At 56.2% G+C, this 57,671-nt stretch carries 48 protein-coding genes, 1 tRNA gene and 1 pseudogene (1 of these 50 running past the window's edge); 17 read left to right on the forward strand and 33 right to left on the reverse strand.

The annotated features are described in order from the left end of the window. Positions 1-266, forward strand: a pseudogene (locus tag G403_RS25555) (IS4 family transposase); the annotation flags it as partial. Positions 267-332: 66 nt separating this feature from the next. Here G403_RS25555 and sucD read toward each other — a convergent pair. From sucD to sdhC, 9 genes are all read right to left on the reverse strand, one after another. After that, a complete protein-coding gene (gene sucD / locus G403_RS0113530; RefSeq protein ID WP_027854458.1) occupies positions 333-1,214 on the reverse strand; it encodes a succinate--CoA ligase subunit alpha in 882 nt (293 codons plus the stop codon). Positions 1,215-1,216: 2 nt separating this feature from the next. Then, positions 1,217-2,383: an ADP-forming succinate--CoA ligase subunit beta gene (sucC, locus tag G403_RS0113535; protein ID WP_027854459.1), complete on the reverse strand. Its 1,167-nt coding sequence runs from the start codon at positions 2,381-2,383 to the stop codon at positions 1,217-1,219. A gap of 128 nt (positions 2,384-2,511) precedes the next feature. Then, positions 2,512-3,951: a dihydrolipoyl dehydrogenase gene (gene lpdA / locus G403_RS0113540; protein ID WP_027854460.1), complete on the reverse strand. Its 1,440-nt coding sequence runs from the start codon at positions 3,949-3,951 to the stop codon at positions 2,512-2,514. A gap of 42 nt (positions 3,952-3,993) precedes the next feature. Continuing rightward, positions 3,994-5,226 (reverse strand): 2-oxoglutarate dehydrogenase complex dihydrolipoyllysine-residue succinyltransferase, encoded by a 1,233-nt coding sequence (gene odhB / locus G403_RS0113545; protein ID WP_027854461.1) that lies wholly within the window; start codon positions 5,224-5,226, stop codon positions 3,994-3,996. Positions 5,227-5,274: 48 nt separating this feature from the next. Beyond that, on the reverse strand, positions 5,275-8,106 hold the full coding sequence (locus tag G403_RS0113550) for a 2-oxoglutarate dehydrogenase E1 component (protein ID WP_084404034.1): 2,832 nt from the start codon (positions 8,104-8,106) through the stop codon (positions 5,275-5,277). Between the two features lie 294 nt (positions 8,107-8,400). Continuing rightward, positions 8,401-9,105: a succinate dehydrogenase iron-sulfur subunit gene (locus G403_RS0113555; RefSeq protein WP_027854463.1), complete on the reverse strand. Its 705-nt coding sequence runs from the start codon at positions 9,103-9,105 to the stop codon at positions 8,401-8,403. Positions 9,106-9,117: 12 nt separating this feature from the next. Next, a complete protein-coding gene (gene sdhA, locus G403_RS0113560; protein WP_027854464.1) occupies positions 9,118-10,890 on the reverse strand; it encodes a succinate dehydrogenase flavoprotein subunit in 1,773 nt (590 codons plus the stop codon). Positions 10,891-10,893: 3 nt separating this feature from the next. Continuing rightward, positions 10,894-11,241: a succinate dehydrogenase, hydrophobic membrane anchor protein gene (gene sdhD / locus G403_RS0113565; protein WP_027854465.1), complete on the reverse strand. Its 348-nt coding sequence runs from the start codon at positions 11,239-11,241 to the stop codon at positions 10,894-10,896. Then, positions 11,235-11,612: a succinate dehydrogenase, cytochrome b556 subunit gene (sdhC, locus tag G403_RS0113570; protein ID WP_027854466.1), complete on the reverse strand. Its 378-nt coding sequence runs from the start codon at positions 11,610-11,612 to the stop codon at positions 11,235-11,237. The genes sdhD and sdhC overlap by 7 nt, the downstream gene beginning before the upstream one ends. A 431-nt stretch (positions 11,613-12,043) precedes the next feature. Between sdhC and gltA the strand changes: the two genes are divergently transcribed. Then, complete coding sequence (gltA, locus tag G403_RS0113575) at positions 12,044-13,324, forward strand: citrate synthase (protein ID WP_027854467.1); 1,281 nt, start codon at positions 12,044-12,046, stop codon at positions 13,322-13,324. Positions 13,325-13,393: 69 nt separating this feature from the next. Here gltA and G403_RS0113580 read toward each other — a convergent pair whose 3' ends face one another. The 5 genes from G403_RS0113580 to G403_RS24565 all read right to left on the reverse strand — a co-directional run bounded on the left by G403_RS0113580 (position 13,394) and on the right by G403_RS24565 (position 19,562). Further along, a complete protein-coding gene (locus tag G403_RS0113580; protein WP_027854468.1) occupies positions 13,394-13,867 on the reverse strand; it encodes a peroxiredoxin in 474 nt (157 codons plus the stop codon). Continuing rightward, on the reverse strand, positions 13,857-16,010 hold the full coding sequence (locus tag G403_RS23335; RefSeq protein WP_156899707.1) for an ATP-binding protein: 2,154 nt from the start codon (positions 16,008-16,010) through the stop codon (positions 13,857-13,859). Before G403_RS23335 ends, G403_RS0113580 begins: the two co-directional genes overlap by 11 nt. Positions 16,011-16,018: 8 nt before the next feature. Next, positions 16,019-16,531 carry a putative pterin-binding protein gene (locus G403_RS0113590; protein WP_027854469.1) on the reverse strand — a complete coding sequence of 171 codons (513 nt, stop codon included), beginning with the start codon at positions 16,529-16,531 and terminating at the stop codon, positions 16,019-16,021. Between the two features lie 177 nt (positions 16,532-16,708). Continuing rightward, positions 16,709-16,785 (reverse strand) — tRNA-Val (locus tag G403_RS0113595). Positions 16,786-16,898: 113 nt separating this feature from the next. Then, the gene (locus G403_RS24565) at positions 16,899-19,562 is read right to left on the reverse strand and encodes a putative bifunctional diguanylate cyclase/phosphodiesterase (protein ID WP_051299018.1); all 2,664 of its coding nucleotides are present in this window, start codon (positions 19,560-19,562) and stop codon (positions 16,899-16,901) included. Positions 19,563-19,624: 62 nt separating this feature from the next. Between G403_RS24565 and G403_RS0113605 the strand changes: the two genes are divergently transcribed. Then, positions 19,625-20,437: a substrate-binding periplasmic protein gene (locus tag G403_RS0113605; protein WP_084404035.1), complete on the forward strand. Its 813-nt coding sequence runs from the start codon at positions 19,625-19,627 to the stop codon at positions 20,435-20,437. On the opposite strand, the gene G403_RS0113610 is transcribed toward G403_RS0113605, so the two are convergent. The 7 genes from G403_RS0113610 to uvrB form a co-directional block, all read right to left on the reverse strand. Continuing rightward, positions 20,434-21,087, reverse strand: a complete 654-nt coding sequence (locus tag G403_RS0113610; RefSeq protein WP_027854471.1) for a response regulator transcription factor — start codon at positions 21,085-21,087, stop codon at positions 20,434-20,436. The genes G403_RS0113605 and G403_RS0113610 overlap by 4 nt on opposite strands. A gap of 14 nt (positions 21,088-21,101) precedes the next feature. After that, on the reverse strand, positions 21,102-22,466 hold the full coding sequence (locus tag G403_RS0113615) for a cache domain-containing protein (protein WP_245578334.1): 1,365 nt from the start codon (positions 22,464-22,466) through the stop codon (positions 21,102-21,104). A 110-nt stretch (positions 22,467-22,576) separates the two neighbouring features. Next, positions 22,577-23,863: a TRAP transporter large permease gene (locus tag G403_RS0113620; RefSeq protein ID WP_027854473.1), complete on the reverse strand. Its 1,287-nt coding sequence runs from the start codon at positions 23,861-23,863 to the stop codon at positions 22,577-22,579. A gap of 18 nt (positions 23,864-23,881) precedes the next feature. Continuing rightward, entirely contained in the window at positions 23,882-24,418 is a 537-nt protein-coding gene (locus tag G403_RS0113625; protein WP_027854474.1) for a TRAP transporter small permease subunit, read from the reverse strand. A gap of 94 nt (positions 24,419-24,512) precedes the next feature. After that, on the reverse strand, positions 24,513-25,589 hold the full coding sequence (locus G403_RS0113630; RefSeq protein ID WP_027854475.1) for a TRAP transporter substrate-binding protein: 1,077 nt from the start codon (positions 25,587-25,589) through the stop codon (positions 24,513-24,515). A gap of 264 nt (positions 25,590-25,853) precedes the next feature. After that, positions 25,854-27,698 (reverse strand): methyl-accepting chemotaxis protein, encoded by a 1,845-nt coding sequence (locus G403_RS0113635; protein ID WP_027854476.1) that lies wholly within the window; start codon positions 27,696-27,698, stop codon positions 25,854-25,856. Between the two features lie 180 nt (positions 27,699-27,878). Beyond that, positions 27,879-29,900, reverse strand: coding sequence for an excinuclease ABC subunit UvrB (gene uvrB / locus G403_RS0113640; protein ID WP_027854477.1), 2,022 nt, complete (start codon positions 29,898-29,900; stop codon positions 27,879-27,881). 194 nt (positions 29,901-30,094) lie between these two features. Here uvrB and G403_RS0113645 point away from each other — a divergent pair, with 194 nt between their 5' ends. The 3 genes from G403_RS0113645 to G403_RS0113655 all read left to right on the forward strand — a co-directional run bounded on the left by G403_RS0113645 (position 30,095) and on the right by G403_RS0113655 (position 33,936). Continuing rightward, positions 30,095-31,279 carry a pyridoxal phosphate-dependent aminotransferase gene (locus tag G403_RS0113645; RefSeq protein ID WP_027854478.1) on the forward strand — a complete coding sequence of 395 codons (1,185 nt, stop codon included), beginning with the start codon at positions 30,095-30,097 and terminating at the stop codon, positions 31,277-31,279. Positions 31,280-31,341: 62 nt separating this feature from the next. Next, positions 31,342-32,559, forward strand: a complete 1,218-nt coding sequence (locus G403_RS0113650) for a GGDEF domain-containing protein (protein WP_027854479.1) — start codon at positions 31,342-31,344, stop codon at positions 32,557-32,559. Positions 32,560-32,634: 75 nt separating this feature from the next. Next, a complete protein-coding gene (locus G403_RS0113655; protein ID WP_027854480.1) occupies positions 32,635-33,936 on the forward strand; it encodes a TolC family outer membrane protein in 1,302 nt (433 codons plus the stop codon). A gap of 25 nt (positions 33,937-33,961) precedes the next feature. Here G403_RS0113655 and G403_RS0113660 read toward each other — a convergent pair whose 3' ends face one another. From G403_RS0113660 to G403_RS0113690, 7 genes are all read right to left on the reverse strand, one after another. After that, the gene (locus G403_RS0113660) at positions 33,962-34,750 is read right to left on the reverse strand and encodes a hypothetical protein (RefSeq protein WP_027854481.1); all 789 of its coding nucleotides are present in this window, start codon (positions 34,748-34,750) and stop codon (positions 33,962-33,964) included. 83 nt (positions 34,751-34,833) lie between these two features. Further along, a complete protein-coding gene (locus tag G403_RS0113665; protein WP_027854482.1) occupies positions 34,834-35,475 on the reverse strand; it encodes a hypothetical protein in 642 nt (213 codons plus the stop codon). Positions 35,476-35,496: 21 nt separating this feature from the next. Then, positions 35,497-36,063: a dCTP deaminase gene (dcd, locus tag G403_RS0113670; RefSeq protein ID WP_027854483.1), complete on the reverse strand. Its 567-nt coding sequence runs from the start codon at positions 36,061-36,063 to the stop codon at positions 35,497-35,499. 133 nt (positions 36,064-36,196) lie between these two features. Then, complete coding sequence (gene apbC, locus G403_RS0113675) at positions 36,197-37,291, reverse strand: iron-sulfur cluster carrier protein ApbC (RefSeq protein WP_027854484.1); 1,095 nt, start codon at positions 37,289-37,291, stop codon at positions 36,197-36,199. A gap of 38 nt (positions 37,292-37,329) precedes the next feature. Beyond that, positions 37,330-40,833 (reverse strand): acyl-[ACP]--phospholipid O-acyltransferase, encoded by a 3,504-nt coding sequence (locus G403_RS23345; RefSeq protein ID WP_051299020.1) that lies wholly within the window; start codon positions 40,831-40,833, stop codon positions 37,330-37,332. A 32-nt stretch (positions 40,834-40,865) separates the two neighbouring features. Continuing rightward, on the reverse strand, positions 40,866-41,954 hold the full coding sequence (gene trmA, locus G403_RS0113685; RefSeq protein ID WP_027854485.1) for a tRNA (uridine(54)-C5)-methyltransferase TrmA: 1,089 nt from the start codon (positions 41,952-41,954) through the stop codon (positions 40,866-40,868). 69 nt (positions 41,955-42,023) lie between these two features. Further along, complete coding sequence (locus G403_RS0113690) at positions 42,024-43,244, reverse strand: HDOD domain-containing protein (protein WP_027854486.1); 1,221 nt, start codon at positions 43,242-43,244, stop codon at positions 42,024-42,026. Positions 43,245-43,369: 125 nt separating this feature from the next. Here G403_RS0113690 and metG point away from each other — a divergent pair, with 125 nt between their 5' ends. Next, positions 43,370-45,415: a methionine--tRNA ligase gene (metG, locus tag G403_RS0113695; protein WP_027854487.1), complete on the forward strand. Its 2,046-nt coding sequence runs from the start codon at positions 43,370-43,372 to the stop codon at positions 45,413-45,415. Between the two features lie 39 nt (positions 45,416-45,454). On the opposite strand, the gene G403_RS0113700 is transcribed toward metG, so the two are convergent. Then, positions 45,455-46,069, reverse strand: a complete 615-nt coding sequence (locus tag G403_RS0113700) for a LysE family translocator (RefSeq protein WP_027854488.1) — start codon at positions 46,067-46,069, stop codon at positions 45,455-45,457. A gap of 200 nt (positions 46,070-46,269) precedes the next feature. Further along, the gene (locus tag G403_RS23350) at positions 46,270-47,469 is read right to left on the reverse strand and encodes an MFS transporter (protein WP_051299022.1); all 1,200 of its coding nucleotides are present in this window, start codon (positions 47,467-47,469) and stop codon (positions 46,270-46,272) included. Positions 47,470-47,599: 130 nt separating this feature from the next. Between G403_RS23350 and G403_RS0113710 the strand changes: the two genes are divergently transcribed. Beyond that, entirely contained in the window at positions 47,600-48,490 is an 891-nt protein-coding gene (locus G403_RS0113710; RefSeq protein ID WP_027854489.1) for a LysR family transcriptional regulator, read from the forward strand. On the opposite strand, the gene G403_RS0113715 is transcribed toward G403_RS0113710, so the two are convergent. Next, on the reverse strand, positions 48,481-48,801 hold the full coding sequence (locus G403_RS0113715) for a DUF6482 family protein (protein ID WP_036233845.1): 321 nt from the start codon (positions 48,799-48,801) through the stop codon (positions 48,481-48,483). The genes G403_RS0113710 and G403_RS0113715 overlap by 10 nt on opposite strands. A 108-nt stretch (positions 48,802-48,909) precedes the next feature. On the opposite strand from G403_RS0113715, the gene G403_RS23355 reads away from it, so the two are divergent. Together G403_RS23355 and G403_RS0113725 are read left to right on the forward strand one after the other, a co-directional pair. After that, positions 48,910-49,863 carry a ketopantoate reductase family protein gene (locus tag G403_RS23355; RefSeq protein WP_036233848.1) on the forward strand — a complete coding sequence of 318 codons (954 nt, stop codon included), beginning with the start codon at positions 48,910-48,912 and terminating at the stop codon, positions 49,861-49,863. A gap of 30 nt (positions 49,864-49,893) precedes the next feature. Beyond that, entirely contained in the window at positions 49,894-50,232 is a 339-nt protein-coding gene (locus G403_RS0113725) for a HopJ type III effector protein (protein ID WP_027854491.1), read from the forward strand. Positions 50,233-50,245: 13 nt separating this feature from the next. Here G403_RS0113725 and G403_RS0113730 read toward each other — a convergent pair whose 3' ends face one another. Then, a complete protein-coding gene (locus G403_RS0113730; protein WP_051299024.1) occupies positions 50,246-50,815 on the reverse strand; it encodes a nucleoside deaminase in 570 nt (189 codons plus the stop codon). A 95-nt stretch (positions 50,816-50,910) separates the two neighbouring features. Between G403_RS0113730 and G403_RS25475 the strand changes: the two genes are divergently transcribed. From G403_RS25475 to G403_RS0113750, 4 genes are all read left to right on the forward strand, one after another. Next, positions 50,911-51,084 (forward strand): hypothetical protein, encoded by a 174-nt coding sequence (locus G403_RS25475; protein WP_169719908.1) that lies wholly within the window; start codon positions 50,911-50,913, stop codon positions 51,082-51,084. A gap of 92 nt (positions 51,085-51,176) precedes the next feature. Beyond that, entirely contained in the window at positions 51,177-52,934 is a 1,758-nt protein-coding gene (gene olsF, locus G403_RS23360) for a bifunctional ornithine lipid synthase OlsF (protein ID WP_051299026.1), read from the forward strand. A gap of 35 nt (positions 52,935-52,969) precedes the next feature. Beyond that, the gene (locus tag G403_RS0113745) at positions 52,970-53,668 is read left to right on the forward strand and encodes a vWA domain-containing protein (RefSeq protein WP_027854493.1); all 699 of its coding nucleotides are present in this window, start codon (positions 52,970-52,972) and stop codon (positions 53,666-53,668) included. Positions 53,669-53,692: 24 nt separating this feature from the next. Next, positions 53,693-54,442 carry a J domain-containing protein gene (locus tag G403_RS0113750; protein ID WP_027854494.1) on the forward strand — a complete coding sequence of 250 codons (750 nt, stop codon included), beginning with the start codon at positions 53,693-53,695 and terminating at the stop codon, positions 54,440-54,442. Here G403_RS0113750 and G403_RS0113755 read toward each other — a convergent pair. Beyond that, complete coding sequence (locus G403_RS0113755; RefSeq protein WP_027854495.1) at positions 54,434-55,402, reverse strand: hypothetical protein; 969 nt, start codon at positions 55,400-55,402, stop codon at positions 54,434-54,436. The genes G403_RS0113750 and G403_RS0113755 overlap by 9 nt on opposite strands. A 161-nt stretch (positions 55,403-55,563) precedes the next feature. Here G403_RS0113755 and G403_RS0113760 point away from each other — a divergent pair, with 161 nt between their 5' ends. The 3 genes from G403_RS0113760 to G403_RS23365 all read left to right on the forward strand — a co-directional run. Further along, the gene (locus G403_RS0113760) at positions 55,564-56,946 is read left to right on the forward strand and encodes a diguanylate cyclase (RefSeq protein ID WP_027854496.1); all 1,383 of its coding nucleotides are present in this window, start codon (positions 55,564-55,566) and stop codon (positions 56,944-56,946) included. A 62-nt stretch (positions 56,947-57,008) separates the two neighbouring features. Further along, positions 57,009-57,212, forward strand: a complete 204-nt coding sequence (locus G403_RS0113765) for a dodecin (RefSeq protein ID WP_027854497.1) — start codon at positions 57,009-57,011, stop codon at positions 57,210-57,212. Between the two features lie 199 nt (positions 57,213-57,411). Next, positions 57,412-57,671, forward strand: the beginning of a protein-coding gene (locus G403_RS23365) for a sigma 54-interacting transcriptional regulator (protein ID WP_036233851.1). It continues 1,126 nt past the right edge of the window; the window shows 260 of its 1,386 coding nt (coding positions 1-260); the start codon lies at positions 57,412-57,414; its stop codon lies off the right edge, out of view.

Genomic DNA, 57,671 nt, shown 5'->3' on the forward strand with positions numbered 1-57,671 from the left:
TCTTCAAAGCGCTCAAGCAGAACCTGAAGATAAAGGCGTTTTTAGGTCACAGTAAAAATGCAGTGTTGACGCAGATCTGGATCGCCATGATCTGCTATCTGCTGCTCTCGTTTGCTCGCCATAGTGCGCGGCAAGGCTGGAGTGTACAACGCATTATGCGAACTCTTCAGGTGAGCTTGTTCGAACGCATTCCCCTTTGGGCGCTGCTCAATCCTCCCCCACCCGAGCCACAAAAAAGGGACCCTCAAATGAGGATCCCTTTATGATCAAAAAAACTATGGGACAGCAGTGGCCCCAATAGCCGGTTTTTTTAGAACGTAAGGTCTAAACCCTTACTTCATTTCCCAACCAGTCAGCTCGGACAGCGCCTTGCCGATATCGGCCAGGGAGCGGACGGTTTTAACGCCAGCGTCTTCCAGTGCTGCAAACTTCTCGTCGGCAGTCCCTTTACCGCCGGAGATGATCGCACCGGCATGGCCCATGCGCTTACCCGGAGGTGCGGTAACACCCGCGATGTAGGAAACGACTGGTTTGGTCACATTGGCCTTGATGTAGGCAGCGGCCTCTTCCTCGGCAGAACCACCGATCTCACCGATCATAACGATCGCTTCGGTCTGCGGGTCGTTCTGGAACAGTTCCAGAATATCGATGAAGTTGGAGCCCGGAATCGGGTCACCGCCGATACCGACACAGGTAGACTGACCGAAACCGGCGTCAGTGGTCTGCTTGACCGCTTCATAGGTCAGGGTGCCGGAACGGGACACGATGCCGACTTTACCCGGCAGATGGATGTGGCCCGGCATGATGCCGATTTTGCACTCACCCGGGGTGATCACGCCCGGGCAGTTCGGGCCGATCAGACGCACGCCCAGCTCATCGCACTTGACCTTGCACTGCAGCATGTCCATCACCGGAATGTGCTCGGTGATACAAACGATCAGCTTGATACCGGCGTTAGCAGCTTCCAGGATGGAATCCTTACAGAACGGAGCCGGAACGTAGATCACGGAGGCTTCAGCGCCAGTGGCTTCAACAGCCTCTGCAACGGTGTTGAAAACCGGCAGACCCAGGTGCTCAGTACCACCTTTACCCGGCGTTACACCACCCACCATCTTGGTGCCGTAAGCGATCGCCTGTTCAGAGTGGAAGGTACCCTGACCACCGGTGAAGCCCTGACAGATGACTTTGGTGTCTTTATTAATCAGTACGGACATGCTTAGTTACCCCCCGCTGCTTTAACCGCCTGCTGAGCCGCATCGGTCAGGCTGGTCGCTGCGATGATATCCAGGCCAGACTCGGACAGGAGTTTGGAACCCAGATCTGCGTTGTTACCTTCCAGACGTACCACAACCGGTACGTTGACACCCACTTCTTTGACCGCACCGATGATACCTTCGGCAATCAGGTCACAACGAACGATACCGCCGAAGATGTTAACCAGGACGGCTTTGACGTTGCTGTCTTCAAGGATGATCTTGAACGCTTCGGTAACACGCTCTTTGGTCGCACCACCACCCACGTCGAGGAAGTTGGCCGGGAAACCGCCGTGCAGTGAAACGATGTCCATGGTGCCCATGGCCAGACCTGCACCGTTAACCATGCAGCCGATGTTACCGGTCAGCGCCACGTAGTTCAGATCCCACTCGGCCGCACGCGCTTCGCGAGCGTCATCCTGGGACGGGTCGTGCATCTCTTGGATATCCTTGTGGCGATAGACGGAGTTGCCGTCGATCACGACTTTGGCGTCCAGGCAGTGCAGGTTGCCCTGGTCAGTGATGACCAGCGGGTTGATCTCGAGCAGGGCCAGATCTTTCTCTTCGAACATCTTGGCCAGACCCAGGAAGATCTTGGTGAACTGCTTGATCTGATCGCCGGTAAGGCCCAGTTTGAACGCCAGTTCACGACCCTGGTAGGGCTGAGCACCGGTCAGCGGATCGATGGTTGCCTTGAGGATCTTTTCCGGCGTCTCTTCAGCGACTTTCTCGATCTCGACACCACCTTCGGTGGACGCCATGAAAACGATGCGACGGCTGGAGCGATCGACTACCGCACCCAGGTAGAGTTCGTTGGCGATATCGGTGCAGGTTTCAACCAGAATCTTGGAAACCGGCTGACCATTGGCATCTGTCTGATAGGTTACCAGACGCTCACCGAGCCATTTCTCAGCGAAGGCTTTCGCTTCTTCAGGGCTGTCGACCAGCTTCACACCGCCCGCTTTACCGCGGCCACCGGCGTGTACCTGAGCCTTGACGACCCACTTATCCCCACCAATCTGCTTTGCTGCTTCTGCTGCTGCTTCCGGCGTATCTACCGCGATCCCTTTGGAGACCGGCAGACCATAGGCGGCAAACAGCTGTTTACCCTGGTACTCGTGAAGGTTCATGCTCTAATCCGTTGTTATGTCGGTTATTCATACACGAAGCTGCGTGTTTGCTGCCGCGTGCTCTTACATTGATGCAGCCACAACAAGCCGGGCTTTTGGCCCGGCCCGTGCAACGCAACCCTCAGGATTTAACGTTTCTTACGGTTGGCAACATGGATCGCGTGACCATCCACGGCCAAAGCAGCTTCATGCACCGCCTCACTCACCGTCGGGTGAGCGAAGATAGTCAACTGCAGGTCTTCAGCACTGGAGGCAAACTCCATCGCGATCACACCCTGAGCGATCAACTCGGATGCAATACCACCAACCATATGAACACCCAGAATGCGGTCGGTCTGCTCGTCAGCGATCATTTTGACGAAACCATCTGTGGCATTGGCTGCCATGGCGCGACCGGACGCTGCAAACGGGAACTTGCCGACTTTATATTTCACACCCTCAGACTTGAGTTCCTGCTCAGTCTTACCTACCCAGGCCAGCTCCGGGAAGGTGTAGATGATGTTCGGGATGCAGTCATAGTTCATTGCCGCCTTATGACCGGCAATGATGTCCGCAACCATAATGCCCTCTTCAGAGGCTTTGTGCGCCAGCATCGGGCCGCGCACGGAGTCACCGATAGCGTATACGCCCGGCGCATCGGTACGGCAGTTTTCATCAACAAAGATGAAGCCGCGCTCATCCAGCTTAACGCCGGAATCTTCAGAAAGGAGACCCTGGGTCTGGGGACGACGACCAACCGCAACGATCAGCTTATCGACCACCATTTCCTGATCACCGTTGGCATCGGTGTACTTCACCTTAACCTCTTTGCCATCGATGATTTCGGTACCGGTACAACGGGCACCCAGCTTGATATCCAGCCCCTGCTTGGTCAGCAGCTTCTTGGCTTCTTTGGCCACATCCACGTCAGCCAGTGCCAGGAAATCGTCCATCGCTTCCAGAATGGTGACTTCGGAACCACAGCGTGCCCAGATTGAACCCATTTCCAGACCGATAACACCGGCACCGATAACACCAAGACGCTTCGGCGTCTCGTCGATATCCAGCGCGCCGGCATTATCGAGAATCAGACCTTCGGTCAGCGGCGCAGGCGGAATTTCCACGGGAACTGAGCCAGATGCCAGGATCACATTTTCGGCCGCGTGGGTCGAAACCTTGCCATCCTTGTCGGTCACTTCAACCTGCTTGCCGGAAAGCAGCTTACCGGTACCCTGCAGCAGGGTGACGCCGTTCGCCTTGAACAGACCACCGATACCGCCGGTCAGGTTCTTAACGATCTGGTTTTTGCGCTCCACCATCTGCTTGGTATCGATTTTTACATTATCAGCGACGATACCCTGAGCGGCGAAGCCATGCTGCGCCTCATGGAGCTTGTGCGTGGTTTCAAGCAACGCTTTGGAGGGAATACAACCCACGTTCAGGCAGGTACCACCCAGCACTGCAGTGCCCTTGTCATCAACCCATTTTTCGACACAAGCGGTTTTCAGTCCCAGCTGAGCCGCGCGAATCGCAGCAACATAACCACCGGGGCCGGCACCAACTACAATTACATCAAATTTATCTGACATTACTTAAATCCTGTCGTTTCACTCGTTCGAAGGCGGGTCCGATTAGACATCCAGCAACATGCGTGCCGGATCTTCCAGCAGATCCTTGATAGTGACGAGGAATTGTACCGCTTCCTTACCGTCGATCATACGATGGTCGTATGACAGCGCCAGGTACATCATCGGCAGGACAACGACTTCGCCATTCACAGCCATCGGACGCTCCTGGATCTTGTGCATACCCAGGATTGCGGTCTGCGGCGGATTCAGGATCGGGGTAGACATCAGGGAACCAAAGATACCGCCGTTGGTGATGGTAAAGGTACCACCCTGCATATCGTCCATACCCAGCTTGCCTTCGCGCCCCCGCTTACCGAAATCAGCGATGGTGGATTCCACATCGGCCAGGCTCATGCTGTCCGTGTCACGCAGAACCGGGACCATCAGACCGCGGTCGGTGGACACAGCAACACCGATATCCTGGTAGCCGTGATACACCATGTCGTTGCCGTCGATGGAGGCGTTAACAGCCGGGAAGCGTTTCAGCGCTTCAGTCGCGGCTTTGACGAAGAAAGACATGAAGCCCAAACGCGTACCGTTATGAGTCTTCTCAAACAGCTCTTTATACTGTTTGCGCAGATCCATGACCGGCTTCATGTTGACTTCGTTGTAGGTCGTCAGCATTGCCGCATTCTGCTGTGCTTCCACCAGACGCTTGGCGATGGTGGCGCGCAGGCGGGTCATCGGAACACGCTTCTCGGTGCGCTCGCCAGCCGGCACGTTAACCGGCGCAGCGGCCGCTGCCGGCGCAGAAGAAGCTGCCGGCGCCGCCGGCTTGTTCTTCAGGTAGTTCTGAACGTCTTCCTTGGTGATACCACCGCCTTTACCGGTCGCCGGGATCTTGCTGGCATCCAGGTTGTTCTCTTCGATCAGCTTACGCGCCGCCGGGCCCACCTTGTCGCCGTCACCGGTTTCACCGGCTGCGGCGGTCGTGGTCTCGGAAGAGCTTTGATCCGCAGCTTCCTTGGTCGGCTCGGCGTCTGCCGGTGAACCTGCAGCGCCCTCTTCGAAGGTCGCAATCACTTCATCGCTGAGAACGGTATCGCCTTCGTTTTTGATGATTTCCTTGATGACACCATCCGCCGGCGCCACCACTTCGAGAACGACTTTGTCAGTCTCGATATCGACAATCAGATCATCGGCAGAGCAAGCCTCACCGGGCTGCTTGTGCCAGGTTGCAACGGTACCGTCCGCTACGGACTCCGGAAATGTAGGGGCTTTGATATCGATGGACATGTTATTTCCTTTCAATAGGGTGCTCGTTGAATCGCAAACGAGCTGTCATTAACCGTTGATTGCTTCGTTAACCAGCTGTTCCTGCTGTTCCAGGTGAACCGAGATGTAACCCACCGCGGGCGCTGCCGCATGCGGTCGACCCACACCATTCAGGTACAGGTTCGGGTTATGCCGGTGCAGAACATTGCGCATGTGATGCTGACTGCAGTACCAGGCACCCTGGTTCATCGGCTCTTCCTGACACCACACGACCGATTCCAGATTTTCATACTGGCTGATAATCTCCAGCAAGATCTCTTCCGGGAACGGATAAAGCTGCTCGATTCGCAGAATCGCCACATCATCTTTAGCCAGCTCGGTACGGCGGTTGTACAGGTCGTAGTACACCTTGCCGCTGCACATCACCAGCCGTTTCACCTTCTTCGGATCCAACGCATCCACTTCAGGGATCACCGGCTGGAAACTACCATCCGCAAGATCTTCCAGTGTGGAGATCGCCTGTTTGTGGCGCAGCAGAGATTTCGGCGACATCACAACAAGCGGCTTGCGCAGCGGGCGTACAACCTGTCGACGCAGCAGATGGAAAATCTGTGCCGGAGTAGTCGGTACACAAACCTGAATATTGTGTTCAGCGGACAGCTGCAGGAAGCGCTCCAGACGCGCAGATGAGTGCTCCGGACCCTGCCCCTCAAAACCGTGAGGCAGAAGCATGGTCAGACCACACAGACGCTGCCACTTCTGCTCACCTGAAGTGATGAACTGGTCGATTACGACCTGAGCGCCATTGGCGAAATCACCGAACTGAGCTTCCCAGATAACCAGCGCATTCGGCGTTGTTGTGGCATAGCCATACTCGAAACCAAGTACCGCTTCCTCAGACAACAGGGAATCGTAGATATCAAAGGCCGGCTGCTTCTCATCGATGTTCTGAAGCGGCACAAAGACTGAGGCGTCTTTCTGGTTATGGAGAACTGCATGACGATGGGAGAAAGTTCCGCGCCCCACGTCCTGGCCGGTCAAGCGAATCGGAAAACCTTCAGCCAACAAGGTGGCATAAGCCAGCGTCTCGGCAAAGCCCCAGTTGGCTTCCATGGCACCTGCAGCCATTTTTTTACGATCTTCATAGATCTTCTGAACCTGACGCTGCACAGAAAAGCCTTCCGGCAATTCGCACAGCTTATTGGCCAGTTCCTGCAGCAGCTTCATATTAACCCGGGTATCGCAGTCGAAGCTCCACTCATGACCCAGGTAGGGGCGCCAGTCCACGAACAGCTCCGTGTTCGGTTCCTTGACCAGAGAGCGCGCCACATGCTCGCCATTCTCCAACTGGCTGCGATACTCTTTTTCCATCTCTTTGGACTGAGCATCGTCTATCACTTTCTCAGCAATCAGCTGCTCCGCGTACAGTGTACGCGTTGTCTTGTGATTTTTGATCTTGGCGTACATCAACGGCTGAGTTCCGGATGGCTCATCCGCTTCGTTATGGCCGCGACGGCGGTAACAGACAAGATCGATCACAACGTCTTTTTTGAATTCGTTGCGATAGTCCACAGCAAGCTGGGTCACAAAACGCACAGCTTCCGCGTCATCACCGTTCACGTGGAAGATCGGTGCCTGCACCATTTTCGCGACATCCGTACAGTACTCCGTAGAACGCGCATCTTCCTTCTTGGACGTAGTGAAACCAACCTGGTTGTTGATGACGATATGGATCGTGCCACCGGTCTTGTAGGCGCGAGTCTGGGACATCTGCAATGTCTCCATCACAACACCCTGACCGGCGAACGCCGCGTCACCATGCAGGTTGACTGGGACGACAGTATCCCCAACCGGATCGTTACGACGGTCCTGGCGCGCACGTACCGAACCCTCTACGACCGGAGCCGCGATTTCCAGGTGGGACGGGTTAAACGCCATCGCAATATGAACTTCGCCGCCCTCGGTCATGATGTTGGAAGAGAAGCCCTGGTGATACTTTACGTCACCGGAGCTCTCGACCAGCTTCTTACCCTCAAACTCACCAAAAAGCTCAGCCGGACTTTTACCGAAGATATTGACCAGCGTGTTCAGACGGCCGCGGTGAGCCATGCCGATGACAATCTCCTTGGCGCCCTGCTTGCCGGCACGGCGCACCAGAGTGTTCAGGGAGACGATCAACGACTCGCCGCCTTCCAGACCAAAGCGCTTTGCGCCGGCGTAGCGGGAACCGAGATATTTCTCGAGGCCTTCCGCGGCAGTCAGGCGCTCAAGAATCATCATTTTCTTATCATGTTCTACTTCAGGATGAGCGCGTACGGGCTCCAGTTTGGACTGGATCCAACGCTTCTCCTGAGTGTCGACGATATGCATGTATTCAGCGCCGACAGTGGTGCAGTAGGTTTTCTTGAGATCAGCCAGGATCTCCTTCAGGGGCGCTTCCTCTTTCCCGAAGAACAGCGAACCGAGCTGGAAAACGGTGTCGTAGTCAGCTTCGGATAGCTCATGAAAACGAGGATCAAGGTCGGGCACCTGCTCACGCTCAAGCAGACCCAACGGATCGATATCGGCGACCTGATGGCCACGCACACGATAGGCGTTGATCATCCGCAGCACACGCACCTGCTTTTTCTCATGCTCAGAGCTTACGCTGCTGACTGCACTGGGCTGGGCTCGTTTCTGATTCTTGGAAAGGTAAAGGAAGTGTTCCCGGATCGGGGAATGAGGAACGTCCTGGGAGATGCTGTCGCCGACTTTGGGCAGTCGGTCAAATTCTTCACGCCATTCTTGTGGAACAGCGTTCGGATCCATCAGATAGGTTTCGTACAGTTGCTCGACGTAGGAAAGGTTACCACCGTAAAGGTGGGCGTTTTTCCACATCAGCTCCATTATGCCGTCTTGCATTATGATATCACCCTGGCTTTTAGGGGGTTACAGGCGTGAACAGGGTGCACCATGTCCTGTTCTGACCAACCCGCGCCCCTGCTGATTACCGATTTGTTATTCAGCTGCAATCTACGGGTCGCGCAAAATTGCGGGAAATATTTTACGACTTTTCATCCGCCCTTAACACAGCTTGTCGGGGGTGATACTACTAAAGTTCCCCGAATTTTTGCTTTTATTACATCAAAGGCAGGATTGCGGACCCCAGATAAAGAAAAAGCGGCACTCAGTGCCGCTTTTTTAATCAACCCTTGATCAGGTCGCCTGCTGGATCAGCATGTTGCGTATCTTACCGATCGCCTTGGTCGGGTTAAGACCTTTCGGGCAAACGTTCACGCAGTTCATGATGCCGTGGCAGCGGAATACACTGAACGGATCATCCAGCTCGGCCAGGCGCTCACGCGTCGCCGTATCACGACTGTCCGCCAGGAAGCGGTATGCCTGCAGCAGACCCGAGGGTCCCACAAACTTATCCGGATTCCACCAGAAAGAGGGGCAGGCCGTTGAACAGCATGCACAGAGAATACACTCGTACAGACCATCCAGCTCAGCGCGCTCTTCCGGCGACTGCAGACGCTCAATTGCCGGCGCCGGCGTATCGTTGATCAGGAACGGCTTGATCTTTTCGTACTGCCTGTAGAACTGAGCCATATCCACGACCAGGTCGCGAATGACGGGAAGACCCGGCAGCGGGCGCAGCACCAGCTTGTCACCTTCAACCACCTGCGACAGCGGAGTGATACAAGCCAGACCGTTTTTGCCGTTCATATTCATACCGTCAGAGCCACATACGCCCTCACGGCAAGAACGACGGTATCCCAGCGTCGGATCTTTTTCTTTCAGCAGCTGGAGCAGATCCAGCACCATGATGTCCTTACCACCCGGGATATCGATATGGATATCCTGCATGTAAGGTGCATCGTCAATCTCAGGGTTATAGCGATATACACTTACCAGCATCGTACCAGCCCCTTAGTAGGTTCGAACTTTCGGCGGGAACGGATCCATCGTCTTCGGCGCAAAGTTAACCGCACGCTTACCGATGCGCTTATCTTGCGGATAGAAGACTGAGTGACAGAGCCAGTTCTCATCATCACGCTCAGTAAAGTCGTTACGGGCATGCGCACCGCGCGACTCCTTGCGCTCTTCCGCCGCGATAGCCGTTGCTTCAGCTACCTCCATCAGATTTTCAAGCTCCAGCGCCTCAATACGCGAAGTATTGAATGCCTGGCTCTTGTCATCGAGGTGTACGTTGGCAACGCGCTCTCGGAGCTCCTTGAGCAGCTCGAGACCCTTCTGCATGCTTTCGCCGTCACGGAATACACCGAAGTAGAGCTGCATGGTGTTCTGCAGATCCTTGCGGACATCTGCGATGCTTTCACCACTGGTGCTGTTGTTGAGACGATTCAGGCGCGCCATGGCTGCATCGAGATCAGCATCGGTCGCATCAGCCACGTCGTAGCCTTCACGCATCTGCTGTTCGATCTGAAGGCCTGCCGCACGGCCAAACACAACCAGGTCAAGCAGCGAGTTACCACCCAGGCGGTTGGCACCGTGGACGGATACACATGCCACCTCGCCACAGGCAAACAGACCATCAATGATGTAGTCTTCGCCACTGGCATTCTGAGCGATAACCTGACCGCCGATATTGGTCGCCAGACCACCCATCATGTAGTGACAGGTCGGCACAACCGGGATCGGCTCTTTGACCGGATCCGAAGCCGCAAAGGTCTTGGACAGCTCACAGATACCGGGCAAGCGGGAGTGCAGCACTTCCTCACCCAGGTGATCAAGCTTCAGGTAAACGTGATCACCATCAGGGCCGCAGCCCCGGCCTTCCAGAATCTCGAGGATCATGGAGCGAGCAACAACATCACGACCCGCCAGGTCTTTGGCGTTCGGCGCGTAACGTTCCATGAATCGTTCGCCGTCCTTGTTGATCAGGTAACCGCCCTCACCGCGGCAACCCTCGGTCACAAGCACGCCTGCACCTGCGATACCGGTCGGGTGGAACTGCCACATTTCCATATCCTGCGCCGGGACACCGGCACGCAGCGCCATGCCGACCCCGTCGCCGGTGTTGATCAGGGCGTTGGTGGTAGAGGCGTAGATACGGCCTGCGCCGCCAGTCGCCAGCACGGTGGCCTTGGCTTTGATGTAGACGGTTTCGCCGGTTTCGATGCAGATCGCGATACAGCCGACGACAGCGCCATCAGCATTCTTGACCAGATCGACCGCATACCATTCGTTCAGGAACGTGGTTCCGGCCTTCATGTTGGCCTGATACAGGGTGTGCAGCAATGCATGACCGGTACGGTCAGCTGCGGCACAGGTACGGGCAGCCTGGCCACCCTCACCGAAGTTCTTGGACTGACCGCCGAACGGACGCTGGTAGATGCGGCCGGTTTCGGTACGGGAGAACGGCAGACCCATGTGATCCAGTTCGAAGACCGCTTGCGGGCCGACTGAACACATATACTCGATCGCGTCCTGGTCACCGATATAGTCGGAACCCTTCACCGTGTCATACATGTGCCAGCGCCAATCGTCATTCGGGTCAGCGCTCGCGATTGCACAGGTGATACCGCCCTGAGCAGAAACGGTGTGGGAACGAGTCGGGAAAACTTTGGTCACACAGGCAGTATTAAGGCCGGACTGAGCCAGCTGCAGCGCAGCACGCATGCCCGCACCACCACCGCCGACCACAATTGCGTCGAAGGAGAGCGTACGCAGTTTAGACATGTCTTAGATACCCCAAAGAATCTGGATGCCCCACACAACGTAGATAAACGCCAGCAGGCCACAAATGGACTGGAATACGAAGCGAGCACCGGTCGGCTTGATATAGTCAGTAGAAACGGACCACATCCCGATCCAGGCATGCGCAACCAGAGACAACAGCGCCAACAGAGAGAAAATACGCATCAGCGTCCCCTCGAAGAGCCCTTTCCACTGGTTGTAGTCCAGATCCGGATTGAATAGCAGATAGCCGATCATGAAGATGGTGTACGCAGCCAGGATAACAGCGGTAACACGCTGCATCATCCAGTCATACAGACCGCTGCGGCCGAAACTCGTAATGCTAGTTACCATACCCATACCCCCGCCAGAAGGATTGCTACCCCAGCGATAATCAGCGTGATTTTCGCTGCTCGCTGCCCGCTTTCCAGTTCTTCACAGTAGCCGGCATCCATAACAAGGTGCTTCATACCAGCGAAGAAGTGGTACAGCAGCGCTGATACCAGACCCCATGCAATGAGTTTTGCCAGGAAGGATTCCTGGAGCATCTCCGCAGCTTCAGCGAAGCCCTGTGGAGATTCCAGCGACAGCCCCAGTGCATAGACCATGAAGATGGCGCCGAAGAACAGCGCGACACCTGTGACACGGTGCACAATGGAAGTAATCGCCGGTAGTGGCTGTTTGATTGTTCGCAGATCTAAGTTTACAGGTCTTTTTTTGTTCACGGCTCTAGTTCACACTCTTGCGGCCTTGTTGCAAGGCTCGGTTGCTTGGAAGTGCTCAGAGAGTAGTACCTCGAGATGCCTGAAATAGGCTCATATATTTTGCTTTTCTGAGCCTTTTCAGGAGCCGGAGTATAGACACTTCGCCTATCGAACACAACGAAGTGCAGCCCGCATTAGCCTTATGTCCAATACATCCCGCATGTGCATTACGCACCAAAAGTCGTATCGGTTCAGCGGCTTAAACCAGGATATTGCGTTGCAAATTTCTTCATGATGCATCGCAACATATTCGCCGAAAGGCCAAATTGACAAACCCGGCCCAAACACTATAGTGGATGCTCACTGTTCAGGGAGACAGACGATCCTGTACGCCCTAACCAAGCGACTGACAACAAGTCGCAGCTATTACAACCGAATGATAGGAGCCTCGAATGGCTGACAAGAAAGCACGTTTGACAGTCGACGGCCTGGAAGAAGCTATCGAACTTCCGGTCTATAGCGGTACGGAAGGTCCCGACGTAATCGATGTACGTCCGCTGACCGGCCAAGGTCTGTTTACATACGACCCCGGTTTCGTTTCCACCGCTGCCTGCGAATCCAAACTGACCTATATTGACGGCGGCAACGGTGTTCTGCTTCACGGCGGCTACCCGATCGAGCAACTCGCTCAAAATGCTGACTATCTCGAGGTCTGCTATCTTCTGCTGAATGGTGAACTGCCGACCGCGGAACAGAAGGAAACATTCGTTAACACCGTGACCAATCACACCATGGTCCACGAGCAGATGAGCCACTTCTTCAACGGTTTCCGCCGTGATGCTCACCCGATGGCGATCATGTGTGGTGTGGTCGGTGCTCTGTCCGCCTTCTACCACGATTCTCTGGATATCAACGATCCGCATCATCGCGAAGTCTGTGCATACCGTCTCATCGCCAAGATGCCGACCATCGCTGCGATGTGCTACAAATATTCCATCGGTCAGCCGTTCATTTTCCCGCGTAACGAAATGAGCTACGCGGAGAACTTTCTGCACATGATGTTCAGCACGCCGTGCGGTGAATACAAGGTCAGCCCGACACTGGCCAAGGCGATGGACAAGATCTTCATCCTGCATGCCGACCACGAGCAGAACGCGTCCACTTCGACCGTACGCCTGGCAGGCTCCTCCGGTGCCAACCCGTTCGCCTGTATCGCCGCCGGCATCGCCGCCCTCTGGGGCCCGGCCCATGGCGGTGCAAACGAAGCTGTGCTGGTGATGCTTAACGAGATCGGCGATGAAGAGCGTATTCCTGAGTTCATCCAGCGCGCGAAAGATCCGAACGATCCGTTCCGTTTGATGGGCTTTGGTCATCGCGTTTATCGCAACTTCGATCCGCGCGCCAAGGTCATGGCACAGACTGCGCAGGAAGTACTTGAAGAACTGGGCATCGAAAACGATCCGCTGCTCAAGATTGCCAAGCGCCTGGAGCAGATTGCACTCGAAGATGAGTACTTCGTTGAGCGCAAGCTCTATCCGAACGTAGACTTTTACTCAGGTATTATCCTTAAAGCGATCGGTATTCCGACCAACATGTTTACCGTTATCTTCGCACTGGCTCGCACCATTGGATGGATCTCCCACTGGAACGAGTTCCACTCCAGCCCGAACAAGATCGGTCGTCCGCGCCAGCTCTATACGGGCCCGAAACAGCGCGATTACCCGGCGAAGTAAAATCACCGCCAGCGACAAAAATGCCCGCTTACAAGCGGGCATTTTTATTAGCAGTCTCAACTCCGTTTATCACAGCTGCACTAGCACGTACTCCGCGCTGCTGACCTCGTAGGCCCTGGGCGCCTCCGGGAAGAGCCGACTTACAACACCATCCTCTATAATCATCGCAAAACGTTGCGCGCGCACACCACCAAAGTCGCCGGTTTCCATTTCCAGCCCCAACTCTCGGGTAAAGCTGGCACCGCCGTCAGCAATCATCGTGATGCCATCAGCCCCTTCGGTATGCTGCCAGACACCTAAAACGAAAGGATCGTTGACCGCCAGACAGGCGACCAAATCAACGCCTTTCGCCTTCAGAGCCCCCAGATGCTGGACATATCCAGGCAGATGCTTCTCGGTACAGGTCGGTGTAAATGCACCGGGCACTGCGAACAGTACAACCTTTTTTCCGGCAAACAACTGATCAGCTTCAATCTCATGTTTGCCGTCAGCATCAATTGCGGTCACTTTTATGGCCGGGATTCGATCACCTTCACGTATCATCAGTATCCACCTCCTGAAATCTTTGTTGAGCTCTGTGTAACCAGGAGCCCGCCGAGATCTTATCCTCCAGCTTGCCTTTCAACTCTGGCAGGCGACTTTCAAAGTCACTCGTGGCATATAACGCTCTAAGCTCGCGGGCAATTTCATCACAACCGAGCCAGATAAGCTCGCGGCACAGGCTGTCTAAACAGACTACACTCCGCGCACTGCTCAGCCCCTCTAATAGCTCGGCAAAGTGCCCATTTAACCGCGCGGTAAAATGACGCGTCTCTTGAGATTCAAGGTAGCCCGTAACCGAGGCGTTAGCCAACTGCGCTGGCTGTGCCACACCGCTTGATATATCCGCAACCCTGTTTTGCCCTGCGCAACGCTCTATTGTGGTCGAGAGCTGGCCGATATCAAAGGGCTTGGGCAGATAAGCATCCATACCGGCCTCAAGCCCGCGTTCGCGATCTTCATACATCGCGTTAGCCGTGAGCCCAATGATCGGTATCAAGCACCCTTGCTCACGTAACGCTCGAGTAGCCTCCAAGCCATTCATGGTGGGCATCTGAACATCCATCAGGATCAGATCGAACGCGTCGGACTTGATCGTCTGAAGCACCTGGGCACCATCCTCAACAAGGACATACCGATGACCCAAATGCGTCAGCAGCTGTGTAACAACCTGCTGATTAATCTCGTTATCCTCCGCAACCAGGATATTCAACGCCCCGCGTTGCGCTACATTTTGCTCGTCGACGTCTGAGTGACCCGGGGCCTCGGCAGACTGCAGGGGCAATGTGAACCAGAAACAGCTACCCATTCCCATTTCACTGCGAAAATCGATTTCACCCCCCATCTGCTCCACCAAACGTTTACAGATCGACAGCCCCAGACCCGTGCCCCCAAACCGGCGCGACGTGGACGCATCCACCTGTTCGAACATGCCAAACAGCCTGGCCTTCGCTTCATCTGGAATGCCAATCCCCGTATCGGCCACCTGAAATCGGAGCACATCTCCTTCCATCGCGACCGACAAACAAATCTCACCCTGCTCGGTAAACTTAACGGCGTTGCCCAGCAAGTTTAAGAGAATCTGGCGTAAGCGTGCCGGATCCCCATGAAACCAGCCCTTGACGCGAGGATCGATCTCCCGCTTCAGCACGACCCCACCCTGCTCGGCCAGTCTGACATCGATCAGCGCAGACACGTCCTGCACCAAAGACTCAACATCAAAGCTCTCCTCGGCCAGCTCAAAACGCCCTGCCTCCATCTTCGAGATATCAAGAATATCGTTCAGGACCGTGAGCAACGCATTGGCAGAGCTGCGTATGGTTTCACTGTATCGTCGTTGCTGCGGTGTCAGAGCACTGAGCTCCAGCAGGTTTGCCATTCCGACAATACCGTTCATCGGTGTCCTGATTTCATGACTCATCATCGCCAGAAAGTCCGACTTCGCCTGATTAGCGGCTTGAGCACGCGCAGCGCTCTCCCTCAGTTCCAGCGCCAACTCTTCCGCGTGACGCTTCTGTCGCTCTGCATCAGCCCGCTTACGAAATAGCAGATAGATAATGATACTCATACTGAAAGCGAGCAAAGCAATCAGCCAACCGAGGAGCGTGAAGAGCTGTAGAGTGTCGTTTCGACCCCGCGTTTTCGCTTCAGCTCGCTGCTGCAGTGTTGCCAAGAGTAGCTCCCGAGACATCCGTTCCAGGCTCTGCGCATCACTTACAAGCCCTGACATCCCCATTGAGTCGCCACCCTCCAACGCCATTACACTGGAGTCCATCTCGCGTATTCCCTGCGATATCCTGTCAGCCAGTTCGGCAGTAGTAACGTTGCTATAAAAGAGGTCATGCAACTGTCCCTCTTCCAACAGCTCAATGCGACTGTAGAGAATGTCGAACCGAAGCAGCATTTCGTCGAGGCTGGACCTTTCTCCCCCTCCCTCCAGCAAAAGCAGCTGATTCAGGAACTCCGAACTTTCACGCTCAACCTGATACGCAGCCCACAAGGTATCTTCCTGAGCGGCGTCCAAGAGGGAGTTTTGCCTGCCGACCAACACAACAAACAGAACGACGACAGCGGCAAGAAACACCAGGGAAAGACCCGACATCAAGACCAATGCCGGGCTGACACGCTTTAAAGGGGGATTAACCACCAACAATCCTAGCGAACAGTAATTGACTTGATCTGCCAGACAGAGCGGTTATGAATTACTTCAGTATTGAGGGATGGATCATCATCAAACGGATAGATGATAAATAAAGGCCCTTTATCGCGAACCCGCATATAACGCCCACCCGCTTTCATTGCCAAGATGACATCATGATCGACAAAATCCTGTACAGGCACCTCAGCGGAGTAGTCGTTGAGTGCTGTTACATCAAGCATATCACCCGATGCACCGACATACGCCAGCAACGCCCGCCCCAAAGGCCCCTCAAAAGTGACTTTACCCTCATGCCAGGGCGTGTGGGTTAGGGTTGCTTTCTGTTCAAGAGACTCGAGCATCTCACGGTCAAAAGCGGCCACACCCTCTCCATTGGTATTTTCAATGGCTCCGCGCACCTCAAGAATAACCGGTCCCTGAGGCTCAGGCAGCTCCGCAGCACCGGCAAATACCGACAACGACAGACCCACCGCCAAAGTACACGCCCTTCCATAACTCAAGTAACTCATGCGCTGTTCTCTTTATTCTTGATTTATTCAGACATTCTAGCAGTGCACTTTGGCGGCACAAGGCCGGCCGAAACCTCCCCGCTGAAAGTTCCAGAGAAAGCCTACAAAATAGCCGGGAAAGCCTACAAACAAAAACAGCGGGCCGCTTTCGCTAACCCGCTGTTTTTTTGAAAATTCTGGTAGGACTAAGCAGACTCGAACTGCTGACCCCCACCATGTCAAGGTGGTGCTCTAACCAACTGAGCTATAGTCCTAAATGCGCTTGAGTGAAGTGGATACTTCTCCCGAAAACGTGAGGCGTATTATAGCGATCAAAACGCTATACGCAAGCCTTTTTTATAAAGTTTTTTTATTTCTTTTCAACATGTTAGACGAGCTCCCCGGGCGGTGCACCTGCGATGACGGTCAGTCCTTCCCGCGCACGATCGAAGAGCGCACTGGCATGGCTGGTTTCCAGAGGCTTACTGAGTAAAAAGCCCTGAATCAGATCACATCCCGCGGCCTGCAGAAACCTTAATTGCTCCTCGTCATCTACGCCTTCAGCGACAACTTTCATCTGCAAACTCCGTGCGACGGCAAGCATGGCGTGGATAATCTCTTCGTCGCTTCGATTTTTGCCGATTCCAATCACGAAACTACGGTCGATTTTCAGGTAGTCGGCCTGTATCTGCTTGAGATAGCTTAACGAAGAATAGCCTGTACCAAAGTCATCGATAGAGACCAGCACCCCAGCCGTTTCCAGCGCAGACAGGTTGGTGCGCACCTGATTTGAGCGGCTCATCAGTGTGGTTTCGGTGATTTCGGCAACTATACGGTGGGTACCGATCCCGTATCGGGCCAACGATGACAACAGGCGTCCGGCGATATCATCGCGGGCCAGCTGCACCGCGGAGATGTTCAAACTGAGATAACGGACATCCATACCGGATCTGTCCCACTGCGCAAGCTGGGCAATCACCGCATCCATCTGCCAAGCACCGATCTCCACGATCATGCCACTCTCTTCAGCAACGGGTATAAACTCAGCAGGAGAGATCCATTCACCGGCCGGGTTACACCAACGCAGCAGAACCTCGGCACCAACAGGTTTCAGTGTATGCGCATCAAAAATCGGCTGATAGCGCAGGGATAATGCATCACCGACTTCCACGGCGATTCGCAAACCCTGCTCCAGATCGACACGGCGCTGCATCAGGTAGTCCATCTGCTGATCGAAGAAGCGGTAGAGGTTACGTCCATCGTGCTTTGCTTTATACATGGCAAGGTCTGCCTGACGCAGGAGCGTCGCGGGCTCAACCTCTCCGACCGCCCCTAACGAAATACCGATGCTGGCGGTCAACTGAAACCGGGTCCCGTTGAGCTCCACCGGCTGAGACAGGACTTTAATCAGGCGGGACGCGAGCTCTTCCAGCACATAGCTCGTCACCTTCCCTTTGATCAGCATGGCAAACTCATCGCCGCCAAGCCGGGCTAGAACGATATCATCACTGATCGCGTTGGAGAGTCGTTTCACGGTGATGATTAACAGTTCATCGCCTTCGCTGTGACCCAAGGTGTCATTGACCGTTTTGAAATTGTCCAGATCGAGATACAGGAGCCCAACCGCACCCCCTGCGCCCTCATCCTCGAGCGCTTCAGTTAGCTTCTCGATCAATTTACGGCGATTGGGCAGCTCAGTCAGCTGGTCATGAAATGCCAGAAACAGGGCTCGCTGCTCGGCTTCTCTCCGGGCGGTCACGTCCTCGTGCACTGCCACATAATGACTGATCACACCCTCCACATCCTTGATCGGCGTGATCGTCTGATCGACAATCAAACGCTCCCCTTCCCGGGTCCGGTTAATCACCTCACCGCGCCAGACCTCACCGGAACTGACTGTTCTCCAAAGCTCCTGGAAAAAAGCCCGGCTATGGCTGCCCGAATTCAGCACGGCTGGCGTTCGACCAATCACTTGCTCCGCACCATATCCAGTCAGTCGACTGAAGGCATTGTTGACCCACTGCACCAGGCCATTACGGTCAGTAATAATGACCGCGTTCGCCGTGGTGCTGATCGCGGTACTCAGCAGCTGCAGCCGGTCGGCCATATCGCGCTGACGTCTCGACATGGACCAGAGCAACCCTGTCACGCCGGCGATCACCAGAACGATAATACCTACCACCAGCGCCAGCTGTTTCGCCATTTTATTCCAGGGGACAAGGCCCGCGGTCACGTCATATTCAAGCGTCAATACCACCGGGAACAGGGAGGTAGCCCGGTAGTTGACCAGCAACTCCCGACCACGCTCAAAATAATCAAAGCGCCCCCATTCCTGCTCGGCCAGCCGGGACGCAAAGGGTTCTCGTGCACTGTCATCGTTCCCGGGGGCCAGCCGAGAGCCGCCCGACGCCGCCATCAGCACACCATCATAACGATAGAGTGACACCTGCACCGGGAGCTTTTCGATCAAGGGCCTGAATTGCTCGCGAATGGAGTCTGGATTCCATACAGCCACCAGCCAGGCAGAGACATTGCCCGCACCATTCAAAAGAGGCATACAGACGGGGATTTGATACATTCCAGCGGGGGCCAACGGCTGCGTGAGGGTGCGCCCGGGCAGCGCACGGCTGAAAGACAAGGGCATTCTCGGGCTCGCCTCGGTTAAACAGCTAACCCCTTTGGCCTCGCGCCCCATGGAGCCGCGGACAGAGCTACCCAGGACCAACCCCTGAGGTGCCAGCACGGCCAGCTCGCGCAACTGCGGCGTCATCTCGGTCAGAACCTGAAGCCGATGGTGAAGCTCGCCCGGTTGAAACAGGAGGTCGCCGTCATACTCGAGCTGCGCTTTCAATGTGTTCAGTCGTCCCTGCAGATCCTGAATACTGCGCGCAAGATTACCTTCCAGAGCATGGGACAGAACATCCACCTCCTGCTCTATTCCACGCCGGATGCTTTGCTCGCCAAGGTTATGAAAGACAACAAAAACGACGATAAACGCGATGCAAAGTACTGTCCCGATGAATGGAATCAGTGATATACGGCTCCAGATCAATGGCAAAACATCCCGAATGACTTATAGTCGCCATGATATCGTCATGTTCAAAGGTGCGCACTATGACCAGCCCCCCTTTTGCCCTGAGTCAGCTTTTTCTGGCATTAATTTTTCTTTTTTTCGCCATTCTGCCGGCCAAAGCGGATAACCGCCTTGATCGTATACAGCAAGCCGACGAATTACGGGTCTGTATCTGGCCAGACTACTTCTCTATCAGCGCCCGCCACCCCAAGACCGGGAAGCTGGATGGCATCGATATCGAGCTGGCTCAGGCCTTCGCCAACGATCTGGGCGTCTCCCTGCGCTTTGTGGAAACCCACTTCGGCCGTTTTATGGATGATATCGAACAGGATGCGTGCGACATTGGCATGTTTTCCATCGCGATCACACCCGGCCGTTCCGAACGTATCGACTACAGCGAGCCCTATCTGGCCAGCCATATGTACGGTGTAACCACCCGTACCCATCCAACCATCCACAACTGGAAGGATATGGATCAACCCGGGGCTGTCGTCTGTGTGCAGCAAGGCACCTATATGGAAGGTTACATGCGCAACCACCTGAAACACGCAGACCTGCTCGTCGTCAGTGACCCGCGTGAGCGGGAGGAATCGGTGCTGGCCGGCCGCGCGGATGTTTTTATCACCGACTACCCATATTCTCGCAAAGTACTGCGTTTCTATGACTGGGCGCGCCTCATCGAGCCTCTGGATACCCAAGCGCCCCGACCGTTCCAATATGCGTACGCAGTGGCCAAGAACCAACCGCAGTGGTTGGCGCGAGTCGATCAGTTTGTAGCTGCAATCAAGCAGGACGGCCGCTTGAAGCAAGCAGCCGAAAATAACGACCTCCTGCCGGCTGTGGTAGATAACTAGGACAGCTGTACCAGGTTGTGCTCAATCGCGTATCGCACCAGGCCCGCCGCCGTTTGAATATTGAGTTTGGACTTAATATTCTGGCGGTGGGTTTCCACGGTACGGACCGAAATATCCAACTCCCGGGCGATCTCCTTATTGTTGCGCCCCTCTGCCAACAACTTGAGTACCGTTAACTCACGCCGCGTTAAAACACCGGTATCCTGTGCCGATGCAGCAGGCTCATCGAAACGGGCGAACAGGGTTTGCGATGCACCGGAACTGAAGTAAGTGCCTCCCTGATTCACGGTTTCGATCGCTTTTACCATCTCCTCAGACGACACATCCTTGAGGATATAGCCCGCAGCACCCGACTGAATCAGCTGCAGGATATACTCGCGATTATCATGCATACTCAGAATCAGAACCCGCACTTGCGGACAACACTCGCGCAACTTTCTCGTCGCATCAAACCCGTTCATAACAGGCATAGATACATCCATCAACACAACGTCCGGCGATAACGACTGTGCTTTTTCCAGTGCATCCTGACCGTTACAGGCGTCACCCACCACATCGATACCACCTTCATCCTCGAGTCGCGCCCTGATACCGTCGAGCACCAACGGGTGATCATCCACCAGCAGCACTTTAATCGGCTTAAGACTCATGAATACTCCTTTGCTCAGGGGGCCTTGATCGGCAGACGGACACGAATGCGCGTGCCCTCCCCGATGCCGGAATCTATTTTATAATCCCCGCCCAGAAGTTCGACCCGCTCACGCATGTTACGCAAACCGATACCCAGTAGATGACGGTTGGCATCAGGATCAAATCCCCGACCATTGTCGCGCAGATCCAGTTTAACCGCATCTCGCTGATGGTCGAGCTTTACGATGAGTTCACTGGCATCCGCATGACGTTCCACATTGGTTAGCGCCTCCTGGATCAGCCGGTACAGCGTCATCTCGATATCTTCCGGCAGGCGTTTGTCCGGCAGTTCAAGCTCGCGTCGGATGCGAATCGCAGTACGCTCGGAAAACTGATCGAGCAGGTTGCCCAGCGCCGAGGCCAGCCCCAGGTCATCAAGAATACTGGGACGCAGATCGTGAGAGATTCTCCGCACCTCCTGAATCGCCTCATTAAGCACGGCACGCCCCGCTTGCAGGTCCTCCAGCCCCTTGGCATCCCCACCGGTAAGCTTGCGCTGAGCCAGCTCCATCCGGTACAGCACCGAGACCATCAGCTGATTAATGCCATCGTGAAGCTCGCGAGAGAAGCGCCGACGCTCATGCACATGAAACAGGATCGAGCGATGAGCCAGCGCCCTTAACCGACCATCCGCCAAACGGCTTTCGTGCAGGTTGATGGCCAACCCGAGCAACACAATGATTAGGCTGGTTCCCAACACGATCACGCTGACGGTAAAGAGGTTTTCACGAATATTCTTATTCACCTCGGTGCGGATCTTGTTGAGCTCCGTGCTGATATCATCGATATACAGGCCAGTGCCAAACATCCAGCCCCATTCAGGTATCTGCACCACGTACCCTAACTTCTCCTCAATCACGTCACGGGACGGCTTTTTCCAGAGATAGCGGTGGTAACCACCCCCTTCCGCAGCAATCCTTAGCAGGGGCCGGATTATAAACTCGCCGTTGTAATCTCGAAGGTCGATCAGATCTTCACCGACCAGTTCGGGCTGAACCGGGTGGACCAGATTGATTCCCTCCCGGTTGTAGGCGAAAAAATAGCCATCTTCACCAAAGGTTAACTCATGCAGTATGCGTTTAACCTCGGCTTTCGCCGCAGCCGGGTTTGACCCTGCCTGCTCGATCACCGGTCGGATCGAAGCCTGGGCCATCTCCACATAATGTTTAAGTTCGCGCCGTTTTGAGACCAGCAGACTCTCCTCAAAGATCTCGATCTCCTGTTCTGAAAGCAAACGCGCCCCTTTACTACCCAGCCAGGTGGTCAGGGTTGTCACCATCACCATGGGCAGGATCGCCAGCAGCATTATCTTGATTTTTAGTGGCATGGAACCGGTCATCTTTACGCCTTATACCGCCCGCATTGTCTTGTCTGCATCAGGCTCGCGCCCATAAAAAAGCCGGCTGCAGCTGCCTGCACCCGGCTTTCCCTGTCCGTTGCGGTGATCTGTTATACCAGACCGTACCACTCCGGGAACAGCATGATCGAGATGACAATGATCACCTGAATCAGGATGAACGGCATCACCCCCTTGTAGATATCCAGCGTTGTCACCTCCTTCGGCGCCACACCTTTCAGGTAGAACAGCGAGAACCCGAAAGGCGGTGTCAGGAAGCTGGTCTGCAGGTTCATGGCAATCAAGATCGCGAACCACAGCGGCGCGATACCCAGAATGTCAGCCACCGGCGCCAGAATCGGCACGATGATGAAAGCGATCTCGACAAAGTCGATGAAGAAACCAAGAATCAGGATCGCAACCATCGACAACACCAGGAACCCGGCCGCGCCACCCGGCAGATCGGACAACACTTCCTCAACGATGTAATCACCACCGGTGTAGCTGAAGGCCATGGAGAAAGCGGTCGCGCCCAGCAGGATAGCGAACACCATTGCGGTAACCTTCACGGTTTCAACCGATGAGTCCATCACCATCTTGAAGCTGAACTGACGGTACAAAATTGCAAGCACGATCGCACCCACGCCACCCAGAGCTGCTGACTCGGTGGGTGTGGCGATACCCGCAAAAATGGAGCCCAATACCACCAGCACCAATGCCAGCGGCGGAACGATGGATTTCGCCGCCTGAATATAGAATTGACGCTTGTTGAGGGACTCATCACGCGGGATAGTCGGCGCCATCTCCGGCTTGAGGAACGCGATCGCAAGAATATAGATCAGGTAAGCCCCCACCAGAACGGCACCCGGAATGACCGCCGCTTTGAACAGGTCCCCCACGGGAATACCCAGCACGTCACCCAGAATAATCAGGATGATCGAGGGCGGTATGATCTGTCCCAGAGTACCGGAGGCGCAGATAGTGCCGCAGGCAAGGCGCTTGTCATAGTTGTATTTCATCATCACCGGCAGCGAGATCAAACCCATCGCCACCACGGACGCACCTACAACCCCCGTGGAAGCGGCCAGTAGTGCACCGACCAACACGGTGGAGATCGCCAGACCGCCACGGACACCACCAAACAGCTGGCCCATGGATTCGAGCAACTGCTCCGCCAGACGCGTGCGCTGGAGCACGATACCCATGAAGATGAACAGCGGAACCGCCATCAGAGTCGTGTTCTCCATGATGCTCTGAATACGGAACGGCATGAATGCAAACATATCGGGACCTTCGGCAAACACACCGAAGATCAGGGCCACACCGCCGAAGGTGTAGGCCACGGGGAAGCCGACCAGCAACATAAGCAGGGCGGCGAAAAACATGATAATACCGATCATTATCTCAACCCTGCCTGATTAATGTTGAATCGGAGTGTAGCCATCGTCCTTCAGACGACCGCTAAGAATATTGATCGACTTCAACGCCAGACCAATACCACTGATGAAATTGAAGAACATGGCAAACGGAATAACCGACTTGATAATCCAGCGGTTAGGCAGACCACCCGGATCCCCAGACCCCTCTCCCAACTGGAAAGATTCGCGGGCGAAGTCGACGCCATACCAAGCGACAAGCAGACAGAACGGGATCAACAGCAAAAATGTACAGACAAGGTCGATCCAGGCACGTTGGCGCACGCTGAGGCTGTCATAGATTACATCGACGCGTACATGACCACCGGCTTTCAGAGTAAACGGAATACCGAGCATGAACATGGCCGCATACAGGTGCCACTCCATCTCCTGCATGCCGATATAGACCGTGTTAAACAGGTAACGGGAAGCAACGTCGAAAAAGACGTTAAACAGCATCAGGATGAACAAAATCGCCGCGATCTTACCCAGAAGATCTGAGAAGCGATCGATCGTCTGCTGCAGACGTAACAGAAACATGGTTTACGACCTCATGGCCTGAGGAAAAGGATGAAACGGACGATAAAGTAGAGACGCCCCGGCATCAAGCCGGGGCGCTGCAAAGCAGAGTTGATTACTCAGCCATGCTGTTCAGATAAGCGCGGTCCGCAATGTCGGTCCAAACGCGAATCTTATCCAGGTACTTGGCCTGGGACTCCAGGATTTCCGCAGCCAGCGGGTCCGCTGCAGCGGCTTCGGCCAGCAGCTGATCGTTCGCTTCTTCAAGCGCGTCCATAACGGCGGGCGGGAAGGATTTCACCTCAATGTTCGGGTATTCATCCTTCATGGTTACCCAGTTCTCTGCAGACTCATGATGAGACTGAACGGTCATGTCATACGCGGCAGTGCGCATAGCAGTCAGCAGGATCTGCTGCAGATCTTCAGGCAGGCTGTCGAACTTGCGCTTGTTGATCAGGAACTGCAGCTCGGTCGCCGGCTCATGCCAGCCGGTGTAGTAGTACGGAGCGATTTTGTGGAAGCCCATACGCAGGTCCATGGAGGGGCCTACCCACTCCAGTGCGTCGATGGTGCCGCGCTCCAGAGAGGTGTACAGCTCGCCCGGTGCGATGTTGGTGGGGCTTGCGCCCAGCTTTGCCAGAACCTCACCGGCGAAGCCCGGGATACGCATTTTCAGCCCCTGGAGGTCTTCCACGGAGTTGATCTCCTTACGGAACCAACCACCCATCTGTACGCCGGTGTTGCCGCCCGGTACGGACATCAGACCCAGCGGCTCATAGACCTTCTGCATCAGCTCCATACCACCGCCGTGGTAGAACCAGCCGTACTGTTCCATCGCAGTCATGCCGAACGGCATGGTGGTGAAGTACAGGGTATTCGGCACCTTCCCTTTCCAGTAGTAGGACGCGGAGTGACCCATGTCGTACTGACCCGCGCGGACCATGTCGAACACACCGAATGCGGATTTGTGCTTGTTGGCCGTATCGATTTCGATCTGCAGACGGCCGTTGGACATTTTCTCGGCCAGATCAGCCATTTCACGAGCCGGCATGCTGAACACACCAAAATTGGTGGGCCAAGTCTCGGCAAGTTTCAGACGGTAGGTTTTCTCTGCGGCCTGTGCCGGTGCGATAACAGCGGCAGCGCAGGCTGCAGCCGCAATCAGCTTGCGGGCAAAAGTCAGTTTCAGCATTGTTTTTATGTCCTTTCTATTTGGGGATTCACTGCATCAGCATAGACGCTGATTGAGCGAGTAACAGTTTCTCAAGGTAAATTGGACAGACCTATTCGAAATTGCCCGCAATATACGCAGAATTAGTACGCAGACAGCTTCGGATTACCCGCAAACCAAAATCAGTATTTTTACGTAGGTAATCCGTATTTCCCTTTGACGTACACCTTAAACGCAAAAAGGGCTGCGACACGCGCAGCCCTTTTTGATGCCGGGGCATTAAACTCAGCAGCGGAACTTGGCTGTCATCGTCTGCAGGCTTTCCGCATGCCCGACCACATCGGCCGAGAAACTACCGATCTCACGGGAACGTTCAGAGCCACGGGATACATTATCCAGCACCGCGTTCATACTCTGCGCGATGGACTGTGCGGTTGCTGCAATCTGTTCGATGCTCGCCGCCTGTTGCTGGTTACGGTCACTCACTTCACCGAACAGGGAGCGGATCTGTTCCATTTCGCTGATCGCTTCACCGCCGCGACTGCGACTGTCACTGACCTGAGTCTGGCCATCTTCCATGGCGCCCAGAATCTGGCGCATCTGACCCTGCATGTTGTTATTGATCTCGTTAATGTTCGCGGTCGCAGACACCGTTTTCTCCGCCAGCGCACGCACTTCATCGGCCACGACAGAGAAACCACGACCCGCATCACCGGCACGGGCCGCTTCAATCGCCGCGTTCAAAGCCAGCAGGTTGGTTTGCTCCGCCAGCCCGTTGATCATCTCCGTGACACCGTCAACCCGAGCTGACGCCGAGTTAAGTTCATTGAGCTGATCGTGAATACGGGTAAACAGATCAGAGATCTGCTCCAACGAGCCAAGCGCACCGGTGATCACCCGACCACCATTCTCGGTTGCGTTTTGCGCTTCCAGCGACAACCGGTTGGTTTCCTCGGACGCGCCGGCCATTTCAGCAACGGTTTGGCTGATCTCCTCTGCGGCAGCAGCCACAGAACTGGTCTCGGCCTCGGTCTGCTCGCTTTCCCGAATCTGAACCTTCATGGTGTCGCTCAGCTCGGAAGACATAGTCTGCAGCTGCTGACTGCTGCTTTTAACGCTGTTGAGCACACTGCCCAGCTGTTCCGTAAGGTGGTTAACAGCCACCCCAAGGCGGTCAAACTCATCCTGGCGCCCCTCACTGACCGGCAGGCGCTGCTGCAGATCACCGGCAGCCACCTTTTCCAGGGAGCTCAATGTCGCTGCGAGCGCCCCGGTCGACTTACGCCAGGTCATCATCAGCAGCAGAAAAACCACTACAGCCACGGAAATGCCGGCGAACAGGATAGTCATCCGGGCGGTTCCGCTGGCAGCCGCCGCCTCACTGCGCGCCTGCGCCAGCTGATCAAGCACTGCGCCAAGCTGACTGTCCACCTGCTCGTTGAGCGACTCCAGGTGGGTCGCGGCCGCCGCCTGCGCCTGGCGCTGAGACTTGATCAAGTCAATAAGCTGCACCATTGAGGCATCGATCTGGTTCAGCGATTCCTCAAACGTCTCCAGAAAATCGAGCTCGATCAGACTGGTTTTAAGCCCATTGAATGCCTCAGAATACGCGTCGAAGGTTTCTGGGGTACGCTGCTCGATGACGGCGGACACACTATCTTTCAGAACGCGGAAAGGCTGGCGCATAAACGAAAACAGCGAGTTTTCGAAGGTATCCATATGCTCCGTAACCACCGCACGCTGACCGGCCTCGTTGGAAGCGCCGATTTTCTGTAGCGCCTCCAGTGCCTGCTCCTTGGCACTTACCCAGGAGTCCAGCGTCTGGCGCAGGGACTCCGCTTCAGTCATACCCTGCTCGGCAAGGCGATCAAGCGCTGCCGCTTCCGTGTTCTGCAAGCTATCCAAGGCCTCCTCTCCCGCCGCACCACTTAGACGCGAGGCATTGGAAACACCTGATTTGAGATTGCTTAAATCGATCACCCAGCGCCCTAGAAGATCCACCTGCTCAGACGCTTCAGTTTGTTTATTCAAAGAAGAAATTGACAGCACCACCAGCGCGGCAAAACCCAGCACGGTGATAATTACGACGAGGAGGAGGCTCTGCTTGAACCCCAACTTCAGATGAAACATCCCAGTGTACCTTTCCTGCATTTTATCGTTTTTATCGGCCAGTGGCCGTTCGCTTCATACAGCGCTGCCAAGCCTCTCGGCTTCCCCCGCGACAGCGGCTGCTGAAAAATGCGACTTTAGTTGGAGATGCCTTTTTAACACATTGAGAAGCCAATACAAATGTCTAACATTCGTTTGAACCTATTCGGGTAAGGACGCATGCTTGAGCCGCTCCAGCTCATCCCGCAGCTGAGCGGCCTTCTCGAACTCCAGGTTCCGGGCCGCTTCATACATCTGATCTTCCAGACGCGACATGGTCTTGGCCAGGTCGGCCGGCGACAGTTTCTGCTCATCCACTCGATACTCAGCCGCCGGTTCCGCCGCCTTGCGACTGCCACGTCCACCCTTGCGGCCCGGTATAGAGCTCGCGCCCTCCATGATGTCAGCCACTGACTTCACGATCCCACGCGGCGTGATTCCATGCTCCTTGTTAAAAGCGATCTGCTTTTCACGGCGCCGCTCGGTTTCATCCATTGCGCGCTGCATCGATCCCGTTACACGATCGGCATAGAGAATCGCCCGTCCGTTCACATTTCGGGCAGCACGACCGATCGTCTGGATCATCGACGTTTCGGAGCGCAGGAACCCCTCTTTATCGGCATCAAGAATCGCTACCAACGCCACCTCGGGCATATCGATCCCTTCCCGGAGCAGGTTGATCCCCACCAGCACGTCAAACTCACCGATACGCAGATCCCGAATGATTTCCACCCGTTCAACGGTATCGATATCGGAGTGGAGATAGCGCACGCGGACGTTATGCTCGGCCAGAAACTCGGTCAGATCTTCCGCCATACGCTTGGTCAGCACCGTCACAACCACCCGCTCATTGCGAGCTGTCACTTCCCGGATCTGACCTAAGAGGTCATCCACTTGGGTCGAGGCCGGCCTGACCTCCACCAGCGGATCCACCAGGCCCGTGGGGCGCACCACCTGTTCGACGATCTGCTCGGCATGCTCGGCTTCATATTTGCTCGGCGTCGCGGAGACAAACACCATCTGCGGTGCCAGACGCTCCCACTCCTCAAACTTCAATGGGCGGTTATCCAGCGCCGACGGCAAGCGGAAACCGTATTCAACCAGCGTCTCTTTACGGGATCGGTCACCTCGATACATGGCGCCAAGCTGCGGTATGGTGACATGAGATTCGTCAATAATAACCAGCGCATGATCGGGCAGATAATCGAACAGCGTGGGCGGTGGTTCACCGGGTCCGCGACCTGACAGGTAGCGGGAGTAGTTTTCGATACCGGAGCAGTAACCCAGCTCCATAATCATCTCGATATCATAGAGAGTGCGCTGTTCCAGCCGTTGCGCTTCCACCAGCTTATTGGCCTTACGCATCTGTTCCAGGCGTTCGCGCAACTCCTCCTTGATGTGCTCAACAGCGTCAAGCAACACATCACGTGGTGTGACATAGTGAGTCTTGGGATAAATGGTCGCCCTGGGGACTTTGCTCAATACCTCGCCGGTCAGCGGATCGAAATAACTGATCTGCTCGATCTCCGCATCAAACAGTTCGATTCGGATCGCTTCCTTCTCCGATTCGGCCGGGAATACATCGATCACATCACCGCGTACCCGGTAGGTCCCTCGATGCAGCTCCACATCATTGCGGGTGTACTGCAGTTCCGCCAACCGCCGCAAAAGTGCACGCTGATCGATCTCGTCACCGCGATCGAGGTGCAGCATCATCGACAGATAGGATTTGGGATCCCCCAAGCCGTATATTGAAGAGACCGTTGCGACGATAATCGCATCTTCGCGCTCAAGGAGCGCTTTGGTCGCGGAAAGTCGCATCTGTTCAATATGGTCGTTAATCGATGCATCTTTCTCGATAAACGTATCCGACGAGGGGACGTAGGCTTCCGGCTGATAATAGTCGTAGTAGGAAACGAAGTACTCGACTGAATTATCGGGAAAGAACTCGCGAAACTCACCATAAAGCTGCGCGGCCAGCGTTTTGTTATGCGCCAGTATGATGGTTGGACGCTGTACCGAGGCGACCACATGCGCCATGGTAAAGGTTTTCCCGGAGCCTGTGACGCCCAACAGGGTCTGCGCCGCCAGTCCGGACTCCAATCCATCGACCAGCTGCTCAATCGCCTTCGGTTGATCGCCGGCGGGCTCAAATGACGAGTTAACTTTGAATCTCTGCTTCATCCTTCCTATCCTCTAACGGAGCGCCCCAGTATAACGCGCTTTGAAACTCCTTCGGAGGATGTTTCCTATAAGCAACTTTGTTGACACACGGTAACGTCTGAACCTTTTTTAGTACATGAAGGGATTCAGAGTAGACATCGAATCCTGTATGCTTTTAGCAATATTTCAGGCACTGATAGCAAGAGGATGAAAGCTTGGACGTGCAACTTTCCAACCGCGTAAACAGTATCAAACCTTCACCCACGCTGGCGGTCACTAACCGTGCTGCCGAACTGCGCGCAGCCGGTCAGAATATTATCGGCCTCGGCGCCGGCGAGCCCGACTTCGATACCCCAGACCACATCAAACAGGCCGCGATTGAAGCGCTGAATAACGGTTTCACCAAATACACAGCGGTAGACGGTACTCCGGCGCTGAAAAAGGCGATTATCGCCAAATTCGAGCGTGAGAATGGCCTGAAATATGAAGCCAACCAGATTCTGGTTTCCTGTGGCGGCAAACAGAGCTTTTTCAACATGGCGCTGGCACTGCTCAACCCGGGCGACGAAGTCATCATCCCGGCCCCCTACTGGGTGTCTTACCCGGATATGGTTCTGGTGGCCGAAGGCAAGCCGGTGATCCTGACCACAACCCAGGAGCAGCGTTTCAAGATTACGCCCCAGCAACTGGAAGACGCGATCACACCCAAGACCCGCCTTGTGGTACTCAACAGCCCATCCAACCCCACCGGCGTTGCCTACAGCCGCGCGGAGCTGGCAGCGTTGGGCGAAGTATTGAAGCGTTATCCGGATATTCTGATCGCCACCGACGACATGTATGAACATATCCGCTACACCGGCGAGGAGTTCTGCAATATCGTCAACGCATGCCCCGAACTACACGACCGAACCGTCGTACTCAACGGCGTGTCCAAGGCGTATTCCATGACTGGCTGGCGTATCGGCTACGCTGCAGGCCCGGCAAAACTGATCGGCGCCATGAAAAAGATCCAGTCACAGAGCACGTCCAACCCCACCTCGATTGCGCAGGTAGCAGCTCAGGCGGCACTGGAAGGCTCACAGGACTGTGTCAGCGAAATGGTGAAGGCATTCAAAGAGCGTCACGACTATGTGGTTGATGCCCTGAACGCGATTGAAGGCGTCGAGTGCATCGCCGCTGACGGCACTTTCTACGCGTTCCCCAGCTTCCAACAGGTCATCGACAGCCGCGACGAGTTTGCCGATGACGTTGCGCTGGCGGAGTTCCTGTTGACCGAAGCAGGCGTCGCCCTGGTTCCAGGTTCCGCATTTGGGGCACCGGGCAACATGCGTTTGTCCTTTGCCACCAGCCTGGATGTGCTCAAGGACGCTATCGGCCGCATCGCCAAAGCGCTGGCCTGATCCGCTCTACCGGCGGGGCTGCCTGGCCCCGCCTGCCGTGTTCCCCGCACAGGAGCCCCGCCTTGAAAACACGCGCCATCACCGAGCTATTCAAAGAATCCACCCTTCCAGTCGCTCTTTTGGATGAGAACGAACCGGAATGGCATAACAGCGCCTTCGAAGCGCTGGATACTGCCAACCGGGATACGCTGCTCGCCTGGGCAACTCAGGCCTCCACCGGCGACAGCCATTTCTGTGAAGGGCTACGCTTTGAGCTACTCACGGCCTCCCGCCACCGATTACTGGTCGCAACGATTCAGGCCAGTAACGACAGCACGCGCCGTCTTATTCGCGAGCTGCTGCCCGCACTGGCTGAAGCGGGTGATCCCTGGCTCAACACCGCGCGCGTACTCGGACCACTTTTGCACTGGGAAAATCTGGCCGCGGTAAAGCACAAATCGGCTACCGCCGATGATCTGCTGGGCCACTGGCGCGCAGACCAGTTACGCCCGCCCAGGCATCTGCCACTGAAAGAGGCCTCTCTCCAGACCCTCTACGCGGGTAACCAGGATTCTCGACTACTAACGCTACCGGCGCAGGACAACCCCAATGACCCTCTGCTTGCAGGGGATAATCCGGAGTACCTGCTTGCACAGCGCGTCGATCATGACAGCGGGCAGCCCGCAGGCTACCTGGCCGTCTGGGGCAACCCGAACTCTGACGCACTGGTTCAGGCCGCTCAGCTTATGCCACTGGCGGCTGATATGCTTGCTTACCAGCTCAAGTGCCAGAGTCATGCACCACCTGAGCAGGAGCCCGAAATACCCGAGTACCCGGCCGATGACCTGACCGGACTCCCCGGACGGGCCGCCTTCGACACGACACTGGAGGCGTTCGAGTCGCATTATCAGCACTACCAACAGGACTGCCTGATGGCGATGCTGGATATCAACAGCCTCTCCAGTATCAACAACACCCGCGGCATCGAGTTCGGTGACACGCTGCTACGTCGGTTTGCCGAGAAGCTCCGTCATATCTGTCGCCCCGAGGACCGGGTATTCCGCTTTGGCGGTGATGAGTTCGTGGTGCTCATGCCCTATCGGCAGGACCCTCCTCCGCTACAAAAGCGGCTCGACAGTATCTGCGATCATTTTCAGAAGGAACCGGAACTCGCAGCTTTCAGTATCAGCTCCGGCATCGCCAGCCTCGGCGAAGCCAAAGGCAGCAGCGATGATCTGATGCTGCTGAGCGACCAGCGACTGCGCAACGCCAAGAGCGCTCGACTTATTAGCAATCGCTGATTTTCTCGGCAACAAGCGGCAGTACCGATATACTGGGCGCTCTTACGTACTGCCCTATCGTCCGGGAGAAGATTGATGCCAAGGAAACGGATTCTCACTGCGAGCCTGCTCGCGGCGCTCACACCCGCCATAGCCTGCGCGGGACCACTGGCGTCGCTCTATCAACTGGCACTGGATAATGACCCACAGCTCAAGGCGGCTCAAGCCACCTATGCAGCCGACGGTGAGGCACTGGCACAGGCCCGTGGGCAACTGCTACCTCAGGTTTCAGCCAGCGCCAACACCACCTATAACGATACGGCCAGCTATCAGGGCAACAGCCATGGCTACACACTGACACTGAGTCAACCGGTCTTCGATGCCAACCGCTGGTTTCAATTCAAGCAGGGACAGACTCTGAACACCCGTGCTCAGGCCGAATTCAGCCTGGCACAGCAGAATCTGATCCTGCGTAGCACGAGTGCTTATCTGGATGTGCTTGGCGCACAGAGCACGCTGGAACTGGCTCAGGCGCGTGAGCGTGCATTACAGAAACGATTGGATCAGGTGAACGCTCAGTTCGAAGTCGGGCTCATTGCGATCACTGACGTCCTTGATGCCCAGGCATCCTACGATGCGGCGAACGTTCAGCTGATCGAGGCGCGGGGTGCCTTGAGAAACAGCCTGGAAGCGCTCGAACGTCTGGCCGGGCAGGAGGTCAACTTGATCGCCCAATTGCAAGCAGACTACCCGATTCAATCAGTCTCCCCGGCTATACCTGAACCCTGGCTGACACGCGCACTGGAGCAAAATCTGGAGTATCGGATCAGCCAGTTAAGCGAGACCGCAAGCCGACATTCGCTGCAGGCTGTGCGGGGCGATCGACTGCCTTCAATTCAGATCGAAGCGCAAAGCGGTCAGACCAATCAGGGAAGCCAAACCAGTGACAGCGACCGTATCGCACTGACACTGGCCGTGCCTCTGTTTACCGGTGGCACCCTGAGCGCCAATATTCGTGAAGCCGATCAGCGTCACCGGGCCGCCCTTTTCACCGCGGAGGACCAACGCCGCAATGTGATCGAACAAACCCGCTCACTGTTACGCGATCTCAATACCAGCGTGGAAAGTGTCAAGGCCCGCGCCCAGAGCATCAAGTCCAGACAGACCGCACTGGACGCCACCGAAGAGGGCTTCTCCGTCGGGACACGAAACGTGGTGGACGTGCTGGATGCGGAGAATGCGCTTTACGAAGCGCGCCAGGCTTACGCTGATGCGCGCTATCAACATGTCGCTACGCTATTCCGGTTTAAACAGGCCGTGGGCTCGTTGAGTCCCGACGACCTGCTTGCATTGGATGAGTGGCTGGAAAGCGATGTGGTGGAGCTGTCGTTTCAATGAACGCGACCCAGCCGTCCCGACCAACTCAGTGAACAGTCGGGTTATCTTCGTCAGTCGCAGAGATAATAGGGTGTCCATCCGGGTCATGGCCCACGGCACCCTCCTCCATTCCGCGCTCCACCAGTTGTTGCACCAGCATCTCCGTAAGGTGGGCGCTGATAATGATGCCGGCCGGCGGGTCGCCATCGAACAACTCCTCATCCACCAGATCATCGGCACGCAAACCCAGTAGTAGAGGATTCTCTACAATCAGCGGAGCCAGATCCTCCGGCGTAAAGATAGAGTAATCAGACGCGACCAGCAGCGCCAGTTGATACGCATCATGCGGCCCCTCAGCCAGACGTTCGAGATAGGAATCTTCCGCTGCGTTAAAGATGGTACTGAGTCGGCTGCGTCCACGCTCCGGGGTAAAATCCCCTGCATCGCTGTAATCGACGCCGATGACCGGGGTCACCGCATCCAACTCGTGGGCGTCAACCAGCACCCGCCCATCGGAATCCACATCCAGCCAGCTGCGATTAACAGCGACAGCCAGAAGACCTTCCAACGCAGCGGCCACGATGTTACTGGTCACAATAGCACCGACACAGGGGTTTGAGCGCTCACGATCATCATCGATGAGCTCACCCGCCCGGGCAGACAGCAATTTTGGATCTTCTTCAATCAGACTGGCCAGATCAGGCCCGGATAACCAAAGACGGGTATTGCAGACGCGATGCGCCGTTCGATAGGGCTCCGAGATGCCGTTATCGACCATGACCTGAACATACTCTTTTCGCACCCGATCCAACAGATCAGCCAGCCGACCACTCATAACCCCTCCAGGCTTTCCGTCGTAACCCCTTTATCATCAGTCTATAGCACTGGAAACCATCCCGAAACGTGGAAAATCCGGTCTCAATGAATGGTAATACCCACGGGCTGAACCTGATCCTTCATTTCATCGAAGGCCTCGCGCAGATGAGAGAGCGGCATCAAGCCAAAATCGAGCGGGTCAGCGGGCAGCTCATACCAATCCAACGACCAGATACGGGTCATCAGCTCGTATTCGCCGATCAGGGCATCCAGCAGGATCATCACGGCTTCGACACGGGGATCCATTTCCAGAATTTTGGGCGCATCAACCATGTAAACAGCCAGCTGCAACTTGCCGTTCAACTCCCGCAGCGAACACCAGAACTCGTCAATCTGGCACATTTCATCACCCATATTGACGAACGATGGTACCGGATCGTAACGGTTGTTAAACGCACGGAAGTTAATCCCCTGCAACTCTGGCGCTGCACCCACCAGACTCAGCACCGCATGGATCGATTCGGGGTAACCATCGCAGCCGAAGATCATCTCCACGGGCCCGGCTTCCGACTCCTGCTCGAAATGAAATGTCAGGTTGCGATCGATCTTCTGCAAACTGCTGCGATACGTGCTGAGCAGCGTATCGGCCTCGAATTGCATGTCGCGCTGGCTGGACAACAGCTGATCGAGCGTGCGCTCAAGCTGCTGCCAGAAATCTTCGATTTGCTTGCGGCTATAGTTCATGATCGTTTAATGACGTTTCGCTCAGGTACGGGGAACAACAACGCCTGTCTGCCCCTGGTATTTTCCACTGCGATCAAGGTAGGAGGTCTCACACACCTCGTCCGCACCAAGGAACAGCATCTGCGCAACACCCTCGTGGGCGTATATCTTGGCGGGTAGCGGTGTGGTGTTGGAAAATTCCAGCGTCACGTGGCCTTCCCACTCCGGTTCCAGCGGCGTCACGTTGACGATGATGCCACAACGGGCATAGGTGCTCTTTCCAAGACAGATTGTCAGTACATCCCGGGGAATACGGAAGTATTCGACGGTCCGCGCAAGCGCAAAGGAGTTGGGCGGAATGATGCAGACATCAGACTTCACATCGACAAAGCTACCGTCGTCAAAGTTCTTTGGGTCAACGATCGACGAGTTGATGTTGGTGAAGATCTTGAACTCATCCGCGCAACGGACATCGTACCCGTAGCTGGAGGTACCATAAGAGACGATGGGCTGATCATTCACCCGACGCACCTGCGCCCGCTCGAACGGCTCGATCATCTTTTTTTCGTCCGCCATGCGGCGGATCCAGCTGTCTGACTTGATTCCCATATGACGTTGATACGTACCTGTCTGGAATGGATATTAACGCGCCATTGTACAGGGCATCCCCGCCTCAAAGCCAGCGCCGCACATGCGTAATACGCCCGCCGGTCACTCAAAACCGACCTGCGGGCGTCATCGCTCAGTCGGCATGTATTGAAATATTGGGCACCGCCCGCGCCTGCTGGCGGCGGCGAGCCAAACGTGCTGAAACCCGACAGGCGATTTCGAGATATCGCCGGGCATTGGGGCCGTCCGGATCAGCGACGACGGTGGCCTGCCCGCTATCAGCCTGCTCACGAATCGCCATGGCCAACGGCAACTGGCCAAGTAGCTCGCACTCGTAATCCTTGGCCAGTTTTTCACCGCCTCCCGCACCGAAGATCGATTCTTCATGTCCGCAGTTACTGCACACATGAGTGCTCATATTCTCGACAACGCCCAGCACCGGAATATCAACCTTACGGAACATCTCGATCCCCTTACAGGCATCCAGTAAGGCGATATCCTGGGGAGTCGTTACGATAATCGCGGCGGTAACCGGCACACGTTGCGACAACGTCAGCTGGATATCACCGGTGCCCGGGGGCATATCGATCAGCAGGTAATCCAGATCTTTCCACAGTGTCTGGTTCAACAGCTGCTGCATGGCACCACTGACCATCGGGCCACGCCACACCATCGGGGTGTTGTCATCGACCAGAAAACTCATGGACATCACCTGAATCCCCTGAGCCATGACCGGCAGGAAGTACTTCTCATCGGCCGACTCGGGGCGGGTACCGGACGGTACGCCCAGCATCATCCCCTGGCTCGGCCCATAGATGTCAGCATCAAGTACACCGACCCGGGCCCCTTGCCGGTGAAGTGCCAGCGCCAGATTGGTCGTGGTGGTCGATTTACCCACGCCGCCTTTCCCGGACGCGACAGCGATGATATTGCGCACACCCTCAAGGCCTGGCAAAGACGGTCGGTCCGGGCCGGCGAGAACCTTCTGGCTGATCTGGATATCCAGATTCTTGCCCGCGCATTCAGCGTCCAACGCCGCTTTAATCTGGCTGCGCAGCGCTTCGTGCTCAAGCAGCCCCGCATAAGGCAACGTGATACGGATTTCAATCCCGGAGTCTCCAACACGGACGCCCTGAACAGCCCCCGCGTCGGCAAGGCTCTGCTCCAACCAGGGATCGACAATTTGCCCCACCAACTCCTGCAAAGCGTTCTGGTCTAACTGTGGCATTAGGCCCCCTAACAATTCCCGACAATATTTGTCAGCTATTATGAAGAACTATTCCGGCACAAGTCCAGAGCCATAATCCGGGCACGGTAAAGATCCGGTTTCCCACTACCCAGAAACGGCAGTTGAGACTGGACAAACACCCTCGCGGGCAACATCAACGGACTCATCCCCGAGGCTCGCAGCTGTTCACGCAAACCCTCTTCACCCTCATCGCCCTCGACCAGAAGTACCACCTGCTCCCCTTTACGCTCGTCGGCCACCGAGGTAGCGATCAGGGGCCTATCCAGCACTTCTTGCGCCTGAGATTCGACCGCACCCAAAGACACCATCTCCCCGCCGATTTTGACAAATCGTGAGTACCGATCAATCAGCGTGAGGAAACCCTCCTCGTCCAGATAACCCTTGTCACCAGTAACATACCAACGTAACCCGTCACGATGGAGAATGACGCTCTCGGTTCTCTGTGGATCATCCAGATAGCCCTGCATGATCTGCGCCCCGCCGATCAACACCATTCCCGGCTCGCCGGTGGGCAGGGTATCAAAGCTGTCCGGGTCGGCTACCCGGAAGCAGGAGCCGGGTAACGCCATTCCCACACTACCGGTCTTATTGCCCACCTGGACAGTCCAGAAACGGGTATCCAGATAATCCGGCAGATTTACGCTGGCGACCGGGGTTGTTTCGGTACAGCCATAACCTTCGAGTATTCGCTTGTTAAACCGACCTTCAAACTGCTCCCTCACCCGCGGTGAAAGCCGCTCCGCACCCGCTACCACCAGTCGCAGCGGCTCAAACATGGAGGGCAGCAACCGGGACTGACGCGCATACAGCCTCAAAAAGGTACTGGTCGCACAGAGCAGCGAAACCCGCCAACGAGCAACACATTTACCGATATTGACGGCATCCGTCGGGTCGGGATGACACACCAGCGGCACCCCTTCGATCAACGGCATCATCGTCGTAGCCGTGAGCCCAAACGCATGGAACAGAGGCAGCGATCCCAGTACGCAATCTTCGTCCTCGATATTAAACACATCAGCGACCTGTTTCAGGTTGGCCATGATGTTGCGATGGCTGAGCACAATCCCCTTGGGTTGCCCCTCACTGCCCGAAGAGAAAAGTATCGCTGCGGTATGATCAATAGGAACCGCTCCGCCAAACTGCTTCTGAAGCAGCCAGACCGGGGTCATACGCGCCTGGACCAGCGTCGCCAGCCGTTCTCCGTTACCAATCTGATCACGAAGCCACTCCAGTTCTATAAGTTTCACATCGCCTAACGCGGACAGCGGATCGATACCCCGCTGCCCCAAGCGCTTGAGAAACAAGCTGGACGTAACCACGATTTTCAAACCCGCCCGCTCGCTGGCGCTAGCCAGCGCTTCCCTGGACGCGGTGTAGTTCAGCGGAACTATGGTTTTACCGCTCATCAGCAACCCGAGCAGACCCACAACACCGCCGGCCGCCGTAGGCAGCAGCACGCCGATCCGCTCCTCTTCAAGGCGACGGAAACGGCGCGCCAGCACCATGGCAGCAGTCAGTAGACGCAGATGAGAGAAAGGCGACATCTCCAGCTCAGTCAAGGCCCAGGCGGACGGCGCTGCACGAGCGGTACGAATGAACGCCGCAGGCAGATTGTCGAGCGTATTGGTATAGGCCTCCCAGGCGTGGATCGCCAGTTCGGAAACCTGTGACCTCAGTGTCACGGCATCCGTATTCAAGGGCAGCGGCGCGCCGAATGCCAGCGTCACATCTCGTTTCCAACCGGCGCGACGGGCACTGCGCATGCGCGCGGTGGAGCGCGAAAAGCGACTGCCCCAAAGCCCACGCAGATAAAACGGCAGGATGATGACATCGGCATCAGACGCCACCTGAGCCGCTGCTCGCTCAAAACCGCGCTTGAAGGGGCCTAGCTGACCGCTTCGACTGATCGCGCCTTCGGGGAAGATACACACCACCTCTCCGGCTTCCAGCAAGCGCGCAACCTGGGTCATTGCATCCCGGCTGCTGCCAGAGGAGATCGGTATCACCCGGTAGAGCCTCAACAGCCAGCTGAGATACCAGCGTTCGTAGATAACCCGCTCCATGACAAAATGTACATGCCGCGGACAGGCGATCTGAACCAACGCCCAGTCAAGCCAGCTGACATGGTTGCCAACCAGCAGCACACCCCGCCCATCCCTTGGAATCTGATCAAAGCCCAGGATATCGAGCCGATAACGCCGCTTCAGAAGCAACCGAACGAGTAGACGCAAGAATGCCTCGGGCAAGCGAACCAGCGCAATTAAGGCACCGACGGCGGCGGCCAGGGCCAGCACGACCAGAATGCTGCGGGCTGGGACTTCGGCAAAGGCGCTGGCCACGGTCATCACCAGCGCGGAAAACATCGCCACGTTCTGAATAAGATTATTACCCGCCAGAATGGAGCCGCTCTCTGCGGAGGGCGCATGAAACTGAATCAATGCGTTGAGCGGAACAATCGCCAGTGCACCACCGACACCGACCAGGAAAAACAGCACGCCGGCACTCAGCAGTGAGCCGCTGGCAGGTAAAAGCCCCAGACCCAGTGTTACCAGTAAAGCACCAAACGGGATCAGACCCACGTTGATATGGTGGCGCGAAAGACGCGCGACCATAATTGAACCCACCAAGATGCCGATACCGGATTGGGCCAGAGCGCCCTGGATATAGAAGGTATTGACCTCCCCCAGATGCGCTTTGACGTAGGCAGGATAGACCGCAATCATCACCTGGCTGATCGACCAGAACAGGGCCAACCCGAAGATGGAATAGAGAATCGGTTTATGGGCAGTCACCCGCCCCAGGTTTTCCCTGAGCAGCTGCCCCCGCCAGTAGGCATGCCGGTCGAGGCGCAGTTGCGGGTGGGCACCCCCAGCGGGTAAGCGCCAAGCCAACAGCCACTCCACGACAGCCAATGCCACCAGTAACCAGCCCAGCGGTGCAATCTGGCGCATAACCGCCTCAGGGCTTTTTTCAACCACTTCGGTCAACGCCAGTCGCTGCTCGAACAGCAGGGAAAAAAGCACGATAGCGCCCAGAATGGAGATAATCGTGGCTGCCTGAACCCAGCCGTTGGCCTCACTGAGGTTATTGGCCCCCACCAATTCGCGGATAAAGCCGTATTTGGCGGGCGAGTAGAGTGCACTTTGAGCGGCAAGAAAAAAGGTCAGTACAAACGCGGGAATAAACCAGCCCTGGTAGTAACAGGCGGTAATCATTAGCGTCAGCCCGATCGCCGCAGCTGCAGACCCGCGCATAACGGCGGGTTTGCTGAAACGGTCGGACAAAAACCCTGCCGGCGTGAACAGCAGAATAAAGGGCAGGAGAATCAGCGCATTGACGATTGCGGTCAGCAACACCTGCTCCGGACCGTCATAGGCCTTGAACAGGGTATTTTGCACCAGGATCTTATGCCCCAGATCCAGAGTGGCATTCAGGTAGGCGACTGCGATAAACGAGAGAAAGCCGGTATAACGCCAGACCGGCCGGCTATCAGGCTCCTGTCGTTCCTGCTGCTGTGTCATAGGCCTCCCCCGGCTATACCGATGTGCGCGGGTTAGCGCCGTGTCAGGTAAACCCCGCACTCAAGGTGGTCTGTATACGGAAACTGATCGAACACGGCAAACCGCTCTATCCGGTGACTCCGGGTAATTACCTTCAGATTTTCTTTCAATGTTTCCGGATTACAGGAGATATACAGTATATGCGGGTATTCAATGACCTGTGAGACGGTCTCGTCATCCAGACCGGCTCTGGGCGGATCCACCAGCACCGTGGAGAAGCGGCACTCTTCTAGCGCCAGTCCCTGAACCTTGCGCGTCTCTTTCTGACCTTTCAACACCAGCGACAGGTCTTCTGAGGGCATCCGCAGCACATCGATATTGTCGATACCGTTCTGCTCGATATTAAAGCGCGCCGAACGTACCGACTCCTTGGATATCTCTGTGGCGACTACCCGTCGGAAATTCTGCGCCAGCGGCAGCGTGAAGTTACCGTTCCCGCAATAAAACTCCACCAGGTCACCACCGGCATCACGACTGGCATCCAGTGCCCAGGCGATCATCTGCCGACAGACTTCACCGTTAGGCTGGGTAAAGCTGTTTTCAGTTTGCTTGTAACTGTAGGTGCGCCCGTTTATATCGAGCTGCTCAATAACAAAATCCTTATCCAGAACGATCTTATTCTTGCGTGAGCGGCCAATAATATCGATACCGAACTTTTCACGCAGCGGACGCACCGCCTCGATCCACTCATCACCAATCGGCCGATGGTAAAGCAGGCTGACCAGCAATTCGCCTGAAAGAGTGCTGAGAAAGTCGATCTGAAACAGTTTAAAACGCAGACGTGGATCGGGACGGATCACATCCAGCAGCTCAAACATCATATCGTGGATACGCCGCGATACCATGGGGCAACGGTCTATCCGAACCGGCGCACGCTTATTCCCCGGCTCGAACATCACATAATACAGATCGTCGCCGTCATGCCAGACACGGAACTCGGCACGCATCCGGTAGTGTTCCGTCGGTGATCGGTAAAGGTCCACGTCGGGAATGTCGAACTCGGCGAAAGTCGCCTCCACGTAGGCGCGTTTGCGCTGCAGTTGAGCTTCGTACTGACTGGGATCGACCTGGGGCAAAGACATGGTAACCTCGGTGTGGGGCAAAACAGGGCGCGATTCTAGCAGCACCGCCCCGGCGCTCCAACATCCGCTTCAGCCACCGGTCCAGCACCGGCTCAGGCGACGGGCATATTCACCGCTGTACATCTCCCAGTCCGCCTGACGGCCGACCTGTTTAATCTGGGACAGGTACTCCAGACAAAGCTGTCCACTCAGCCTGCACTCCAGACGATTGGGGGGATCGGGCAAAAGCGAGTCGGCAACGTGTAACGCCGTTAACACACTGAACGAGGCATCGCCTGCCCCTTTTGGCGTCGCATGATAGAGCACTGCCCGCACCACCACCGGCGAAACACCCCAGCGTTGCAGCATGGAAGCGGCCAGCTCACTGTGACTGACCTGATACTCCAGCTTTTCCATCGCCGTTAGAGAACGGCCCAGCAGCACCGCGCGTTCCGCCACCTGGAGATAACGTTGCGGATCCAGCATCACCAATGCCCGCATACCCAGATCATGAAACAACCCCGCCGCCATCGCCTGAAGCTGCTGAATACGGTCACGCCCGTGAACCTGGGCCATGCGCTGGGCCAGCAGTCCACACGCCAGCGCCCGGTCAGTCAAACCCGAGAACGGAAACCCTTTCCACCCCTCCGGCTCGGCAAAGGCCAGCTCTGCATGCACTCTCAGATTGAGTGCCCGCAGCGTACGAAAGCCAACCTGTGGCACCACGTCATTGATATTGAATATATGCTTATCGAAGCCAAACAGCGGAGAGTTGAGCAGAGCGAGCACACCACGTAGCTGAGCCACGGCACCACGATAGCTGGGTGCGACCTGAGTCACACGCTCATCAGCCCGGTCATCGATAAAACTGTCCAGCACACCCACCTGAGCCGGTGGCGGCGACAGGCCACCCAGCGCTTCGAAGAGGTCACAAAATACCGAGCTGTTTAGCCGATCACGTACCCGACGAGCCCGGGCAACTGTCATTTTGAGTTTTTCGGCGGGGATATTGGCCTGCAACGAGGCGTGCGCAAGATCACTCCCCTCGACCACAAACCGGGCGCTGGCATCCTGGCTCAGCAGCAAACGGATGATATTGGGCCAGCGTTCACCCAACTTACGCAGTAATCTGAGCACACTCAGACTGTCTCCCCGGGTTCGCACCACAACAAGCTCAGGCGATGGGACTTCCTCATCGTCCAGCAACGCCAGCAACTCAGTCGCACTTTCACAGCGTTGAATCGCCCAGCCATCCAGCTGAAATGCGCCACCAACTGGCAAACCGATCTCGCAAACTATTAACCTCTCCATGGATGCCACCTGATTTAATCGGACCCTTTACCTGGAGTAGCGGCCCGCCTGTTTCCCTTCATAAGCTCGCTAATAAAGCGTAAAATCGCCCGCTATCCTATTCGCGAACAAGATTTGAGCTCCCGATGACCGAAAGCAAGCGCAAGATTCTCGTTACCAGTGCCCTGCCCTATGCCAACGGGCCCATCCACCTGGGCCATCTCGTGGAATATATTCAGACCGACATCTGGGTGCGTTTTCAGAAACAGCGTGGCCACCAGTGTACGTATGTCTGCGCGGATGATGCCCATGGCACGCCGATTATGCTCAAGGCAGACCAGCTGGGACTTTCGCCGCAGGAACTGATCGATAAAGTCAGCGCCGAGCACCAGCGTGACTTCGCCGGTTTCATGGTCGGGTTTGACAACTATTACTCTACCCACTCGGAAGAGAACCGTCATTTCGCAACGCTTATTTATCAGCGTTTGCATGACGCCGGTCATATTGCGCGCCGAACAATCACCCAAGCGTTTGACCCTGAGAAGCAGATGTTCCTGCCTGACCGCTTCATCAAGGGCGAGTGCCCCAAGTGTGGCGCAGCGGACCAGTACGGCGACTCCTGTGAGGCCTGCGGTGCCACCTATCAGCCCACCGAACTGAAAAACGCCTACTCCGCGATCTCCGGTGCCAAACCTGTCGAGAAGGAGTCGGAGCACTTTTTCTTCAAGCTGGGCGACTTCGACCAGTTCCTGCGCACCTGGGTTAACGAGCACGTGCAAAGCCAGATGATCCACAAGCTCAACGAGTGGTTCGAATCCGGCCTGCAGCAGTGGGATATCTCCCGTGATGCGCCCTACTGGGGTTTCCAGATCCCGGGCCAAGAGAACAAGTACTTCTATGTCTGGTTGGACGCGCCTATCGGTTACATGGCCAGCTTCAAGAACTGGTGTGACAAGAACGGCGTCGACTTCGACGAATACTGGAAACCAGGCTCCAGCGCCGAGCTGTACCACTTTATCGGCAAGGATATCGCCTACTTCCACACGCTGTTCTGGCCCGCCGAGTTGCACGGTGCCGGCTTCCGCACACCCACCGGGGTGTTCTGCCATGGCTTCCTGACCGTTAACGGCCAGAAGATGTCCAAATCCCGCGGCACCTTCATCATGGCGGAAACCTACCTCAAGCACCTGCGCCCGGAATATCTGCGTTATTACTTTGCGGCCAAGCTCAGCTCCGGTATCGACGATATCGACCTGAGCCTGGAAGACTTCCGTTTCCGCGTCAATTCCGACCTGGTCAACAAAGTGGTCAACATCGCCAGCCGCTGTGCAGGCTTCATTCACAAAAAGTTTGACGGCGAACTGGATAGCCAACTGACCAACGCGGGCCTCTACCACGAAGCGGTCTCGGCCGGGCGCAGCATCGCCGAAGCCTACGAGAAGCGTGAGTACAGCCGCGCCATGCGTGAAATCATGCAGATCGCGGACAAAGCCAACCAGTATATCGATAACGCCGAGCCCTGGGTGCTGGCCAAGCAGGAAGGCCGTGAAGCCGAGGTCCAGGCATGCTGCACCCTGGGCATCAACCTGTTCCGCGTAATCATCAGCTACCTGGCACCGGTGTTGCCGCACGTGGCACAGGAGGCGGCCGCCTTCCTGAATATTGACGGCTTTACCTGGGACGCTATCGAGAAACCGCTGCTCAGCCACAAGATCAACAAGTTCAAGCCACTGATGCAGCGCGTGGAACCGGAAGCGATCGAGAAGATGATCGAAGACTCCCGACAGAGCCTGGAGGCCGCCGCTGCGGTGCAGCCGGCCAAGGCAAAAGCGGCGAAGAAACCGGAACAGGAAGCGATCGCCGATACCATCGAGTTTGGGGATTTTGCCAAGGTCGATCTGCGCATCGCCCGGATCGCCAAAGCGGAACATGTGGAGGGAGCCGACAAACTGCTGCGCCTGACACTGGATATCGGCGAGGAGAATACCCGCAATGTATTTGCAGGTATCAAGTCGGCCTACAACCCGGAGGAGCTGGAAGGCAAGCTCACCGTGATGGTCGCCAACCTGGCACCGCGTAAGATGAAGTTCGGTGTATCCGAAGGGATGGTGCTCGCCGCCGGACCTGGCGGCAAAGAGCTTTGGATTCTGGAGCCACACGAAGGTGCTCAGCCGGGCATGCGAATCAAGTAGCGCGACTCCCGCTAAAAGAGCCGGCCCAGCGCCGGCTTTTTACTGCCTGCTCAGTAACAGATTAGCACCGGATACAGCTAAAAAGGTGGCACACCCCTTGTTAAACCGAGCCGCCATTTTAGGCTTCGAAAACCAGCTGCGCAGGTACAGGCCAAACATCGAATAGATTGATATGGCCAGCATCTCCAGCAGTAGAAAGGTCAGCCCAAGCACAAAAAACTGTTCCTTCACATCGCCCGCCACATCGACAAACTGCGGCAGGAACGCGGTAAAAATCAGAATCGCCTTTGGGTTCCCCGCTGCCAGCGCAAACTCCTGCCGAACTAACGCTGCGCGGTTTTGAGTGGCATTCACGTCGGAGACCGGACTTGCCTGGGAGCGCCAGAGCTTAAAAGCGATCCAAAGCAGGTACAGCGCGCCCACCAGCTTTATTAAGAAAAACAGCGTTTCCGACGTATACAGCACCACCGCCAAACCGGATGCGGCCAGAGCAATCATCCCGGAAAACGCCGTAATACGCCCCAGCCCCGCGATGAAAGCAGACTGAAAACCATAGCAACGCGCGTTATTCATGGACAGCAAGTTGTTGGGCCCCGGCGTCATATTGAGGGCAAAGCATGCCGGTATAAAAAGTAATAACTTCCAGAGTTCCATCGTCGTTCCCGATCTATCCGAGCCCACAGAGGGTAATAAAAAAACCCACCTCGCTGGGTGGGTTTATGACGCCTTGATCGCGTGCCAGAACGCCCACCGCTCCTAGAGAGAGATGATGACTCGCACGATTGATCGCATAAGGCTTGATTTCATCGTTTGATCATTATGGATGCGGTCATTATTGTCAACCCGGCCCGGGGTTAGACACTGGGCGCTATGTCGTTAACCTTCACCGCGCCAGCGCGGCGGCGAATATGCAGACCAAGGCCCAGCAGGACCAGCGACATCATGGAGAGCAGCATGAAGCCGGGCTGCAGGAATCCGCTGACATCGCGGATAAAGCCGAGCAAGAGGTTACCCAGAGCGCCGCCCAGCCCGAAGGTCACCATGCAGATACCGCTGATCTGCATGGTTGCAGTGGCGGAGTACTGCTGGTTTACCCAGCCCGCGACGATCCCCCACATCGGGAAGTACATCAAGCCATAACCGAAGCTTGCCAGCAGCACCATCTCGGCGGGGCTATAGGAGAACGCCAGCTGGCCGAGTGCGAATACCGCGAAGATCAGGAGCAGCGCGGTTGCATGGCCCTTGCGATCCGCCAGCTTACCGGTTACGAAGCCGGCGACCATGCCGGTAATTCCAACGGTAGACCAGCTGTAACCGCCCAACTCAGCCGGCAGTTTCAACTCTTCCAGATAGGTGTTGAGCCAGGTTGAAAACGGCATGGTGCAGAAGCCAACCAGAAAGCAGATCAGACAGGCAAAGAAAGCGGTGCGTTCAGTGAACAGGGTTTTGAGTAACTGGGATACCGGAATCGCCGCTGGACCACTACCCGCCGCATGCAGTTCAGGTTCAGGCAGGGTGCGCAGCATGTACCAGGTAACGCCCAATACCAGCGCACCCATTATCCCCGCCAGGCGCCAGCTACTCTCCCAGCCCCAGAACGGTACGATCCACAGAATAACCAGCCCTGTGATTCCGTACCCCCAGGCCGTACCGCTGGATGCACTGGAAAGATAGGTAGACCGGCGATCCTGTGGCGCGCAACGGCTGATGATTTCGACAATAGCCCCCCAGCTCATGGCTGCACTCGCTGCCAGAACGACCAGCGCCAGAATAATATTCAGCGGTTGCTGCAACATCGGCATGCTGAACAGCAGCGACGTAGAAATCGCACCGCTCACCAGGGCAATCTTTCGTGTACCCAGCTTAGGCCCGATCAGACCCAGGATCAGTGCGCCCCCCAGATAAGCCAACTGAGTCAAGGCACCGGCCAGCGCCAGATGCCAGTAACTGAGACCTGTAGATTCCCGCATCAGGGGCACTAGGGCCGCAAACAGGAACATTCCAAAGCCATGGCTGACCACTTGGTTCATGCCAAAAACAACCGCCATACGCATATCAGTGACTCCATCCTCGACGAGGCAGGCGCAGCCCAATGCGCGCCGACGGAGCGACAATAATCAGTTGTCAGGATTCATCAAAGCGAATTATATTGAGCTCTACATTCAACTTTATTGAAGTCTGAGCATGGCCGACCTTCCTATCCCGCTGCTGCGTACATTCGTTGTTGTTGCCGATACACTGAACCTGACGACAGCAGCAAACTTGTTGCACCGAGCCCCCTCAACAATCAGCATGCAGATCAACCGCTTAGAGGATCTGGTGACGACACAGCTGCTACGGCGAGGACAGTACGGGGTACGGCTGACCGTTGCCGGTGAGCACCTCAACACTCACGCGCAGCAGTTGCTGGCGATGCATGATCGAATTCTGGGCGGATTTCAGAACGCGGATATTACCGGCAAGGTACGTCTTGGCACCCATGACCTTTACATTACCCGGGCTCTGACGCCGTTGCTGGAGAGCTACAAGCTCTGCTACCCGGAGGCGCAACTGGAAGTGATCTGCGACCATCGACCCGGTTACCTGGCCTCACTGGTTGAGGATCATCGGCTGGATATCGCACTGGTGGAAATGCCGGCCCTGTCGGATGGTGGCTTACGTATGAGCCAGGACCGCCTAGTCTGGGTACGCGGAGAGCATCATCCGCTTCAGCCTGACGAACCTATCCCGCTGGCCATGTTTCCGGATGGATGCTTTTATCGCGAATCTGCGATCAAGGCGATGCAACGCCGAGGCCTACCCTACCGAGTAACCTTTACCAGCCATAGCCGAGCCGGCGTATTGGCGGCGGTGCGGGCAGGCCTGGGGATCGGCGTACTGCCCCTGATGGCCCTGGAACCCGGGCTTCAGGTGATCGAAGAAGACCTCCCACCGCTACCACAGACAGAAGCAACCCTGTTCATGGCTGAAAAGGCCAATGCGGCAACCGCTCGTCTGGCTCAAACCATCGAGGAGAGCCCCCTGTTCCGCCACCCGGAGCTAAGCAGCCTGCTGGAACCCACAGCTCAGGAGTAATCCTGATCCGGATTGGCCAGTTTTACCTCCAGCGGCGCTGGCTTTTCACCTGCGGGCATGCCGATCATCTCGTTGTACGGGCTTTCGTGAACCAACACTGTATGCGTGACACCCAGCCCCTTGAACGGATACTTGGCATCGAGCTGACTGTGGAAGCGCATAATCACGCCGTTGTCATCACACAGATTCAGAAGCTCGTCACCTGTTTGCAGCTTTATCTGGACCAGATACAGACTGCTCTCGAAAGCCCGAAGAACCAATCGATCAATCTGTCCGGCGCTTTGTTTCACGTCGTCTAACACTATTTTCATCACGCTCTCCCTGTTGCATTTTTGCATTTACGAAGACCCGGCCAGAACAGTTTATTTTCAGTGCGTTTTTGGGTTAAAACACCTAGCGACTTCTGACGGAGACAGAGCATGAGATTTCTGATCATTGGCGCAGGTGGCATTGGTTGTTATTACGGAGCCCGCCTGCTGGAAGCCGGGCACAGGGTCACCTTTGTTGCCCGCGGGGCGCATCTGGACGCGATGCAGGAAACCCTGACCGTGGAGCATGAAGCGCTTCACTTTAGCGGCAAAGTCGATGCCCGTGCCATGGACGCCGTTGTTCAACAAACCCAATGTGACGATTTTGACCTCATCATCGTGGCGTTAAAATCCGGCGCATCCGCAGGCTGGCTTGAGCAGTGCAGCACCTGGCTGAAGAATGGGCGTACGCCCCTGCTGTCTCTGCAAAACGGCGTCGACAACGAGCCTCAGATTGCAGAATGCGTCGGCGAGTCACGCACGCTGGGCGGCCTGGCGGTTCGTATCGGCGGTCATATCATTGCCCCGGGCCAGGTGGAAGCACGGGGACCGGCTCAGGTCGTGATGGGATACTGGCCCAACACCAGGTCCGATGATGCGCGCCTGAACAGGCTGACTCAGGTATTTAACGAAGCCGGCATTCCGACCCGGGTCTCCGCGGAGATACGCTATGAACTGTGGAAAAAGCTGGTCATCAACAACGGTGTGAATCCGCTAAGCGCCTTGACCGGGCTGGATACCCGCACCCTCACCGCGGACCCCGTTCTGGGGGCCACCGTCTACCGGATGATGCAGGAAACCGCCGTGGCTGCGAAGGCCGATGATGTGGAGCTGACCGCCACCGATGTGGATGAGATGTTCGAACTGATCAGCACCTTCGACGCGATAAAAACGTCGATGCTGGTGGATCGTGAAAAGGGCCGCCCGCTGGAGCTGGACGACATCAGCGGGGCCGTGATTCGCCGCTGCGAACAACTTGGACAACAAGCGCCCTGGACCTCAACCGTAGAGCGATTGCTCCGCCTCGACATCCGCCCTTTGCAATGGCGGCCTCAGCCGGGATAATGCCCGGCTTTCAATGATGAGGACCTTGGGATGACACTGGAACAGCTCACTGCCCGTCTGGGTACCGATGAGACGATCGACTTTGAAGACGTGATCGCATTTATTGGCGAGCACTTCGAATACACCCCTTGCGCTTTCCGCAACGGTGACCTGCATAATGAAGCCGGTCAAAACGAAGGCTCCTGCAAGATTCTCGCCTTCGGTCAGCTGGCGGGCCTTAGCGAAGCGCAGACACTCGCCTGCTTCGGCCGTTTTTACCGCGATGTACTCGCCACGCCCGAGGGCTCTGATCACGGTAACATTCGTAACTTTATAGATAAGGGCTGGTCCGGTATCCGTTTCGAAGGTATACCGCTGGCCCCCCGATAGAGGTTCAATCGCCTCACACCCTGCCCTGCGCCGCCATCAGTGCCTGTCGTTTCTGCTCAAGCTGAGCGACCGAGAGGCGGGCGGCCAGTTCCCGCACGGGCTCACTGACCTCCGCCACTCGAAACCGGGTAATATTAGCCAGTTCCCGCTGCGCCGGCGGTAACAACTCACGGCGCTGCACCATGCCACCCTCATCATCGGCATGGATATAGATCACCTCGCCGATGCCGGCGTAAAGAATACGCGTTAAACACATCGGGCAGGGTTCCAATGTGACGAGCAGGCTTAACTCACAGGGCGGCGGATGCTCCTCATCCAATGACTCCAGTGTATCCAGTGCCCGCATCTCCGCGTGCCCAGCGGAGTCCAGCGCATCACCGAACAGATGATTACGCCCCTCGGCAAAGATGCGATGTTCCTCACTCATTACCAGCGCCCCCACTCCATAACCACCTCCTGCCAGTGCATTCAGGGCCAGTCGACAGGCATGCAGAGCCGGCACTTCATCCCGAAAACGCAGGTCGGGCTCAATTCCGTCATAAGCGGCCCGTAACTGTGCGGTGGAGTCTTGATATTCACTCATTTTTCTACCCCTGGAACCGATCTGTAGTGCTACCCTTAGCATAGACGCAGCCAAAATCCGAATGGTACAAAACACTCGACTCCAAGGGTTTCCCCATGAACAGCGTTACCTGGCACGGCCATGAGCGCCGCAGACAACCGGACCGCCGCATTAGCGCAGACCGCCGAGAGGATATCCGCTTCGAACCCGGCAAACCGGACCGCCGCCGGAACCGGGGCCGACGCGAGGAAGACCGGGACTTCTGGGTCGAAGCGTTACAGCAGGAATAACCTGCGTCACCGAAGCGTCACAGCCCCGTCAATGACCTGTCATCTATCCGTCTTAGATTAGTCGCGTCCCTGTCATACCGGCGAGACTAAAGATGGAAATCAACGTAGAACAGGTACTGACTGCCAAGTACCCGGGCTTTGCCCAAAAACCTGCCCTGCTGCGCCGTCTGGCGCTGTTTGTTCTCCGAAGACTACTGCACGAAAGCGAGGTAAACCGCTTCTTACAGGAGAATCAGGCGCTTCAGGGATTCGAGTTTATCGACCGGGTTCTGGACTACTTCAGTTTCGGCTACAGCGTCAGCAGCAAAGAGCGTGCAAATATTCCCTCCAGCGGTCGCGTGCTGATCGTTGCTAATCACCCGCTGGGGGCGCTGGATGGCCTGGCGCTGCTTAAACTGGTCGGCGAGGTACGTCGGGATGTACGGATCATCGCCAATGATGTGCTGATGCACTTCGACCCTTTGCAAAATCTTTTTCTACCGGTCGACAATCTGGGAAAAAGCACCGGCAAAAAGCAGGTGGCGCGCATCGTAGAGTGCCTGCGCAATGACGAAGCCGTGATCGTTTTTCCGGCGGGTGAAGTGTCCCGCGCCAGCGTCACCGGCATCAAGGATGGCCCGTGGAACAGCGGTTTTCTGATGTTCGCACGCCGTGCTAACGCGCCCATTTTACCGGTTCACGTGGGTGGCAAAAATTCATCCCTGTTTTACACGCTCTCCAGCATCAATAAAAACGCATCGGCGCTGCTGTTGGCTCATGAGATGTTCAACAAGCGCTCCAAGACGCTGCCTCTGCGTATTGGTGAGCCGGTGGCTTTCAGTCAGATCGATACGCTGCCTATCACCAACAAACTGAAGGCAAAACTGCTCAAAAAACACCTGTACCGGATAGCCCGCAACCGGCGCCCGCTGTTCAAGACCGAGAAAACCATCGCCCACCCCCAGAACCGGCAGCGCCTCAAGCAGGAGTTGCGCGACGCCGAGCTTTTAGGCGAAACGGCGGATGGTAAAAAGATCTATTTGTTCGATTATCACAGTGACTCCGCCGTCATGGCCGAGATCGGCCGACTGCGAGAAATCGCCTTTCGTTGTGTCGGCGAAGGCACCGGCGACAAACGTGATCTGGATCGCTACGACCGGTACTACCGCCATCTGATCCTCTGGGACGAGGAGGATCTGGAGATCGCCGGTGCTTACCGGCTCGCGGAAGCCGGTAAACTGCTCACGCAGCAGAATACCGATGCGCTCTACAGCGCCAGTCTGTTTCAGCTCAACCCGTCGATGCAGCCTTTTCTGAACCAGGGAATCGAACTGGGCCGCAGTTTTGTCCAGCCCCGCTACTGGGGTCGGCGCAGCCTGGACTACCTCTGGTATGGCATTGGTGCCTACCTGCGCAAACACCCGGAAGTACGTTACATGTTCGGCCCGGTGAGCCTGAGCAATAGCTATCCGAAACGCGCACGTGACCTGCTGGTCTGGTTCTACAGTCACTATTTTCCCGATAACGACAACCTGGGCCGCTCTAATAGCCCCTATCCACTGGATGCCGAAGCCCGCGCCGATATCAGCCGACTCTTTGACGGCCATGATTACACCCTCGATTTCGGCCGTCTGCGTGAACAGCTTGAATTCCTGGGCGTGTCGGTACCGACGCTGTACAAGCAGTACAGTGAACTCTGCGAACCCGGCGGGGTTCGCTTCGTCGATTTCGGTGTCGATGCGGATTTCAATTATTGCGTAGATGGCCTGGTGATGGTCGATACCCAAGCCGTAAAGGCACGTAAACGACTGCGCTATATAGGCGAGGCAGACACCGCCCAGACAGTGCAAACGGAGGCCGAAGCCGTCTAGACTAGGGGCATCGATCACCATTAAAACGGTCAGCCATGTCCAAGTCCATCACGCCGGTCTCGGCATCAACCGAAATCGATGCCTTTATCGAGAAAGCGCGGCAGCCAGTCCCTGCATCACGCAAGCAGGGTCGTCTGATGTTCGCGCTGGATGCAACGGCGAGCCGCCACCCGACCTGGGACCGCGCCTGTGATCTGCAGGCCGAGATGTTTCTCGCCACCCGGGATAAGGCCAACCTGGCCGTACAACTCTGCTATTACCGCGGCTATCGTGAGTTTCACTACTCCGACTGGCTGACTCAAACCGACCAGCTGTTACGGGAAATGACGTCGGTTACCTGCCTCGGCGGGCATACGCAAATTGAGCGCGTCCTCAAACACGCCCTCAGAGAGTCGCGCAATGCGCCCATCAACGCGCTGGTGCTGGTGGGTGACTGTTGCGAAGAGTCGATCGATCCTATCTGCCAGCTGGCCGGTGAACTGGGTCTGCGCGGTACCCCCCTGTTCTGCTTTCACGAAGGTGAAGACCCCACCGGCCGTCTGGTGTTCGAGCAGGTCGCTCGACTATCCGGAGGGGCATTCGCCCGTTTCGATCTGCACAGCGCCGAGCGCTTGAGGGAGCTTTTGGGCGCTGCGGCGGTCTACGCTACGGGAGGCCTGAGCGCGTTGGAGCAGTACAGCCGGGGCAAAGGCGAGTCACTCAAGGCTCTGACTCACCAGCTACGCAAGGGTTAACGGGAACCGCTAAGGATTAAAGTTTTGAACCCCATAGGATTGATTTTACTGGCTCTGGTCGGCGCCGGCGGCTTTCTCTGGCTACGCCGCCAGCCCCCCCAGGATAGGAACCGGGCCGCGCTGAAACTGGCGCTGCTGCTGATATTGCTGGGCCTGCTGTTTCTCGCAATCACCGGACGCCTGCATTGGCTGGGCGCTTTGGTTGCCCTGCTGCTGCCTATCGCGCAACGCCTACTTCCGCTATTGGTTCGCATTCTGCCCTGGCTGAGCCGACTGCGCGCCGGCCATCGCCGACAACAGAACCGGAGTGGGCAAAGCTCCACCGTGAGAAGCCGGATGATTCTGATGACACTGGACCACGATAGCGGGGATATTGATGGCGAAGTGCTGGAAGGGCCGTTCAGTGGACAGAAGCTGAGCGCTTTAAGCGAAGCACAATTTATCGAACTGCTACAGGCGTGCCGAGCCAGCGATCAGGATTCCGCCCGGTTACTGGAAACCTACCTGGATAAGCGTTTTGGCCAGTCCTGGCGCGAGGATGATCCGGGTGACAACCAGGGTGAATCGGTGAACGGTAGCGCTTCGGATGGGCAGATGACCGAAAAAGATGCGCTGGATATTCTGGGGCTCGAGGCGGGCGCGGATCGGGATGCAATCGTGGACGCGCATCGACGCCTGATGCAGCGCAACCACCCCGACCGGGGCGGCAGCGCTTGGCTCGCCGCCCGAATCAATGAAGCCAAATCGGTCCTGCTGGGGAAACGGTCAGGGTAGGTTTTTCCAGCCCGGACTCTGCAGCGGCAACCCCAGCGGGGTCATTACGACACCCTCCCCCAGAGCCGGCGAATACCCTCTCAAGCGAAGCTCACCGTTGGCACTGATCCGCCAGGGCAGGGTCATATCAACGCTTTCGCCGGCCTCATCCATCACCTCAAGTAGCAAGCGATCACGCCCAACCCATTGCCAACGGGCTACCCGCGCATCCAGAGGCTGACCACTGCCGTTGTTCTCCACCCAGCGGGCAGTGCCATCCTCTTTCAGCAGCAGATCCAAGCGACGTAAATACTGCGGATCGGTTCGGTAGCGGGAGGTCAGCGCCAGCCATTGGAGATCTCCCATGCGGGCACAGCCCTCAAAACGCTCATGGTCAAACTCCAGATCGGCTTTGAGATGATACCGGTAACCCCGCTGATCAAAACAGGGTTCCTCTCTGACCTCCAGCCACAGATCCAGCCGCCCGGAATCCGACTCCAGGCGGCTTTCCCAGCGCCAGATATGGCCGATGCGCATCGGATCCGGATCTGTAAACACCAGCGTCTGGCGACGCTCCGGTAGACGCAGCGTCAACTGATCGCGGTAGAGATTGACTGCCCACCCAGGCCCCTCTCCACCGGCATGCAAATACACACCGGGCAGGTCACGCGCGCATGAAGAAAGCGTTCCACCGACCACTCGGGCCTCGCTCAACTGCCAATCCCCACTGGCCTGTTGGTCGCCCCACCCCTCCAGGTAAATCGGTAGCAACGCACGGTTCGGGTTTTTATCAAGGAAAGACTGCAGCGCATCCGGCAGTGAGCTTTGTCTATGCCAATGGCTCCCGTGGCAGGGCCTGAAACGCATGCCATCCTGATCAATAATGGCCATGCCCCGTTGATAAAGCTGGCCCGCCTGCTGAGGCTGGGTCTGGCATCCCGCAACCCATAGCGCAAACAGCAAACAAAGCGCCCCCCTCATTGTGCCGACTCCCTATAACGAAACAGCCTGAAGCTTACTCCGGCGCCGCATCTCGCGCCAGCCACCGTGCTTCAGGTCGAAAATTCCCCCATTCGTCACATGACAATTGAGCATTAGCAAGAGACAATATAGTCAACGTGAGAGAGTAGGAATTTGAGTAGATGCCGTTGACCGATTTGGACGCCCTCATTGAAGAGTGGAATGCAAAGCTTGATGCTTTTCCGTTAGAGCTGCACCAGTTCGTCGAGCAATGCGCACAGGCTCATAAAGAAACGCTGGCCACCTATTTCTACCAACAGATGCTGGCGGATCGCGATGCAGCCACATTTTTATCTCACGAACAGGTTAAGACACGGCTTCATGGATCCATGCAGCGCTGGATTGTCGGCCTTTTTCAGGGCCCGGAAACGGTTAACGTCCAGGAGGTAATACAACAACAGGTCCATGTGGGCGATGTCCATGCCCGTATCTCGATTCCGGTCCACCTGGTACTGCGCGGCGCCCGCGCGCTCAAAGCGCGTTTTGTACATCTTCTGCATGACACCCCCGCCGCCAGCCCGGAACTGATCGCACTGGCCTCTCGCCGAATCTGCGACACGATCGACCTGGCCATGGAGATCATGAGCCACGCCTATGCCAGCTCCCACGATCGCAAATCACGGGCGGAAGAAGCATATCGAATGTTCGCCGTCGCACAGAACATCTCCAGCGAGAAAGAGCGCCAGCGGGCGGCACTGCTGGATTGGGAAAATCAGCTGATGTTCGACAAGGCGATCGGTCTGCAACCGGAGCAGCTGCCCCGGGTGGGCAGTTCCGAGTTCGGTCTGTGGTTTCGCCACAAAGGTGCCCATGCCTTCGAAGGCTCCCACGAAGCGCGCCTGATTCTTGACTCTATGGAGCGCATCGACAACGTATTGCTGCCCGCGTTCGGCAGGCCGCTTTCGGAAGTATCAGGAACCTACGTGGATCAGTTGCGGGAACTGCGCGAACAGTCCAAGTCGATGGTTTACCACCTTGACCGTCTGTTTGAGCAAAATACGGTGATTGAATCGGGCCGAGACGTACTGACACAGCTACTCAACCGGAAATTCCTGCCTGTCGTCCTTAATAAACAGGTCAGTTACGCCCGGGAGAAAAATCAGGGGTTTGCCATCCTCGCATTCGATATCGATCATTTTAAGAGCATCAACGATAACTACGGCCACGACGCCGGCGATCAGGTGCTGCAGCAGTTCTCCTCACTGCTGATCAATAACAGTCGCGGTGGAGACTTCCTGTTCCGCATGGGGGGCGAAGAGTTCATGATGCTGCTGGCTGATGTGCTACCCGGCGATGCTCTGCGCACGGCGGAAAAACTCCGTGAACGCGTGGCCTCCGAACCGTTTAGACTGGACGATAATCTGCAGATCAACATCACCTGCAGTGTCGGCTTGGCCATGTTCAACGGCCACCCCGATTACCAGCAAATGCTACAGCGAGCGGACGCGGCTCTCTACCAGGCCAAGAGTGCGGGACGAAACTGTACCGTCAGCGCCGACCACTAAGCCGCACGGAAGCCCCGGGCCTGCTATCCTGATTCTTGAACCGTATGAAACAGGAGACAAGCATGTCCGGACACAGCTACCAAATCATCGAGATCGCCGGCTCCTCGACGACCAGTTACGATGATGCCATTCGCGGCGCTATCGCTGCAGCAGCCAACCAGCATGAGCATCTGGACTGGTGGGAGGTGAAAGAGATGCGTGGGCATATCGCGGATAACGCCATCGCCCACTTCCAGGTCGTACTGAAAGTGGGCTACCGGCTCTGACCTCAGCCGCGTGAAATGACCCTGCTCAATGTGCTGTTAAACAGGTGTTCGCTAATAAACGATCAGCTGTTACAATTGCAATCAAACTGTCGCGAAAAGCACACTCAAGCCGGGGTTTCTGCCACGCAAATACCGGCCTCAATGGACCTGAAACAGCATGCGAGCCCGCTTTCTGCGGGTCGCATCGGGAGTCGATAGCATGACCGCAATACCTCAAATACTTCTGGTCGATCAAGAGCCGGAACAGCTTCAACATCTCAACGACGTGCTGCTCAGTGCCGGTTATCGGGTGCGCACGGCTGACGATGGTAATGAGGCGCTACAGGTCCTGGAAACCCTGCGCATTGAGCTGGTGCTCTGTGATCAGCGCACCAGTGGTCGCGACGGTTTAACGCTTAACGAACAGATTCAACAGGACTTCCCGGGTATCACCCGGATTTTGCTGATCAACCAGTCGGT

Source organism: Marinobacterium litorale DSM 23545 (assembly GCF_000428985.1).
Taxonomy (GTDB): domain Bacteria; phylum Pseudomonadota; class Gammaproteobacteria; order Pseudomonadales; family Balneatricaceae; genus Marinobacterium_D; species Marinobacterium_D litorale.

Bases quoted from the DNA above. Each gene is read 5' to 3' on its own strand.
- sucD (WP_027854458.1), bottom strand. From the start codon at position 1,214: ATGTCCGTACTGATTAATAAAGACACCAAAGTCATCTGTCAGGGCTTC.
- sucC (WP_027854459.1), bottom strand. From the start codon at position 2,383: ATGAACCTTCACGAGTACCAGGGTAAACAGCTGTTTGCCGCCTATGGT.
- lpdA (WP_027854460.1), bottom strand. From the start codon at position 3,951: ATGTCAGATAAATTTGATGTAATTGTAGTTGGTGCCGGCCCCGGTGGT.
- odhB (WP_027854461.1), bottom strand. From the start codon at position 5,226: ATGTCCATCGATATCAAAGCCCCTACATTTCCGGAGTCCGTAGCGGAC.
- G403_RS0113550 (WP_084404034.1), bottom strand. From the start codon at position 8,106: ATGCAAGACGGCATAATGGAGCTGATGTGGAAAAACGCCCACCTTTAC.
- G403_RS0113555 (WP_027854463.1), bottom strand. From the start codon at position 9,105: ATGCTGGTAAGTGTATATCGCTATAACCCTGAGATTGACGATGCACCT.
- sdhA (WP_027854464.1), bottom strand. From the start codon at position 10,890: ATGTCTAAACTGCGTACGCTCTCCTTCGACGCAATTGTGGTCGGCGGT.
- sdhD (WP_027854465.1), bottom strand. From the start codon at position 11,241: ATGGTAACTAGCATTACGAGTTTCGGCCGCAGCGGTCTGTATGACTGG.
- gltA (WP_027854467.1), top strand. From the start codon at position 12,044: ATGGCTGACAAGAAAGCACGTTTGACAGTCGACGGCCTGGAAGAAGCT.
- G403_RS0113580 (WP_027854468.1), bottom strand. From the start codon at position 13,867: ATGATACGTGAAGGTGATCGAATCCCGGCCATAAAAGTGACCGCAATT.
- G403_RS0113590 (WP_027854469.1), bottom strand. From the start codon at position 16,531: ATGAGTTACTTGAGTTATGGAAGGGCGTGTACTTTGGCGGTGGGTCTG.
- G403_RS0113605 (WP_084404035.1), top strand. From the start codon at position 19,625: ATGACCAGCCCCCCTTTTGCCCTGAGTCAGCTTTTTCTGGCATTAATT.
- G403_RS0113610 (WP_027854471.1), bottom strand. From the start codon at position 21,087: ATGAGTCTTAAGCCGATTAAAGTGCTGCTGGTGGATGATCACCCGTTG.
- G403_RS0113615 (WP_245578334.1), bottom strand. From the start codon at position 22,466: ATGACCGGTTCCATGCCACTAAAAATCAAGATAATGCTGCTGGCGATC.
- G403_RS0113620 (WP_027854473.1), bottom strand. From the start codon at position 23,863: ATGATCGGTATTATCATGTTTTTCGCCGCCCTGCTTATGTTGCTGGTC.
- G403_RS0113625 (WP_027854474.1), bottom strand. From the start codon at position 24,418: ATGTTTCTGTTACGTCTGCAGCAGACGATCGATCGCTTCTCAGATCTT.
- G403_RS0113630 (WP_027854475.1), bottom strand. From the start codon at position 25,589: ATGCTGAAACTGACTTTTGCCCGCAAGCTGATTGCGGCTGCAGCCTGC.
- G403_RS0113635 (WP_027854476.1), bottom strand. From the start codon at position 27,698: ATGTTTCATCTGAAGTTGGGGTTCAAGCAGAGCCTCCTCCTCGTCGTA.
- uvrB (WP_027854477.1), bottom strand. From the start codon at position 29,900: ATGAAGCAGAGATTCAAAGTTAACTCGTCATTTGAGCCCGCCGGCGAT.
- G403_RS0113655 (WP_027854480.1), top strand. From the start codon at position 32,635: ATGCCAAGGAAACGGATTCTCACTGCGAGCCTGCTCGCGGCGCTCACA.
- G403_RS0113660 (WP_027854481.1), bottom strand. From the start codon at position 34,750: ATGAGTGGTCGGCTGGCTGATCTGTTGGATCGGGTGCGAAAAGAGTAT.
- G403_RS0113665 (WP_027854482.1), bottom strand. From the start codon at position 35,475: ATGAACTATAGCCGCAAGCAAATCGAAGATTTCTGGCAGCAGCTTGAG.
- dcd (WP_027854483.1), bottom strand. From the start codon at position 36,063: ATGGGAATCAAGTCAGACAGCTGGATCCGCCGCATGGCGGACGAAAAA.
- apbC (WP_027854484.1), bottom strand. From the start codon at position 37,291: ATGCCACAGTTAGACCAGAACGCTTTGCAGGAGTTGGTGGGGCAAATT.
- G403_RS23345 (WP_051299020.1), bottom strand. From the start codon at position 40,833: ATGACACAGCAGCAGGAACGACAGGAGCCTGATAGCCGGCCGGTCTGG.
- trmA (WP_027854485.1), bottom strand. From the start codon at position 41,954: ATGTCTTTGCCCCAGGTCGATCCCAGTCAGTACGAAGCTCAACTGCAG.
- G403_RS0113690 (WP_027854486.1), bottom strand. From the start codon at position 43,244: ATGGAGAGGTTAATAGTTTGCGAGATCGGTTTGCCAGTTGGTGGCGCA.
- metG (WP_027854487.1), top strand. From the start codon at position 43,370: ATGACCGAAAGCAAGCGCAAGATTCTCGTTACCAGTGCCCTGCCCTAT.
- G403_RS0113700 (WP_027854488.1), bottom strand. From the start codon at position 46,069: ATGGAACTCTGGAAGTTATTACTTTTTATACCGGCATGCTTTGCCCTC.
- G403_RS23350 (WP_051299022.1), bottom strand. From the start codon at position 47,469: ATGCGTATGGCGGTTGTTTTTGGCATGAACCAAGTGGTCAGCCATGGC.
- G403_RS0113710 (WP_027854489.1), top strand. From the start codon at position 47,600: ATGGCCGACCTTCCTATCCCGCTGCTGCGTACATTCGTTGTTGTTGCC.
- G403_RS0113715 (WP_036233845.1), bottom strand. From the start codon at position 48,801: ATGAAAATAGTGTTAGACGACGTGAAACAAAGCGCCGGACAGATTGAT.
- G403_RS23355 (WP_036233848.1), top strand. From the start codon at position 48,910: ATGAGATTTCTGATCATTGGCGCAGGTGGCATTGGTTGTTATTACGGA.
- G403_RS0113725 (WP_027854491.1), top strand. From the start codon at position 49,894: ATGACACTGGAACAGCTCACTGCCCGTCTGGGTACCGATGAGACGATC.
- G403_RS0113730 (WP_051299024.1), bottom strand. From the start codon at position 50,815: ATGAGTGAATATCAAGACTCCACCGCACAGTTACGGGCCGCTTATGAC.
- G403_RS25475 (WP_169719908.1), top strand. From the start codon at position 50,911: ATGAACAGCGTTACCTGGCACGGCCATGAGCGCCGCAGACAACCGGAC.
- olsF (WP_051299026.1), top strand. From the start codon at position 51,177: ATGGAAATCAACGTAGAACAGGTACTGACTGCCAAGTACCCGGGCTTT.
- G403_RS0113745 (WP_027854493.1), top strand. From the start codon at position 52,970: ATGTCCAAGTCCATCACGCCGGTCTCGGCATCAACCGAAATCGATGCC.
- G403_RS0113755 (WP_027854495.1), bottom strand. From the start codon at position 55,402: ATGAGGGGGGCGCTTTGTTTGCTGTTTGCGCTATGGGTTGCGGGATGC.
- G403_RS0113760 (WP_027854496.1), top strand. From the start codon at position 55,564: ATGCCGTTGACCGATTTGGACGCCCTCATTGAAGAGTGGAATGCAAAG.
- G403_RS0113765 (WP_027854497.1), top strand. From the start codon at position 57,009: ATGTCCGGACACAGCTACCAAATCATCGAGATCGCCGGCTCCTCGACG.